A 57,671-nucleotide genomic window follows, 5' to 3' on the forward strand; every position below is an offset into this window, starting at 1 on the left:
TTTCTTCAATCGATCGTCGGTTACTAACAGGTCGGCGGCTCCGCGGTTGGCGGGGAGAATCGAGAAGGCGCCTTCCGGCAGATCGGTTTCCGACAGGATCTCGCCCACCAGCAGCGCTCCGATTGGTGTCTTGCTTGCCGGCTTTAGCACAAACGGACAGCCAACCGCTAAAGCAGGTGCTACTTTGTGAGCGACCAGGTTTAAGGGGAAGTTAAAGGGGGTGATGAACGCACATGGCCCGATCGGTACCCGTTTCCACATACCGCGGTATCCTTCAGCCCGAGAGCTGATATCCAACGGCATGACCTCACCCAGCATGCGGGTCGACTCTTCCGCCGCTACCCGAAATGTATCGATCAGCCGAGTTACTTCACCGCGACTGTCACCGATGGGCTTGCCGGCCTCGACACAGAGGGCCTCAGCCAGTTCTTCGCTGCGTTGCTCGAAACGCTGAACACAATGGTTCAGAACCGCTTGACGGCGATACGAGGGCAACTCAGCCATCGCCTGAGCAGCCTGGTCGGCCGCAGCGATCGCCTTTTCCATCAACGAAACATCGGCGAGAGGGACCTTGGTGGCGACGCTCTGCCGAAACTTGTCCTCTACGTTCAAATCGAAGTTGGGCGAGATCGGCTGATTGGCAAGATAAGCAGGATATTCGCTGCGAATAGACATAAGTCCCTCGTGAATGTGCATCCATTGGCGCTGAATGTAGTAATCCGATCCTCATCCTACGATTTGGTGCACCGAGAGAAAGTAGATCAGGTTAATTTTCCTCCATAGAATCGCCATTTACCTTTGACATATGACCACTGATGCTTGTATCATCACGATACCTCTATCGGGTAGTTACCGCTTTGTAAAATCAGATTGATATCACGTGATCGTGATCCCTAAATTTTTCTAGCGTTTACGGAACGTCAAAAGAGTTAACTCCTCTAACATTTTGTATAGACACGCGCCGCGCAAGATATCCGCGACGGCGATTTAACCAGCTTACGGTGGGAGCTCGCTATGAAAGCCAGCACATTCGCCAACTCCATCCTTGTTGTCGGTCTACTTGCTTCTTGCGCCATTGCGGCGGAAGTTCGCACCTGGACCGACGCTTCAGGCAAGACGCTTTCCGGCTCGTTGGAAGAAATCACCAGCGACGGCAAGGTGAAGATCAACTCGAACGGCCAAACGTTTACGATTCCGCTCGAACGATTCAGCGAAGCGGATCAAGAGTACGTCGATTCGCAAAAAGGTCGGATGGAAGAAGAGGAAACGTCAACCAGACGTCGACGTAAGAGCGACCTGTTCGACTATCGCCAGTGGAAAGACAAAGACGACAACGAGGTTAAGGCCAAGTATGTCCGAATTTTCGAAGGGCAGGTCGTCTTGCTACAAGGACGAACGGCCCACAAACTCTCGTTTTACGATTTGAGCGAAGAAGATCAGATCTATTTGCGTGGCGAGCTGGAAACCCGTGGCGAGGCTAATCAAATTCCTCCCCCTGCCATCAGCGACATGCCAAGCGAGACGGGCCCTAATGCCATCGATGGTGGAAACCAACCCTACGACCCGCGCATGGGCAACCAAGTAGGGATGGCGCTGGCCTATGCTCCTCCACCGACCGATGATTTCGGTAAAAAGCAACAAGAGACACATATACGGATGCGGCGGGAGATTGAACGTCAGCAAGCGGAGAACCGTCGTGCAGCCGAGGAAGCCAAGCGGAAACGCGAAGAGTTAGAACGACGCCCAAAGCTAAGCGCAGTAGACTTAGCACATCGCGACATGCAAGAGTTTGCTAAAGCGGAAAGAGAACGCGACCGCAATTGGAGTGAGCAAGCCGCCAGGAATAATGAATTTTTTGGTTCGGGTGGTTCTTCACAAACCCAGAGAAAAGGCCAGTGTACTTCCTGTAAAAAGACGATAATCGGAGACTACAAAGCCGGAGATCGCTGTCCTCACTGCAATGTATTTTTCACGCATGAAGTCGACGAATTCGGGAACACTACGAACAAGGTTCCGTTGCCTTGGTATTTCTATATTGGTCCGCTTCCGATCGGCCTGATCATTTGGGCCGTAGTCGCCTTCTTTCGGAAGATAAGCGGGTAAAAAGAGAGTCATAGCTCGGCTCGCCCTTGAGAAACTTGAATAGCGGAATCTTCGATCGAAGGTTCCGCTATTTCTTTTTGCGGGCTTCTAGAATGGCCTGAATCAGAGGTTCCGGAACCGAAGCTGGGACTTCGTCTTCTGCATATTCCTTGCAGCAAGAAACCCCCAGACGCAGCGCGGTCCGGTAGTTTTCCAGGTAGTGCTCACAACACGGACAACGCGAGAGGTGCGTTTTCATCACGCACATCACATCATCGGGCAAATTACCCTCAAGGTAATCACCCATGAATTCGTATAGTTCCTTGCAGTTCAGTTTCATCGTTAGTATCCGCTATTCATGTGCGGATCCAACAGAGTTTTTAATGCTTGCCGCGCTCGGTGCAGCCGCGTCTTGACGGCTGAAATACTCATGTCGAGTCGGGACGCGGTTTCCTCGGTACTTAATTGTTCGATGTCACGAAGCAGCAAAACGGTTCGGTAACTTTCCGGCAATTCTTCAATTTGCTGGCGAACCAGATCGCGTGTCTCGCGACTTTGGACAGCCGTATCAAAGGTAACAGCCCAGGAAGGCTCTGCCCGATCGCGATGTCCGTCCGATGAAAAGTAGGGGAGCAAATCCTCTACCGGCTTTTCAGGTTTTCGCTTTTTGGTGCGTAACTTCATCAAACAGGCATTGACCACAATTCGATGCAGCCAGGTCGAAAGCTTCGAGTTTCCCTCGAAGTTTGCGATCGCCCTAAATGCTGACAGAAACGCATCTTGCACCGCATCTTGAGCATCTTGGTCTTGCCCCAGAAAACGTTTGGCTACAACCAGCATACGACCGCTATAAGCACGAACCAAATATTCGTACGCGTCGTCTTCTTGCCGCTGAAGTGCCTGGATAAGCTCTTCTTCGGATTTCCAGGCGCTTGTCGGCAGTTCTGATCCGGTGCTGTCCATAATCGCCAAAAATACCAGATGCCATCTTGCTCGTCTACGTTCCAATATTGTGACTTATTCCGCGCAACATGCGAGACTCCTTGACATTCAAGCCGGTAATAGGACTTGAATTCTTCGTTCGTGGCTGCCAGAGTTAAATCTTGGGGCAGGCATGGCAATTTGAGGATTCTCTCCACCTATCCTGGGGGTGTGGTCACTCGTGCGATTATTTTCGGTAACGCTCGCCATCCTATTGCTGGGAATCGGGAATGCGCTGTTTTGCCCATCCCTTCTGGCCGGGAACCTCCATTTTTCGATCGGCAGCGCTGAAATAACTCCGAAAGTCGATTCGACGCAAGCTGTCTGGATGGCTGGCTATTATCCCGGACGTGCCGCCACGAGCGTTCACGACCCTCTCTTTGCCCGCGGAATGCTACTGTCGGATGGAAATACGAAAATCGCGATCGTCAGTCTGGATTTGATTGGATGGTCGTACCCCTCCACACTCAATATCCGCGAAAGACTTCCCGAAATTGACTTCGTGGTGATCTGTTCGACTCATAATCACGAAGGGCCAGATACGATCGGTATTTGGGGTGAATCGTTCATCAAACGGGGCGTCGACGAAAAATACAACGCACATGTCGAGAGAACCGTCGTGCGGCTCATCAAGTCGCTGAATCAATCTCAACAACCGGTGTCGGTTGAGTTCGCCAAAATCGATCGTCCCGATCTCGTTCAAGATTCGCGACAACCGATCGTTATCGACCCGACCATTCGAGCCCTCCGGTTCCGCTCGCAGATCGACGGAACCACGCTGGGGCTATTAGTTCAAGGGACGACGCATCCTGAATCGCTCGGAGACAGCAATACGGCCATCACCGCCGATTTTCCGTGTTACACCCAAAAGCGGTTACAGCAGCGATTCCACTGCCCGACCGTCTATGTGAGTGGTGCGATCGGAGGACTCATGGCACCACCTGAAGTTGGAATCGTCGACCACAACGGTTCGCCTGTGCGATTAACGACGTTTGCCTATGCCGAGGCCTATGGCAACGCGGTCGCTGATTCCGTGGCCCAGGCACTTCAGAGTGGCCAATCGATGGAACTCACGCCCTTTCGTATCTATCGCAAAGAAGTAGCCATCCCGATCGATAATCCACTGTATCGTCTGGCACGATCGTTGAATGTCATCCGTCGCATCAGCTACGAGTGGACGGGCCAGCCGGAAAGCTGGGGGCAACCGGTCACCCGTGACTTTCGCCCCGAACGCGCAGCAGCAGTTACCGAGGTATCACTGCTTCAACTAGGAGACCTAACGGTTCTCGGAATCCCCGGTGAACTTTATCCTGAACTGGTCACCGGACAGATACCCAGTCCAGCGGCCGAGAACGTCGACTATCCCGACGCACCACAGGAACCCCATATCGACCAACTGTTAGGGGATGCCCCCTATCTGATGCTGGGTTTGGCCAACGACGAAATCGGCTACATCCTTCCCAAACGGCAGTGGGATCGAGAGCCACCCTATGCCTATGGGCGGGGTGCGCCGCAGTATGGAGAGATCAACAGCTGCAGCTATGAAGTGGGACCAATCATCATGAACGCCTTTTCCGAACTACGCCAGCGAGCGGAATCGCCCGCCGGCGAGCCGTAAGCGCTTAGCGAACCGGCGGCAGTAGTCGCGGCGGTTCCTGCTCCGGAGCTGGTGGAATCTTAGCAGACTGCGATGGAATCACTACCGGCGAAGACTTCTTCTCGCGAGGCTGATCGCTAATGAACATGGTATTCGATTTGGGCGCAGGGGCCGTCCGTGGTCCAGGTCCGGCAATCTGTTCGCCTTGAAGTCTCTGCAACATGTCGGCGGCCTGCGTCAGCGAAGCGTCTTGCTGTAGTGCAGCCTCGAAATTTGCAACGGCACCTTGATGATCTCCCTTGCGATAAAGCAAGAAGCCTAGATTAAAATGCCCCTTCGCTTTGCCATGGGCATAAACAAGCTGCGAGAGGGCCTCGTCAGCGCGGCCGGCATCTACGAGCACCATCGCCATGTTGTTGCGATAACGTGGATCTTCCGGGGCACCAAGGGTCGCTTGATGGAACTTGGCCATCGCTTCGTCCTTGCGGCCCATGCGTGCCAAACATAATCCCATGTCGTTGCAGATGGTCGGATCTTTCGGATGATCCTTGTCAGCCATTTCGTAGATTACTAACGACTCGTCCAGCCGCTGCGTGCGATGCAGCAAGCGGGCATAGCTGAGTTGCGTCAGGCGACTGTTGGGAAACTTTTCCAGGCACTGCTTGTACTGGCGTTCAGCACCGTCGAAGTTGTTTGAGTTTTCCATCATCCGAGCGGCGCTCAGATAGACGTTGGCGTTGATTTCGTCCGGCATATTGGAAAGGCTGATCGGATCGTTCTCGAACTTCGGCTCCCGAGGCTCTGGCGTGAAGAAGCCTGAGATCGAATCCCCTGCTTTCTTGAAGGCCGAGCTGATCGAGCCGGAGCCCTCAGACTGATCGGAGTCGCTGAACTGAATCAGACGGAACGAGCTTTTCTCTTCGCTATCGGTTGCGATCGGCTTGTCCCGGTTGATCGGTCGCGGGCGATCCGCCCCCATCCCCATCGAAGGTGCAAGCAATAGACCTTGCAGGGCCAAGCCTGTGCAGATCAGGTCGCGTCCGCAGGATATCCAAGCGAGTTTTGCGGTTTTCTTTTGCATCGATCCCTTGCAGGGCCCCATTAGGGCCAATGCCTCCATGCACTGAGTTGGGTCGGCCGCAGGCACCCCGCTAGCAAAAGGGGGCCTGCAATGAATAGTCTCCATTCATTGCATCGGCATTTTGTTCCTGCTTCTCAAGCAATTTGCGCAAACCGTGTGCGTGATAAGAGGTCACGCACAGATATATTGCAAAGCTCTGCCCGTATTATTCGGCGAATGCTGGCAGACGTGGTGCAGGGATCGAGGAACGCTCGCGACGCCAGACGTCGTCGATGTAGTCTGCCGCACGACCTGTGGGCTGATCAGGGCTCACGTAGATGGCCGTTGCATCTGGGTTTCCGACCATCTCGGTCAGTCCAGCTTTGACAGCGACGATGCGAGCTTGCGTTTCCTGCTGGGTCAGACCTTGCATGACGAAAATGTCGCGCCGTCCTTCCGCGTTCATTAGAATCGAGCGAATCTTCATCGATCCGGCCCGTGTAAGCTCGCCGGTCTCTTGATCGAAGTAATGATCGCTGAGAGTATTTTGCAGGCGAATACCGGTAGCAGTCATCTGCGTGTAGTAGTTGTAAACCGAAGCACGGTCTTGTTCCGCAAAGGGGGATGGCCAGCACTTGTTACGGCCGTAATCCAAGTGGGCGCGGTCCCAAAATTCGTTCCATCCCGCCTGGCTGACGGAGCAGAGCAACAGGGTTGCCAAAACGGATTGGGTAAAGAGGGTGCCGATCTTCATGCGTGGCCGCCTTCCGTGGGTTCTCGCTGGTCGCTACGCCCCTGCTGACCGAGGGCGCAAAGGTTCATTCCGTGGTAGCATCGGCCATTGAGCGGCCAAGCCAACACTACCGAAGGCTTGGCCCATACGACTCGTAGAATCGTCAAACTTTACTTAGCCCTACGAGTTCGCTGCCATCATCGGTAGCATCTCGCGAACCACGGTGATCGCGGCCGGGCCGACCAGCACCACAAAGATGCCGGGGAAGATGAAGAACACCAGCGGGAAGATCATCTTCACAGCTGTTTTAGCGGCCTTCTCTTCGGCGATCTGACGACGACGCGTTCGCATGGCGTCACTCTGCACGCGAAGTGCCTGAGCGATACTCGAACCAAACTTGTCTGCTTGAATCAAAATCGCGGCAAGCGAGCGGAGATCTTCCACGCCGGTTCGTCCGCCGAGTTCGTGAAGCACATCCACGCGAGCTCGTCCCATTTGCAACTGAAAGTTGCACATGCCGAACTCTTCGGCGATCACGCGATACGTCTTCTTCATTTCCTCGGCCACACGTCGCATGGCCTGATCGAGTCCGAGTCCTGCTTCGACACAAACGACCATCAAGTCGAGTGCATCGGGCAGACCGCGAAAGATTTGCTCTTTCCGTGTCTTACCCAAATACCAAAGGCCAAGCTCAGGCAGGTAAAAGCAGAACCCCAAGACAAGGGCCGCCTTTAAAATTCCGAACAGAGAGAAATCACCCAGGACAAAGAACGTACCACCGCCGAGGACCAGGCCCGCAATCAATCCGGCGAATTTCAAGCCTAAGAAAGTAGTTGGCGCGGCTTCGCTGCGAAAACCAGCATGCGAAAGCTTGTCCTTCAGTTTGGTCGCGTCCTTCTGGTTGGTAGGCTGCAAAGGTTTAGCCAAGGAAGGCGTGGTCTTCTCCAACACCTTCCCAAGTGTACTTCCCTTGGCCGTTTTTTCATCACCGCGTTTGTAAGGATCTTTCAATCCGTCCAGGCGGTCTTCCGCACGGCTTTTTTCTTTCATAAGCATATCCGCGAGGAAATATATTCCCGCCGCGAACAAACCGAATACGCTTACCGCAATGATCAAAACGCCATTGGTACCGGAATCAAACATGGCTTGGTTACACCTTGATATCGATAATCTTTTGAATCACCCAGGCACCAATCAATTGCATGACGATGGCACCAGCCAACATTTTTTGCCCGAGGGGATCTGTAAACAGAGTCATTACGTAGGTCGGGTTCAAATACCACATGACGGCAAACAGTGCCGGCGGCATACCCAACAAAACGATGCCAGAGATTCGACCTTCTCCGGTGAGGGCCTGTATTTGTCCGAATAGTTCCATGCGTTGTCGCACGAGTCGGCCGATCTTGTCGAGAATTTCGGCCAAGTCACCGCCCGTCTGACGTTGCAAGATCACCGCGGTCCCGAAGAACTTAAGGTCGAGGTTGGGAACGCGTTCGGTCATATCCACGATCGCGTCTTCCAAGGTCACACCAAGGTTTTGCGATTCAAACACCTTTCGGAACTCGCCTCCGATGGGATCGAGCATCTCTTCGCTTACCAAGTGAAAGCCAGCTCCCAGGCTATGACCAGCACGCAAAGCGCGAGCAATCAGTTCCAAGGCGTCCGGCAGTTGGTTGCCAAACTTAGCGAGACGCTTCCCTCGTTTGAACCAAATGTAGGTCAAAGGGATGATGCTCAGAATGACGGCCAGGACCGGTCCGATGTAGAACGGCAATCCCAAGAGGAACGGCACAACAGCCCCTGCACCTGCCAAACCTGCGGTCAAGAGGATAAAGTTGGAAACAGATGTCTCCATGGCGGCCTGGTCAAGGTACAACCGCAAGTTGAAGTACTTGGCGATGTATGCTTCGAGCGCGCCACCGTCCGAGTCGGAAACTCGCGTGATGCCCCCCCCTTGCTGCTCGCCTTTGCCACCTTCGGCCACTCCTTTGCCGGTCAGGATTTCGAGGCGACTCTCGATTTCAAGGTTGCTGTCCCCTCGAAACAGAATCGCGACGGCGCCGACCAAGGTGGCCACACCTACGAATACCGTAATGAGTACTATTAGCGTCAACATGATCGCTTCTCTAATCAGTAACGGGGTTAGTCTTCGAGCATTACACGTTCACGGAAGGCGCTGGCCGGCAAGCGAACGCCTGCCGATTCAAGTCGTTCCATGAAATTGGGGCGAACACCGGTCGAGATGAAGCGGCCACGTGCACGGCCTGTTTCATCAATCCCAGATTGCTCGTAACGATAGATATCTTGCATGACGACCGTTTCCTGCTCCATGCCGATCACTTCCGTGATGTGGGTCACGCGTCGCGGACCACCTTGCAAACGGTTGGACTGAATAATCAGATCGACCGCGCTGGCAATTTGCTGACGCATGGCCTTGACCGGAAGTTCAAAGCCGGACATCGAAATGAGTGTTTCGATACGGGCAATCGCGTCACGTGGAGTATTGGAGTGAATCGTGGTCATCGAACCTTCGTGACCCGTATTCATGGCCTGAAGCATGTCGAGCGTTTCGGCACCACGACACTCACCGATGATGATTCGTTCAGGACGCATACGCAGGGCATTTTTCACCAGGTCGGTCGCGGTGACACCACCCTTGCTTTCAACGTTTGGCGGGCGAGTTTCCAACCGCACGACGTGGTCCTGCTGCAATTGAAGTTCCGCTGCGTCTTCGATCGTGACGATACGCTCGGCGCCGTTGATGAAGCTTGAAAGCGTGTTCAGCAGGGTCGTCTTACCAGAACCGGTACCACCCGAGATGATAATATTCAGACGGGCCTTGATAGCCCCTTCTAGCAGCATCACCATTTCAGGTGTGAATGCTTTGTAGTTTAAAAGGTCTTCCAACTTCAGTGGATTGGAACCAAACCGACGAATAGAAACCGCCGCTCCATCAAGGGCAAGCGGCGGAATGATTGCGTTAAAACGCGACCCGTCAGGGAGACGCGCGTCGACCATCGGGCAGGTTTCGTCGACGCGCCGGCCTACCTTCGATACGATACGGTCAATGATTTGCAGGAGATGTTCGTTGTCGCGAAACTTGACGCTGCTCAGTTCGAGCTTGCCACCTTTTTCGCAGTAGATCTGATGCGGACCATTGATCAGAATATCGCTGATCCCATGATCCTTCAGAAGAAGTTCGAGTGGGCCCAAACCGAACGTTTCATCGAGAACTTCTTCAATCAGACGTTCACGTTCGGTGCGATTGAGCAGGGTTTCTTCTGTATCGCACAGGTGCTCGACCACCAGGCGAATCTCTCGTCGCAGGACATCCCCTTCCAACTCGCCGATCTTCGAGAGATCGAGCTTATCGACAAGTTTGCCGTGGATCTTACGCTTAAGGTTCTCGAATTCCGCTTGTTTCGAGTTCGATGCCTTGGGATCCGTTGCCGCTGATCGCATGATCCGATTCCTTCGTCTTCTGAAATGCTGCCTAGGACGCTCTTACCGCTTTGTCTCTGCTCCTTTTGCCGCAGCCAAACGCATCGACCGTTAAAATCGCGTCAATGCAATCTTCGAGCGATGGATGGGGCTACCTAAGGAGACAAGGGCCGTGCCAAGCGAGGCTAGGTTACGGTCCCTGAAAACATAGCTCACGTAAAGTTGCGCGAGAGGAAGGAACTTACGAAATTGGCAAACCGTACGGGATGCGCGGTCGCTATAAGCTTCGCGGATTGCAAGAGATAATCCACGCGTGTTGATGCGGCGATTCGTTTCGACCGCTCAAGAGATCGTGCTGCGGTCTCGTTTTGTGGGACCAGCATGGGCGAAGCCGAAACGCTTCCGATGGACTAATACTGTTTAGAATAGATTCTTACCAATGGCTTTAGGCCGTAAACATTAGCCGCTTGTCGCCTGCGGCGACTCAGAAATAAGTTCCTGAGTCACCCATTGTTTGGCTTGGGGTAGGAGCTACTCCGCTGGCTGAGCTTCCGATTCTTCTGGCTTTGCGACCTTTTCCCCCTTCGAAGAAAGGAAACCAAACCAGCGGCCAATTCCCGATTTACCGCCGGCGTTCTTCTTCGAGCCATCGCCTGACAACGACTCGGCCAACCCTACCAACGCTTGAGTAATGCCGGCCCGCGGAGCCTGCTCGATCAACGGCACGCCATTGTTGCGGACCTCGACCATGACGCGGTACTCGTTAGGAATCTGCCAGTAAATCTCGCTACCGATCGTTTCCTGGGCCTTCTTCAGGCTGATCTCTCCGTTGTCCAAACCAACGCGGTTAACGATCACCCGGGTCTTTTCCTTCAGCCCGTCTATCTCGCTGAAGCTCATCATCAGCCGAACCACGTTTCGCAGGCAAGGCAGATCCAACTGGATGGTCATCAGGTTGATGTTCGCTTCCTGCATCGCCACGATATCGAGCGAAGAATACGACTTCGATGTATCGATGATCAGGTGGGTGAAGGTCGCCTTCATTAGTCCGATGACTCGTGACAAGTCGTCGGGACTGATCGGAGCTTCTTCCTGTAACTGAACCGGCCGAGGCAGTAAGTAAAGCCCGCTGCTATGCCGCGTTAACGAACGTTTGAGTAAATTGAAGTCGAGCCGTTTGATGTTCTGAGCGACGTCCAACAACGTGTAATCTGGAATGGTATCCAGAAACACATCGCTATCTCCCAGGGCCAAATCGAGGTCGATCAGAGCGACGTTATTGCCCTCTTGCGCGGCAAGGATACAACCCAAGTTGACGGCCATACTTGTAGAGCCTACGCCCCCGGTGGCACCACAGACGGTGATCACCTTACAACCGCGTGACTTCGTATCGCCTTTGCCAAATCGGTGGTGACCGATTCGTTCCAGGGCGCTAACCAAGTCTTCGATGTCCAGCGGCTGCGTGAGAAACTCTTTCGCGCCAGCACGCATTGCTTTAAGAATCAGCTGACCATCGCTAGAACCACTGATAACCAGGATGCTACATTCAGGTGTGTTTTCGTGCACCTCACGAATGAGGCGGATTGCCTTTTCTGGATCGGAATCGAGCGATACGATACCAATGTCTGGATTCGTCTGGCCAACGACATCGGCGAAAAACTCGTAACGCGAGCATTCGGCTTCCAGCCAAACAATGTCCATCCCCAGAAGTGTCGATTTTAACGATTCTCGCGATGAGTCCTTCGGATCGACTAGGGCGACTCGTAATACATTGCTCATAGCGATACGTACTTTCCTGACACGTCACTTAATAATACGAAAAGAATTCCCTCACGGCTTTGAGGGAATTCTAGTACGCAAAAGACGCGTTCGTGCTAAAAATCGAGCGTATCATAACCCGATGGACCAATCATCGACGGCATCGGCCCTGATGGCTGAGCCGGTCTTGCTGATTGAGCGGAAGAAGCCCGTACGCCTGGGTTAGGCTGGATCGATACCGGTGATGATCTTCGTCCCGAAGGAGTGTGTACACCTCGCATCTGCGTGTTCGTCTCGAACTGCGGAGCCGAAGTTGAAGTCGGTGCCGGCACTTCCATAAGTGGGGCGCCCGATTCAATCATCTCCCCTTCGATCATAGAAGGACCAGTCGGGCCAATCATGCCGGTTTCATAGGAATTTGGACCGCAGTTAGGAACTTCCATGTACCCTCGCCAGTACAGCTCGGTATCGTTGAGCGGACCACTCGATGTCCCCGGCAACGCACATGGCTCTTCGCCTGGATTGAGCGGGCCGACCAATTCTGGCGTGACGATGATCAGCAGTTCGACTTCGTTGCGACGATCAACCACACGGCGGAAAGCAGCTCCGGCCCACGGCAGGTCAGCCAGGTAAGGAATCCCGCGGTTTTCAGTTTCGATCTTTTCCTGAATCAAACCAGCCAACGCAAACGTCTGACCGGCCTTCATTTCGACGGCCGTATCGACCCAACGAGTACGGAAACCAGGCGTTCCGTCCACTGCCAGGCTACGGTCGACTTCGCTGACCAGCGGACGAACTTCCAGGCGAATATTGCCGTTGCCCAGCACGATCGGCACCACGTCGACGCGGGTACCAAATTCCTTGAACTCGATCGAGGTCGTACCCAAGCCGGAAGCAACCTGAATCGGCACTTCACCACCCGACAGGAAGCTGGCTGGACGACCGCTCATGGCGTTGATCGTTGGTTCTGAAAGCAATTTGGCCAAGTTGTTCTGACGCAATGCTTCCACGAACCCGAAGAACGAGCTGTTGTTACCGATCACGCCGAAAGTAACCGTTTCAGCACCGGCGGTCGCTACCGAGGCACCGTTTTCGGCGACGCTGGAGATAATTCCGCTGACACTTTGAACGACGTAATCGTTACCGGCGACAGCAGCCCAGTCGAAGCCCATCGTTCGCAGCTTGGTTCGCGAGACTTCATAGACTTTCACTTTCAGCATCACTTGCTGAACGCCACCCACGGTGATGTTGTTGATCACTTTTGGGTAGTAGTCTTCAGCCATCTGCACGATGCGGTTGATCGCGTCAGGCCGATCCACAAAGCCGGATAGTACCACGCTGCTGGCCAGCGGACGAACTTTAAGCGAGGCATTCGGAAATTCGCTTTCCAGAAGCATCTGCAGTTCTCGTCCGTCGCCAATAACGATGACGTCGATGGTAGAGATCGTGCCATCTTCGGCCCATAGGTTCACCTGCGTGACACCTGGCTTCAAAGCCGAAACCTGAATCTTGTTCGGAGACAGGGGTGTCAACCGAATCAGATCTGGGTTGTTGACCTGTGCCTTGGGGATCTTTTCATCCAAGGTAAAGATGCGGCTGGAGTTAACAATCATCTCCAGTCGCTGATTTGGACTGGCGACCTGAAAGTTGACGCCGGGGGCCTCGTTCTGAGCCTGAACGCTTCCGCCCAATGCGGACAGCGCGATCAAGGCTGCGGTCGTGACAAGTTGTCGCGCGAAGCGGTACTTGGTAATCATCCGTGATCTTCCTTGCGCCGAAATTAAGATTTCCCAATCCGTGGAAAAATCTGGACGTGTTTAGGCGTCGTCCGGTCCATAGTCTGTGTCCGACCCCGCTGGCATGGAGTCACTGTCTCTATCGCTAGGTTGCGTATCCATGCCGTCTGTGGAGTCAGGATCCACAGGCTGCGATGGCTGACCGACCGAGCCTGGTGGCATGGCCGGCGGCATTGTAGGCATCGACGTTCGCATCGTGCTGGCTCGGCTTGAAGACGAGCCTGGGCTCACTTCGAGCGGCAGTTCTTCGTTCTCACCAAACTCAAAGCGACGCACTCCATCCGGGCTGAGCAAATCCATTGTCCATTCCGGTTCCGCTGCAGCAGGCATAGCGCCCACCGTTGGCGAAGTGAGAGCTGCTTGCGAGTTCTTCAGGAAGTCGAGGAATCCACCACCTGAGGGCTTCTTATCTTGGGCAACGGCCGGTTGCTTCGGTTGCTGATCGTCCATGTCGGGATCAGCGTTCTCAGTGATACCCAGCAGTTCCGAGATCGTCGCGTCGTCGGTCGTGCCCGCTTCGTCATCGCCCGTTTCATCTGGCGGACGCAGCGACAAGCTCAAGCTTCCCAATCGCGAGGCAAGCACGAGGATCTCGACCTGCTTCGGGGTCACCAACAGCGAAACGGTCTTAGCGGCAATCGAGTTGCCCTGAGAGTCGGTTTCGCGATGAATTTGTTCGTTGACAGCAAACACACGGCAGTTCGTGAGAATGGTGCGCGTCATTTGCTTCTTTTGGTTGCGATTGTTCTGGTTCGTCACTTGCAGATAAACCAGCACATCAACGCGGTCGCCAGGCAGAATCAAGCCGGAAGCCGAGCTTTCAGCTGTCACCCGAACCGAGTGGACGCGATACCCTTTGGGAATCAATTTGGAAGCACCATGGTCTTCTTCCGATCCGAAGAGCTTGCCTTCGAGGATGACTTCGCCGGCGAACAGACGCGAACGAGGGCGACGCTCTTCAACGTTCTCCAGTTCACGAATTGCTCCTTCGGGAATCTTATCCGCAGGCCATGGTTCCAGCTTGATCATCTCTGGCGAGATCTTCTCGTTGATGTCGATGTCCTCGAGCGCAACGAAGATGTTCTCCATTTCGACTTGAGGTACCGGCTGAGCCGATTGCTGCTCGAGCACCTGACTGATGCCTATCGAGGCAACGAGCCCGCACCCGAGTGCGATGATGATCAGTATGAGTGATTTCGGACGCATGTGCTTTTCCTTAGTTCAGCTAGCCTCCCTGCCGGTGACGTTGCTAGCTCCTCAGGCCCCTGTTATCGCGATTGCGACGTATGGGGTTTCATCGGGACGCCGTTGTCAGAAGGTCACAAGTAACGTTCTGAGTCGGACGATCAATGCGTTTGTCAATTTCCGAACAATCGGTATAAATTGCATCAACGATCATTGAACGGTTTCTCTTCGCATCGAGGTCTTCGCTTCTAAGGTTGTCGATCCCAAGTACATTGGAGACGGCAACCAGCTGACCTCTGAAAACGGAATTTGTATCGTGACTGTCACGGCTCCACCAAACCCAGCGTTCTCGGGAGGGTCTGGAGATACAATGACATCGGCAGCGCCACTATCTACCGCTGCCGAATCGAGGAAGTCGTTTACCGCCGAGACAACCACGGCGGTAGTCGCTCCTTCCAAGACAGCTCGTCGAGCACCTTCGCGTGACGCGTTGGTTATCACTTGCTGCACCATCACCATGCGACCGTACTCAATCATTCCGAATATCAGCAGGAAAAAGAGCGGAGCCACAATGGCAAACTCCACGACCGCCGCCCCTGACCGTTTCAATCGGAATAACCGGCACCCCTTATCAAGATGGAAATGTTGAGGACGCAAAGTCCTCTTCATTTCTCCCAGATTAACTGAGTCGGTTGCGCAGTCTGTGCATGCAGCAGGTGTTAGGCTCATACAAGCAGTCCCATCCAGAGGAAGTAACCAATAGTTCCGATGGCAATCGGAATACCGTAAGGGAGCAGCAGCATCGAAGACTTTCGGTCTGCTGCGATGCTCGAAAGCTGGTTCGGATCACGAATTGTCATGATCTCGTTCAGAATAATTCGAGCGTTATCCGAGTGCTTCTTCCAGGCTTTGCGAACGGCAACCATACCGACCGCTAGAACCGCACCGACAATTGCCGAGATGCAGAACGCATAGAAGGTGTGGGTGCCATGCATCCAGGCCCCAACGCCGGCCAAGAGCTTCACGTCGCCGGCACCCATGCCACCGATCGAATAGGCTGGAAGCAGCAGAAGCAGACCGACGACGGTCCCTAGCAAACTCCAACCAAGTCCTTCCAATCCAAATGCGCAGAAGCTGTAAACCCAGCCGCTAGCAACAAAGGGGAAGGTGATCCAATTAGGAACCTTTAATTCAAAACCGTCGATGACAGCGGCCAGAATCAAGGTAAAGGTGACGACCCAAACAGGCCAATTTTCCGCAATTGATTCCGCCAAGCTTACAAAAAGATCCATGACTTTCTCCTCACCTCGCGCGTCTTATGCGAGGCCGACCACTAAATGCGCAAATACAGGGATACCACGACATGTTTCCGGCAGCACTGCCAGCAGGCTCCGGCACAAAACAGTAGCTCACCCTGGCAGCCATGAAGCCACAAAGGTCTGTTTTTTCGCCGATTTCTGCCTATCCGGAAAAGGTTTCCACAGCGCGGTATTCATTGATCCCGCTATAACCGGGCTAACCTGAAAAAAGAGAAAAGCCCCGTAGGTCCCCGTATAGGGCGCCCCGGGGCTTTCCAAGTGTTTCAAGAAAAAACGCGTGAGCCACCTAGGCACACGCGTCTTCTGGCTAGGCGGCTTATACCGCACCACCAGTGGTGTTAGCAGTTTGCATGTCCGTACCGATCTTGGTGAACGTAGCGTTCGCCTGGGTACCGATCGCTTGAATCGCGGTCAGACATACGATGACGATCAGAGCCAGCATCACGGCATATTCAACCGCGGTGGGACCGTCTTCGGATACTAGAAAGTTCTGTACCTTCTGGATGAGACCTTGCATGAGAATTCTCCAACGTTGCCTAAAATCGGCAAAATACTAAGGATGCTTACTACCGCTGTTCAACCATGGCGAATCCATCCCGCCGGTCTGCAAAAACTCGGTTGAATGCGGCCCTCTAAAGTAATGCCTCAGTCCCATACACAGCCATCAGGAAGTGGACGATAAGCGTCCGTGGTCAACCCTTCGGCAGCCCGGCTACCACATGAAAGTGGTCCTTGGCTTTGCGTCCTGGCCTCACGACCAGTTTGCCTTTGTCGGGGGACATTGGCGGCAGACCATTGCCCGCACACCGGGAAACTCGGTCCCTATAAAGGTTTTGATGAGTTTCAGATGAGACGAGTAATGTCCGGCAACGAATCCTGTTGCCATCCAGGTTGTGCGACGCACTCCCTGAACACCTGAAACCTATGTCACGTCTTTAGAGTGTCAAACTACGAGCTTTAGAAAAACTCGGCAAATCGCAACAAGTTTTCTCATCAAGTGGGATAAACCACGTAAAAACAGGCACTTACGATCGACCAAAAGTGTCCAGCATCTACAAAAAACGCCGCTCACGTCGAACCGTGGCGGCGTTTTTTCAGGATGATTTAGTGCGAATCGTCGCGCTTAATGCGTCGGTTCGGTCGCTGGGGCGTCTTCGGTACCGTAGCCAGTCTCATCGTCCGAGGCGTCGACTTTGTCGTTAAAGAGGATCCCGAACAGAATCATGACGACTCCCGAGGCAATACATGGAACAAGCCAGAGCATCTGCCAATTGGTGACACCATCGGTGGTCAACGAGCTTTTCAGCGTTTGCATCATCGGTGCCCCAATCCCCAGCCCCAACCCCTGGGTAACCAGGACGAGGAATCCTTGGGCCTGGGCTCGGATGTTCTTGGGGCACTTCTTGTCGGTGTAGATAAAACCGGTCACGAAGAAGAAGTCGTAACAAATACCGTGCAGCAAGATACCGAGGATCACCATCGGGTAGGCTAAGTCGCCGCCAATCGCGGCTCCACCAGCAAACAATCCGTAGCGGATCACCCAAGCAGCCATGCCAACAAACAGCATCCACTTCACACCCAGGCGCGAGAAGAAGAACGGCATCAGCAGCATAAACAAGATCTCTGAGCCCTGCCCTAGCGGCATCCAAGTACCTGGTTTGCTGAAGCCAATATCCCCGACGAAAACAGGAGCAAACGCATAGTAGGCTGCCAGAGGAATACAGATCAGGAACGAACCGAGAATAAACACCAGGAAGGAACGTTCCTTCATCATCGATAAGGCATCCAAACCGGCAATCTCCCCGAAGGTAACGGCCTTGCCAGCCGAAGGCGGAGGCGTGTGCGGTAAAGAGAAACTGAAGATCCCCAGCACAACCCCTGCCGTTGCGGTCACATAGAACATGGTCGCGGATGTGTCTGCGCCTAAGACGTAACTCACCGTCAGGTTAGCTACGATCCAGCCGATCGTGCCGAACACTCGAATAATCGGGAACTGCTTTTCCTGGTCATCAATGTTCTGGAAAGCCAGCGTGTTGGTAAGCCCTAACGTCGGCATGTAGCACAAGACATGCAATAACAAAGTGAATAGAAACGCGGTCGAGCTGATCGTCGCGGTCGTTGGAGCCGCAAACATGGCGACCGCCCCAAGCAGGTGCAGCACGCCCAGAACCCGCTCGGTTGCGAAATACCGGTCGGCGATAAAGCCGAGGAAAAACGGTGAAATGATCGCTGCGATTGGAGCGACCGTGTAGGCCCAGCCGATCTGGTCTTCCATGCCATGGGCGGCCATGAAATTACCGACCGTTACGTACCATGCTCCCCAAACAAAGAATTGGAGAAACATCATCACCGAGAGTCCGATGAACTTGGAATTCAGCATCAACCAGGTTCCTTCTAGCGTTCTTTCACGCGGAATAGCTATTTAATTGGTGGGATGTTGGGGCTCGATTGTAGCTCAGCTAGCAAACTTCACAATCCGGGGACAGTGTTCTATTTCGCGCCACGACGAACCTTGGGATTAGGCTGCGGCATCTTGGCGTTCATTTGCTTTTGCCAGGCTTGCAGCTTTTCGCGAAGCTCGGTCGTCTTTACCGGCTGCGACCTGCTCAAGTCGTTTTGCTCGCCGGGATCGCTGGCCAGATTGTAAAGTTCGACCTTGTCGTATTCATAAAATTCGATCAACTTCCAATCACCGTCACGGATTGACGCCCCAGGCGTCCAGGTCGAACCATGATAGTGCGGATAATGCCAGTACAGCGTGCGTGCTTCCGGCGACTTCTCCCCTTCCAGCAAACTTACCAACGACTGGCCGTCGGCATGTAGCTCAGGCTGTAGCGGCAATGCGGCGAGTTCCAGCATCGTAGGGAAGAAATCAGTACTCACGACCGAAGCTTCCGAGACGCTCCCGGCGGTGGTGACGCCTGGGGCACGTACGATCATGGGGCTCCGGACGCCTCCTTCATATAACCAACCTTTCCCACTTCGCAGTGGCAGGTTGCTCGTAGGACCAGGACGACGTAGCGTACAAAGGCCACCATTATCAGAGAAGAAACAGACGACCGTATTCTCGTCCAGCTTCAATTCTTCAAGCTTATCGACGATCTCCCCTACGCTTTGATCGACGGCAGCCACCATCGAAGCATAGTCGGCGTTGTCTTGCCGACCACGCGATTGTCCCTTGTGTTCGACAATGGTGGGCGTTTTTCCCTCGAAAGTCTTCTGGCCCTTCTCCTGAAAATGGTCGACCCGTTTTTTGTAGGGGGTAATCGGCGAATGGACGTTGTAGTAGCAGAGATATAGGAAGAACGGCTTTTCCTTGTCACGCGTTTCCAGGAACTGGATCGACTCTTCGGTCAGCCGCTCGGTGAGGTATTCGCCATCCTCCTTCGCTTTTAGCGTAGGGTTGGTCCAAGGAGCATAGTAGCCGCCGGGGGGCGAACCCTTGTGATTGCCGCCGATGTTGGTGTCGAAACCTTGATCGGTGGGCCAATGACCTTCGTCCCCCAAATGCCATTTGCCAGCAAAGAAGGTCTGGTACCCCTCCCCTTTCAGCACCTCGGCGATCGTCACTTCGTCTAACGCTAGATTATCGCGATCAAGGACCTGCAGAAACTTGCCTGTGTTTCGATTGCCGGGGATCCAGTCGGTCACATCGACGCGAACCGGGTGACGTCCGGTCAGAATCGAGGCCCTTGTCGGAGAACAAACGGGGCAAGCGGTATAGGCCTGATTAAACTTCATTCCGCTCGAGGCCAACGCGTCGATGTTGGGGGTCTCGTGGAAGGTACTGCCATAGCACGACACGTCTGCCCAGCCCAGGTCATCTACAAGAAAGAAGACGAAGTTCGGCCGTTTGGCTTCGGCGGCTTGAACAGAGGTTACGCCCAAACAGCCTAAAATCAGTAGGAATAACAGTAGGCCGGGGAAGATTCGAGTCGTCATGCCGTCTCATCTCCAGGTGGGGGAATCGCGATGCCAACCGGCCCAAACGATTCAATCCGCGCAGGCCGATGTTTGAGCATAATCGGAATCGAGACGAGATTCACCCAGTGGATAGCCGGTTTCAGACAGAAGTTTCTGCAACGGGCCCTGCCTCGCGTACCGCTTCACTTACCCCCGAGGTGTACTTCTGGAAGTTGTCAATAAATAGTGACGCGAGTTTCGAGGCCGTCTTGTCGTACTCGGCTGCATCCTTCCAAGTGCCTTTGGGGCTGAGCATCTCGCTAGGAACGCCCGGGCATTCTTGAAGTACGTGAAACCCAAACACAGGATCAACCGCCGTCAGAGCACCGGCCAAGTCGCCGCTGTGAATGGCATCGATAATGGCCCGGGTATATTTCAGCTTGATTCGCGAGCCAATACCATGGGCTCCGCCAGTCCAACCAGTGTTGACGAGCCAGACATTTGCGTTGTGCTTCTTTAGCTTGTCGGCCAAAAGCTCGGCGTATTTGCCGGGGTGCCACACCAGGAAAGGACCTCCGAAGCACGGACTGAACGTTGCTTGCGGCTCGGTAATACCCATTTCCGTTCCGGCAATCTTGGCCGTGTAGCCGGAAATGAAGTGATACATGGCCTGGGCCGGGGTCAGCTTGCTGACCGGGGGAAGCACGCCAAATGCATCGCAGGTAAGGAAGATCACATCGCTCGGATGTCCTGCCACGCAGGGAATCTTGGCGTTGCGAATGAATTCAATCGGGTATGCCCCGCGTGTATTTTGCGTGATGCTGGTATCGGTGAAGTCGACGTGATGGTCTTCTTTGTCGTAAACCACATTTTCCAGTACGGACCCAAAACGAAGCGCCTGGAAAATCTCAGGCTCGTTATCAGGCGTCAGATCGATCGCTTTCGCGTAACAGCCCCCTTCGATATTGAACACGCCGTCATCGCTCCAGCAGTGTTCGTCATCGCCAATCAAAAGCCGCTTGGGGTCGGCCGAAAGCGTTGTTTTACCGGTACCAGACAGGCCAAACAGGATACTACTGCGATCAGAATCGGGTGCACAGGTTGCACTGCAATGCATAGACAACACGCCTTGCTTGGGCATGTAGTAATTCATCATAGTGAAGACCCCCTTCTTCATTTCCCCGGCGTATTCCGTGCCGAGGATCACCATCTCGCGGTCTTCCAGATTGACGTCCACGCTGGTCTTCGAGGTCATCCCAGGCGTGTGGCGATTGGCCGGAAAGCGACCGGCGTTGTAAATCACGACGTCCGGATCGCCGAAGTTCTTAAGCTCTTCGGCGGTCGGCCGAATCAGCATTGTATGCATGAACAGCGCGTGATACGGACGCGAGCAGACAACCCGAATCTTCAATCGATATTTCGGGTCCCAACCGGCAAACGCATCGATAACATATAGCTTTTTGCGAGTATTGAGATAGTCTTTGGCTCGCTCAAGATTGATGCGGTAGGTGTGGTCTTCGATCGGAATATTAATCGGTCCCCACCAGACATCGGCCTTCGACTGGACGTCTTCGACAACTCGTTTGTCTTTGGGGGATCTGCCCGTTTTTTCGCCGCTGTAAGCGATCAAAGCTCCGGAGTCAGCGATCGCCGCGTCTTCTTCGTCGCGGATGGCTTCTTCGTAAAGGGTCGAAGGTGCCATATTCCGGCGTACATCTTCGACATCGATATCCAATCCTTTTAAATCGATCTTACTCATCGCTGCACCACTTCGTCGAAATTAAGGCCACGCATCGTATCTTTTCGTATTCTACCCCGTTTTCAAACCGACGCGACCCCGACACGCGCGCAGAAAAAAGGCGTCTTGCTCCAGAGAACAAGACGCTTCTATACCGAATGCGCAATTGAATTATCCAAAACCTACGGGTGGCTCAAAAATTCATTTCTGAGCTGCCCATTGCAGCCAATCGTCTACCTCGACGAGTTCAGCAACCACTAAGTTATGATTTCGTGAATCGGCTCGGTAGCTTCCACGCCCACCAATTTTTGATCCAAGCCACTGTAAAAATAGCTGAGGTGGTTCGGATCGAGACCCAACTGATTCAGGATCGTGGCATGGACTCGTTTGACGTGCAGCGGATTTTCAACGGCGACGGCACCCAGTTCGTCAGTTGCACCATACGAAACACCACCTTTGATACCGCCACCAGCCATCCACATAGTGAACCCGTACGAGTTGTGATCGCGACCGGTCCCCTTTTCATATTCTGCCGTGGGCTGACGACCAAACTCACCACCCCAAACAATTAGGGTGTCGTCGAGCATGCCTTTCCGCTTGAGGTCTTTGATCAGACCGGCAATCGGCTTGTCGGTGCGTCCGGCGTGGTAATTGTGGTTCTTCTCTAGGTCGCCGTGAGCATCCCAGTTGTTGTCGTTGTGGTGACCACCGGAATAAAGCTGAACGAAACGAACGCCTCGTTCCACCAATCGGCGAGCCAATAAGCAGCGGCGACCGAACTCTTCCGTCTGGGGGTTATCGATGCCGTACATCTCTTTTGTGTCTTCCGTTTCGGTCGCAATGTCGACCGCTTCGGGCGCATGCTCCTGCATACGATAGGCTAATTCATAGCTATGAATTCGTGCCGACAACTCGGTATTGTCGACTCGCGAGGCATAGTGCTGCTGATTGGCCTCCTTCATCGCATCGAGAATACGACGCTGGGCCTCTCGTGTCATTCCATCCGGCGTTGCCAGATCGATGATGGGAGCCCCCTTACCACGGAAGATCGTTCCCTGGTAGTTGGCCGGCATGAAGCCACAAGTCCAGTTCTTCGCACCACTGATCGGACCGCCGGTCGGGTCTAACATCACCACATAGCCAGGCAGGTTCTGATTGACCGTACCCAGACCGTACGTGACCCACGAACCGAGCGTCGGGAAGCCGCTTAGAATGCGTCCTGAGTTCATCATTAACATGGCCGAGCCGTGAATGGGCGAATCGGCCTGGCATGACTTCAAGAAGGCGATGTCATCGACACACGTTGCCAGGTGAGGAAATAGGTCCGAAACCCACTGTCCTGACTGGCCGTGCTGCTTGAAGTTCCACTTCGGGCCAACGACTCGCCCTTCGTTCTTTTCACCGCCGCGGCCCTTGGTCTTGACCGGCACCGTCTTACCGTCGAGGCCGTACAACTTGGGCTTGTAGTCGAATGTATCGATATGGCTTGGGCCGCCATACATGAACAGGAAGATGACGTTCTTGGCTTTCCCCTCGAACATCGGCTGCTTGGCCCCTAACGGATTGTCGAAGGACGACACACCATCGGCGGCGACGGCCTGGTTGGCCATAAAACCATCCTTGGCCAGCATGTATGTTAATGCCAGGCCAGGAAACTTGGCCCCGGCATTCCACAAGAACTCGCGGCGCGTGTTGCCACAATAACTTGGTTTGGGCATCTCCGAGTTCGACATGATCCACCTTCCTTCAAAGTATATTTCATTCACTGAACGGCCATCACTTCCACAAAGGAAGTAGCACTAGTCCAGGAAGAAGAATTCGTTCAAGTTAATCAGCATCAGGCAATACAAATCGAAAGCCCGTTGGTCATCCATGCCGTGGTCGTTCTTCAAGTCGTTGAACAGCGAAGTGCCAATCTTCACATCTTCATCGTTAACCTCACGGGCCATGACGAACAGAACTGCATGGCCGATCTGATCTTCGAGCGTGGTCGCTCCTGTTTCGCGAACGCGCCGGGCCAACTCGGTCGCTTGCTGATTGGCGAAGTCGCCGTTGATCATTCCCAACGCCTGGGCAGGCTGCGTCGTGACGAAACGATCTTCACACGGAGCGTCCGTTTCCGGGAAGTCGAAGCTCGACAGAATCGGCGTCACAAGCGATCGCTTGACATGAATATAAACGGCACGGCGTGCCTGTTCTTGGTACGTCGAATTACCCCACCCGTCGCCCGGCTTCGACTGGCCTGCCATCACTTCGGCCGAGATTTTTGGATAGAAGCCATGACCGTACATCTTTTCGTTCAGTCGACCATTGACCAGCAAGATCGAGTCCCGCACTTCTTCTGCGGTCAGTCGTCGCGAATTGAATCGCCAGAACTGATCGTTCGCCGGATCCTGGGCGAGCCCCTTCTCGGAACCTTCCGATGACATTTGATACGCCGAGGTCAACATCATCAGACGCTGCATGTGCTTGATATCCCAACCACTGCGGATGAATTCCTGCGTCAGCCAATCGAGCAGTTCCGGGTGCGTGGGAGGAGTCCCCAGTTGCCCGAAATTGCTTGACGTTCGCACTAGGCCGCGTCCGAACTGGTACTGCCAGATTCGATTGACCATCACCCGTGCCGTCATCAAGTTGTCTTCCGAGGCAATCCACTTCGCCAAGACGAGTCGACGTCCTGAAGTTTCCTGCCCGGAAGCAGGCTCTGGGATTTCCGGATTCGGATCGTTGAAGTACTTGGGGAAACCAGGCACCACAACATCGCCAGGAACGTGCGCGTTGCCACGAAGCATGATCATCGTTTCCCGTGGAGTCTTGTCGGCTTTGTTGACAGCCAGGGCAAACTCGCGAGCCGGCAAATACTTTTCCTTATCGTTGACGGCGTCCAATTGTCGCTTCAGTTCTGCGTATTCCGAAGCTTCATTGGGAACGAGTTCTGCGATGCGGTCATCCATGCGTTCCCGACGACGATTAGGATCGCGTTGGCGTTTGACGTCCTTCCGTTCATCCTGGGGGAGTTGCTCGATGGCGGCCGAGACGATCTCATTCATCCGATTCTCAATCGCCTCTCGTTCACGTCGATGGTTCTCATGAGCTGAAACGACCTCGGATGACGAGATCTCACGCTGACTGAACGAAACATCGCCGCGATTTCCGTAAGGCTTCATGCCTCGGAAGAACGAAAGGAACTGGTAGTAGTTTTCCTGACTGATCGGATCGATCTTGTGATCGTGACATCGGGCACACCCAATCGTGACCCCGAGAAACGTCTTGCTGGTAGTCGAAATGATATCGTCGTACTGGTCGAACTCGTGCAAAAGAGGATCGGCCGGCTCATCGTCCCAGACACCGAGCTTGTAATAACCGGTGGCGGTGATCGACTCTGGCGTCGGATTCTCGATTTCATCGCCGGCCAACTGTTCGACAATAAACAGATCGTATGGCTTGTTTTCGTTGAACGAACGAATCACGTAGTCGCGATACTTCCAGGCGTTTGGTTTTACGCCGTCACGCTCATAGCTGTTGGTCTCTGCGAAACGGACCAAATCAAGCCAATGACGCCCCCACTTCTCGCCGTAATGCTCGGAAGCCAGGAGCTTTTCGATCAGATTCTTCCAGGCATCAGGCGACGAATCATTCTCGAACGCTTCGATCTCTTGCTTGGTTGGTGGCAGGCCGGTCAGGTTGTAATAAGCGCGTCGAATTAGCGTCCGCTTTGACGCTCGTGCGTTGGGCTCGAGTCCCTGCTCTTCTAGGCGAGACAGAATGAACTGATCAATCGGGTTGTTTACCCACCCCTCATGCTTCGTCTCTGGCAACGGTGGATCGGTAACGGGCTCAAACGCCCAGTGACCTTGGAATTGAGCCCCCTCCTCGATCCATGTTTTGAGGATTGCCAGCTCCTCCGGCTTCACCCCCTCGCCTTCGGGGGGCATTTTTTCAAACTCGTCGTGCGAAGTAATGCGTCGAATGAGTTCGCTTTCTCCCACATTGCCAGGAACTATGGCAATCATGCCTGAGTCCGCTTCCGCGACGGCACTCTCTCGCTCGTCCAAGCGAAGACTGCTCTCTTGTTCCGCAGGTCCGTGACAGGCAAAGCACTTTTTCGCAAGAATTTGCTTCACATCGCGGTTGAATTGGACGGTCGGCTCCGAGGAATCTTGAGCCTGAACCATCCCGGTACAGGCCACCACGAGAAGGCCAATCAATGCAGTCGACCGAAACCGCACAACATCACTTAAGTAGAGCATATTTAGTAACTTACAGCGTAGTTGAGGTAGGACTATGCTTGCTGAAGCGGGGGGCTTTCGACAAGGCATCGCTAGGATTGAGAGAAGCTTTACTCTATCGCCCTCTCTATTCTTCACATTGTAAGGGGGCGAATCAATGAGATTTACCGAAAACGGATTGAGAGTCTTTCCCTAGTTGCTATCACCCGCGGCAGTTTGACTTACGATCCGAGGTTCGATTGCATGGCAGCCGAGGTTCTCTATAAGTTTCACCATACTTTGCGCCAGTAATAAATCCTGGAAAATTTGTGCTAACAATTACCTCATGATTGCGTTTGAGAATCATTTCGGCCCATAATGGGAATCCTGTTCCGACAAGCAACCTCATCGCATTCTGAGTCCCTTTTCTATGCAACGTCGCCGCGTCATGCTCATTGTTGAGACCTCGCTCGTTTATGGTCGCGAGGTCCTCCGTGGAATCAATCGTTATGTTGTGGCAAATGAGCCTTGGTCGATGTTCGTCGACCTTAGAGAACTGGCCTATCGCCCCCCAGCCTGGCTAGAGAACTGGGATGGCGACGGCATCATCACACGCAGTACGACCCCTGCTCTCGCTGAACAGCTAAAGGCATGGAACATTCCCACTGTCGATCTTACCGACATTTACGGGGATCAAGGCCTCCCACACATCGGCACCGATCACGAAGCTGTCGGGCGAATGGGTGCGGCTCATTTGCTGGAGCGGGGGTTCCGCAACTTCGCCTTTTGCGGTTTCAGCGGACACAACTGGTCAACGCGTCGCTACCAAGGTTTCAAAGACGCGATCGAGAAGACGGCCGGTCCAGTGGAACTGCTCGAAGGGCCCTGGGACAGCTCTTCCGCACTTACCTGGGAACAACAACAAGCCCAACTTTGCAATTGGCTGCGAGGACTTCCCCGCCCGATCGGTATCATGGCCTGTAACGACATGCGAGGTCAGCATGTGCTCGACGCTTGCCGTCGGATCACCGCTGCTGTTCCGGAAGAAGTTGCTGTGATCGGTGTCGATAACGACGAGCTGGTCTGCGAGCTCTGCGATCCGCCCCTTTCCAGCGTGATGCCCAACCCACAGCGAATCGGTTTTGAGGCCGCCGCCTTGCTCGATCGGCTGATGAAAGGGGAGGCACCAACCCAGATGAGCAAGCTGGTCGAACCGCTGGGAATCGTTACTCGCCAGTCGACCGATGTTCTGGCCATCGAAGACCCGCTGGTTGATTCGGCAGTGAAGTACATACGACAGCACGCGTGCGACGGCATATCGGTGGTCGACGTCTTGCAGCACGTCCCTGTCTCGCGAAGCATCCTCGAACGTCGCTTTCGCAAATTCATTGGCCGCAGTCCTCAGTCTGAGATCCGCAACGTGCAGCTCAAACGCGTGAAACAACTGCTACGAGAAACCGACCTCCCGCTAGAACGCATCGCCGGGCTATCTGGCTACGACCACCCCGAGTACATGAGCGTCGTCTTTAAACGCGAACTGGGACAAACGCCGGGGCAGTATCGCACCCAAAACGTGAAGGGTGCCTCGCGGCGATTCCGATAGCCGTGCAGGTCGTTCGCCGCTAATTACGGGCAGGTTTCAAGATGCAGACATAGGCACTTCGATCTCGTATTGAGAATGGACAACCGTTGACAAAGCCATCGCTCGAGCGAATATAACTCGAACAATATCCACCTTTCTTTGCGAACCTCTAGCGGTTCATGCTGTCCCGTTTCTTGACCGATCGACTGCCAGCTTGGATTACATCTTTTTGGTAAAGTAAAGCTGTCTGAGCAACAACTTCGTCGATAGGTCTTTTCTTCAACGATCGTGAAACGCATTTTAGTTATTTGCTTGTCGTTGGCGTTGGCATGGTCGTTCGCAAGTCGCACCGGCAAACGGCTCGCCTGGTTCTGTAGCGTACCTATGGCTCGAAAACCACGAGGCAGAGGCTGAACGCGTTTGATATTTCCTTTTCCCGGTTAAGACACCAGGAGTCGTAATGCGCTGCCATTAAAGACGATATCGACGAATCTATTGATTGAGATTGCCAGTGAATTCGATTACTATTTCAGTGAGTCCTACCTGCCTGCCCCTCCCTCATACGAGCGCAACCTATGTCGAAAGTCACGTCGATCGCCTTGGCCTTGGCCCTTCTACTTACTACCACTCTGATTGCTGCCGATAAGCCTGGCAAATGGGCAGAAACGCCAAACCCTAAATTGCCGAACGTGCTGATCTTGGGAGATTCCATTTCCATTGGCTACACGCTCCAGGTGCGGGAACTACTTGAAGGCAAAGCGAACGTCTTCCGCCCCCATACGGCCGACGGCACCAAGGCAGAGAATTGCAGCGGGACTACCAAAGGGGTCGCGTCGATCGATCGTTGGTTGGGGGATCGCAAATGGGACGTGATCCACTTCAACTGGGGACTGCACGACTTGAAACACGTCACCGAACCCGGAGGGAACACGATTTCCAAGAAGGCCACAGATCCGCCCCAGGCGACTGTCGATCAGTATGCGATCAACGTTGAAAAGATCGTCCAACAGTTGAGCAAAAGTGGAGCAACACTCATCTTTGCCACGACTACCCCGGTTGTTCCCAACACCAATGGACCACTTCGCGAAGCGGACGCGCCCCCCAAATACAATGCGGCAGCCACTAAGATCATGAAAGAGCATGGCATCACGGTGAACGACCTTTTCGCGTTCTGCGAGCCGCAAATCGAGAAACTACAACGCCCTAAAAATGTGCACTTTACCTCCCAAGGCTCGCAGGCCCTGGCCGAGCAGGTTGCCGCAGCTATCGAAACGGCCCTCAATTCAAAAGACGGCAAGTAAAGTGCCTGCAGACGGTAACCGGCTTCCGACGTGACGAGACGGCCTGGGTTATGGTAGAAAAGTAGCTTCCCGATTTATCAAGCTCTTCGGTAATATCCATGCACTCGGACTTTCAGCAACAGTTCTTCGCTGAGATGGGGCCCCGGCACCAGTTTCAGTTTTTGTACGATGCGATCCCGGATGTATTCTTCTTCACCAAAGACCGGGAAAGCCGCATGGTTTGGGCCAACCGGCAGCTAATCAAACGGTTAGGTGCTAGAAGCGAAGAGGACGTGATCGGGGCAAACGATTCCAAATTCTTCCCCCTGGAAATCGCCAAGAAGTATCGGGCCGACGACTGCTTTGTGATGGAAACCAGCCAACCGATCAACAACCGGGTCGAGGTTTTCTACAACGAGACCAAAATTCTCGACTGGCATATTACTAGCAAGATCCCGCTATTTAATGCCGACGGTAGCCAGGTGATCGGCGTGGCGGGTGTTATGCGTAGCTACAAGGCCGGTAAGCGGTGGGCAGCACCCGCTTCCGAGATTGAAGAGATCGTGGAGTACATGCGAACCCCCGAAGGCTCGCTGGCCACCGTCGAGGAACTTGCCGAAAGGGCTCACCTTTCGTCACGACAGTTGAATCGAAAATTCCAGGCCGTGTTCGGCATGAGCGTCCGCGATTTTAAGATCCGCACCCGGCTCAATTCGGCGGCAGACGATTTGACCAAAACCGAACTTTCGGTCTGCCAGATTGCGGTCGATCACGACTTCTCAGATCAAAGCACCTTTAGCCGGTTATTCCGCAAGCATATGGGCATGACCCCCTTGGAATACCGGCGAAGCTATCGAAATCAGATGGTCGCCGGTCACGACAACCAAGACTGAATGCCACCTGCTTATTTCAGCTTGATGCCCCAGATACCGTTGCGTTCTTTATTACGCGGAATAGGACCGTTCATTTTCATCAGCTGCTTACCCTCATCGGTGATTCCTACGTCTTTGTAAGAGCCTGCGTGGGCCTCGGCGATGGCGGCGAATTTATCGCGATCCTGCTTCTTCACCTGCATTCCCATGGTGTGGATCGTAATCCCTTTGAGCGACGTTTTCGCGAGTTCAATGTCGGCCTTATCGGTGAACGCCCCGTCTCCGAGAATATAAACCAGATCGGGCTTCAAATTCAGCGCCAGAGTAATCGCATCCCGGCCATCGGTTCTCCAGCACATCTGGACGGTACCGAGCCACTCGCGGACAAGCTTCTTATTCTTGTCATTGGCGTTTATCATGTCCGTAGCCGGTGTGGGGTAGAACAGCGGATAGGCCGTATCGCTGTAAAAGACGATGTAGAACTTCTGCTTTGCCGACAGCGAATCGATTGCCTTGTCGAGTTCGACCAACGCGGTCTCCATTCGGCCCGAGGTCATACTGGCAGAGTTATCCACGACAAAACAAATGCGTTGCCCTTTGGCTTTGGTGCCAAAGAACCTTGCCATCTTGCCCACTTCATCCCCTAGGCCATCGAGATCTGCCATTAAGCCGTTGGGGTCCATCCCCGCGAAGTCCGCTGGCTTGGACGGCATCAGTGAGTCTACCGAGATTGCTTCACTCATCATGGCCGCATCCGGAGTCAGGGCCGTCAATTCAAACGACTCGGACATCATCTGGGGAGCCGACATCTCGACTTCCAATTCCGGCTCAACCTCAGGCTCGAACTCGACCACCATCTCTTCGAGTTCTTCGATTGGTTCGTCGCTGGTAGCCGAAAGACTGAGCGTTTCTGGCAGTGAAGGAGGACTGATCGTCGCAACAACCAATGCCGTGAGGCCGAACACATGAAACAATAAGCTGATCAACCAAGCCGGCATGCTCCACAACGCTGCTAACTTCCACCAATTTCGTTTCGGCGAAGTCTCTTCCTCCGCAGCATCGTAAGAGTCCGCGACCTCCGAGGGCTGCGGTTCATTCTGGCGGATCGGACGACGAGAGCGGGCCTGAGGCAAGGCGGTCGTATGTTCGGTCATAACAAGATCACTCCAGCAACCCAACGAGCAGGCTGCGGGCAATAGTTCGAAATCAAGAAGAGAATTGCGAGATGAGCTACCTCTATAAGTCTTCACTTCGCAGAAACTGACACGAATTATTCCGAAAACGGCATAATATTGCGGATATTGTTGCGATAGCTTCCATTGCGACAGGATTTCCCATCTCACAGCCGCGGAATTTGGATTCGCCGCCAGCTCACCTGATCTCGACAAACGCTTGGAACCAACGGCAACTCGTTGCCTGCTAGTTCTTAGACTAACTAAATTTGCCGAGTAGATATCAGTCAAAACGCAGGAAAAAGGTCAACGGTGTCACAGACGAGTCACGGTCACGTCCTTACCGATTAGATTGCAGAAAGACAAGGGCTCGGTGTCCCGTCATTCGTCGGCAAGCCGCTTTAAGCCGCCACGGCCCGCGATCGATGCTGCTGGGCCAAGTCATGAAACTCCCGAACGATCCGAGTCTGCATAATTCGCTCGGTGGCGCACAAGATGTCGGCTACTTCCTTGCCATCCATTACACGATGATCGTAGGCAATCGTGACATCGCACTCACCGGCATCATTTAACGGGCCATAGGTTAGCGTCGAAGTAACCGGGGCACGCGGATCTAAAATTGTGACCCCCTGCCCTGCCACGGTTGTCAACGCGAATGTCCCCAGACGCTTGATGCGTTTGCGAGGCGAAAAGTGAAACCGCATCCACCACAGCAACCGACGAATGTAGAAGGGATAATAGGCTAAGCGAACTTGGTTTTTAAAAACCTCTTCGGGCGGGCCTGACTGATAACGCTCGAGCAGGCCTTGCTGCTGGTCGAGCAAACCGTTCTCGGCACTTGTAATCGGTGCGAAAAATAACCAACGCTCGTCTCCAGAGTTGCGGGAAACGACCAGGTTGCCGACGGTCTCAGGATGCTCGTAAAGATGCGGCCAGGGCCACGAAAGGTATGTTCGTCGAAGACTGGGAAACTCGACTGCGGCCAACGCATAAGCACGCAGAAATGCGACCGCCCAGGAGATTCGCCGGGGACAAGCATCTCGAACGGTGCGTAACTCTCGCAGGTCAAACGTTTTCACCTGGGATACGGTAGGCATCGTGTGGTGTAACCACATCAAATCCGTCACCAATGCCCGATGAGCTGGCATACCGGTGGGCAACCAACGCAGCCATTTTCGCGCGGCGATGGGGTCATCAGAGACAGGATTATTCGGGTTTTTCATCCGAGCTACGAAGGGCACCGGCCTGGGTCACGGATTACCACGATCAGTCTGCGGACCCCTCAACAGACGGCAGTTCAATAGATACCAAATTCCCAAGTACTCGAACAAGAGCAGCTTTCCCCTAGCGATTCGCTTAAGGGCCTACCGATTAGGCGCCTTATCGTCGGGTGTGATTCCTTCGACCTCTTTGATATCGGCTTCCGAAGGGGGGGCATCGGGGGCTCGAAGTTTAAGAGCTTCGATTTCCGCTTGGCGGCAATAGTCGATCGATTCGCTTAAGATTCGCGCCGCTTCCTGGTCGGCATGAAACCCTTTGGAATTCTCGCTACTAATGAAGTCGAGACGCCACATGCCCTTCTTTTGAAGTTCCAGAATCGGGGCTAGTTGTTCGTCCGTGGCACCCGCTGCTTTGGCCGCCAGGATAGCGTCAAGCATGGAAGTCATGGCCGCGGCCGCACGCTCGATAAGACCTTGCGTCCTGGCTTGAATGATTTCTACGCGCTGCTTCAATTCACCTTCATTCACATTGTGGCATGTTTGGCACGAGCGATTGACGCTCAGCATGGGGCTACGCACATGATGGCTACTGACTTTCATCGCCCCCTTACGTTCATACGGCATATGACAGTCAGCGCAACTCACGCCACTGCGGGCATGAATTCCCTGGCTCCACAGCTCAAACTCTGGATGCTGAGCTTTGTAGATTTTCGCGCCCGTTTCACCATGCTTGTAGTCGACAAAATCGCTACCGTCTGGGAACTTGTGATCGTCGTAGAGTTCTTCGATCTGCTCTACCTTGAGCCCGTTACCCCAGGGAAAGAAGAGGGTTTCTTTACTCGCACAGTAATACTCGACGTGACATTGGGCACAAACGAACGTTCGCATCTCGTGTCGCGAGGCATCGAGATTAGGATCGTAGTCACGCTCACGCTTTCCGTTTCGCCAACGTTCGATGCTCGGCAGATGCACGACCGGATCGTCACTTTTGGCGAGCGCGGCAATACCCTGGACAAACCCTGGCCGAGTCACTCGAATCGCCATCGTCTCGGGGTCGTGACAATCAATGCAACTCACAGGATGCGTTTGATCGTCGCCCGGCGTCCCATCAGGGGTCTTCATCAATTCGGCATGGGCGTCGGCGTAATCCATCCCGCTCATCGCTTTAAATCCTGTCATTACCGCAGGCCAATTGAAATCGGCGGCCAGATCTTCGGCGGTGACTTCGGTTTTGCCTTCTTCCATCAGGCCTAACCGGCGATAGGTAGGAATGATCGCGGCGTGGCAGTGCAGGCAAGCCCCGGCCTGGTTCCTTTCTGTGACGCGTTTGGTGGCCTCCTGATCGCTAAGCATATAGGCGTGACCGCGTGCTTCACGGTAATCAAGACTAAACGCATACCCTGCGTACAAACGCTTGAGCCAGGGATGCTCTTCCAGCTTACTGGCCGGCATCGCTTCAGACCCGCCATATTCAGATTCCTCGAAGTCGACCGTCAGCAGGTAGGTGTCGTATTGATCGGGCCAATTCACGCCCCATTTCTTGGGATCGGTCGTTACTTCGTCGACTTCCTCCAGGCGGACAAACGGAACCCGGGCTTCCTGCTTCTTCTCGAAGATATTCGTAATCAGCGCCGCCAACCCAAACGTCGCGACGGCAAACAACAGCAGCAACCCGGCCAACGAAAGAAAGGACGGACCACGGGGCGAGCTACCGGCAGAGTTGTCAGAACTCATGATGCATTCCTATCAGCGTGAGTCAGGTTCTAAGGTGGGGTAAACCCTCGAATGAAGCGAATGTCCTACGTCGGCGTGGCAATGGACGCAAGACATCGTCTCGCTGTGCTGGTTCGCAGGCAGCATGTTGTGAACAAAGTCGGAATGACAATGCAAACAGGCATGCTGCGTTACCCGGCGATTGCGAGGTTTGATACGTAACGGATCGGGATAGTCGTTAAAGGTGAACGCCAACGAATGAAAGAAGCCGTTGTCCGCTTTGGTGACCCATTTGCCGATCGGATCGTGAGAGAGGTGGCAATCATTGCAAACCGCCACGTCGTGATGACTCGATTTCTGCCAGGTGTCGTAGGGTTCCTGCATGACATGGCAGTTCACACAGCCTTTGGGGTCGTTGCTGAGATAGCTTGCCCCTTTGCCGTAGCCGAATGTAAAGGTCCCTAGCCCGAGAACTACGCCGAAAAGTATGGCGAAAAAAGAAGAGAACAAACCAGCATAAATCTTGGCTTTCGCGTAGCGATTCCTAGCTCGAAAGCGTTGTTGCAACCGCTGGTTTTCGTGTTGAGCCATCCTGACTCACCCTTTCAAATTCAACCTGGGCTCTTATTACCTGGGGAGGGTACTGCAAATCTGTAAGGCAGGAAAGCATAAGCATGCTACTGGTCAACAGATTCATTGACAAGTAAATTCCGGTAGGCGGAGCACTTCTTCACGCTGTCCTCGCCAAAAATTACCGAGACTCGCCCCCTCTTGGTTCGCAGGTGCGAATGCGTCCAAGTCCTCCAACCCCAGAAACAGTTGTCTTGACGTTTGTTGTAGAAACGCCTATCTTGGGGGTATGGGTCTGACTCCACCTAATTCTCGAGCGAACGCCAACCCCAGGAAATTCGATTCCCTGGAGCAAGAAGTATTTCTGAACTTATGGCGGACCTACGATCGCCTGAAAGCGTTCGAAGAAGAGGTCTTCGGCAACGCCGGCCTATCCGCCCAGCAATATAACACGATGCGTTTGCTGAAGTCGGTTCACCCCGATTCGATGCCGACCTTGGTGCTTGGCTCGCGATTGATTTCTCGTGCTCCGGATATGACCCGTCTGTTAGATAAACTCGAACAACGCGGTTTACTGTCTCGGGAACGACGTCCTGAAAATCGACGTGTTGTCGAGGTGACCATTACCCCTCAAGGGTTAGCTCTTTTGGACGAGCTTTCTGCCGAGGTTCGTGACTGTCACCGAAAGCAACTGGGACATCTCTCTCCCGACTCACTTCGTCATTTGGCTTCGCTGCTCAAGGAAGCTCGCGAGCCGCATGAAGACGAGACCAATCTTTCATTGGTCGATGAGTAAGCTTGACCTTCATCAGACAAGTACCTTGGAACATGATCGATAATCAAAATAAGCCGCAAGTTGTCGTCATCGGGGGTGGTCCTGCAGGAGCAACGGTAAGCACCCTACTCGCTCAGCAAGGAATTCGTGTCGAGCTGTTTGAGCGCGAGACGTTCCCTCGTTATCACATTGGCGAATCGCTCATTCCGGAAACGTACTGGGTCCTTAAGCGTTTGAATATGCTTCCCAAGTTGAAGGGGAGTCCCTTCATCGAGAAGTACAGTGTCCAGTTCGTCAGTGGCTCTGGCAAACAATCGGCTCCCTTCTACTTTCACGACAACAAAGACCACGATTGCTCGCAAACCTGGCAGGTACGCCGTAGCGAATTCGACGAAATGATGCTTCGCAATGCCGAAGAGCACGGCGTGAAGACTCACGAAGGCGTCCGCGTGCTGGATGTCCTGTTCGAGGGTGACCGCGCAGTCGGCATTCAGATCATGGACGCAAACGGCGAGAAACGAGAAATTCACGCCGATGTGGTGGTCGATGCGAGCGGACAAAGCTCGATGTTGCTCAACAAGTTAAAGCTGCGCGTCTCAGACCCATCGCTAAACAAAGGGTCGATCTGGACCTATTATAAAGGCGCTAAACGCGATCCAGGCCGCGACGAAGGAGCGACTACCGTCCTACAAGTGGAAAACAAACAGGGATGGTTTTGGTACATCCCCCTTCACGACGATATGGTCAGCATCGGTGTCGTGGGTGACTTCGATTACCTCTTCAAGGGACGCGGTTCCCACGAAAAAGTGTTCGCCGAAGAACTCGAACTTTGCCCGGCCGCGAAAATGCGTATCGAAGGCGCCGAGCAGGTCACCAAAATCTTTGCGACCAAAGACTTCACCTACAAGGCCAAACAGGCCGCCGGCGATGGCTGGGTGTTGATTGGCGATGCTTTAGGCTTCCTCGATCCCCTGTATTCTTCCGGCGTCCTCTTGGCTCTCAAGTCAGGCGAACTGGCCGCCGATGCGATCATCGCAGGGCTGAAAAAGGGAGACACCAGTCGTGCTCAGCTTGGGCATTGGGAAAAAGACTACCTGGTGGGCATGGAACGCATGCGTAAGCTGGTCTGCGAGTACTACGACGGATTCAATTTCGGCCGCTTCGTCCGCCGTTTCCCCGACCATCGCGGGGACATTACCGATCTGCTGATTGGCGACCTTTTCAAAGACAGTCTCGATAAGGTCTTCGAGTCGATCGCCACGATGAAGTCTGAATCGGAAGCCATGGCCGAGTGACATCGGCGAACCTGCTAGTGCTCAATTGTGTCGCCGGAAGGGTAAGTTGCTTTTCTTTCCGACACCTGTAGCTAGAGTTACTGCTATGTCTATCCGAGACGCCTACTCGCAGTGGTCTATTACTTACGACCAAGACATCAATCGTACACGAGATCTTGATCAGGTTGCAACGCAGCAACTCTTAGGCAATTCTCGATATCAACATACCATCGAAATTGGCTGTGGAACCGGCAAGAACACGTCCTTTTACCTCTCAATCAGCGAGACGGTGACGGCAGTCGATTTTTCGCCTGGCATGCTGGACCTCGCTCGTCTAAAAGTTGAATCCCCAAGCGTTGTATTTCGAGAAGCGAATCTGCGTGAGCGTTGGCCCGGAGCTGATCTAGCTGCCGACTTAGTGGCATGTAATCTTGTTCTCGAACACATGGATGAGATGCTCCCCGTTTTTTCGGAATCCTCACGATGCCTTGCAGCAGGAGGTGAGTTTTTCGTCAGTGAACTCCACCCTTATCGTCAGTACCTCGGCAGCCAAGCGCAATACCAGAGAGAAGGTGAAGTGACCTTCATTGACGCATACGTACACCATTTCTCAGAATTTCATTCGGCGGCAAGGTCCAGTGGCTTCCAACTAAACGACGTGCAAGAATGGTGGGATGATGATCTTAAGGAAAGGGTACCGCCAAGATTGATCACTTTCCTGTGGAAGAAAGTGTGTTAGCTTGTCTTGAGAGTTGCCAGTCCCCCATCAACACCGATGATTTGCCCCGTGATCCAACTGTTTTGCGGATCGACGAGCCAGCACGCTAACGAGGCGCAATCTTCAGGTTTCCCTAACCGACCTAACGGATGCATTGCTTTCGACGCTTCAGCCGATCGCGGACGTGACCAGATTGCTTCGGTAAGAGGCGTCTCGATCAATCCCGGCGCGATCGCGTTCACGCGGATCTTCTTTCCTGCATAGGTCGCCGCAGCGGACTTGACCAAACCTTCGATAGCGCCTTTGGCAGCGGCAATCGCTTCATGATTGGCAAGCCCCACGCGTGCCGCTGCCGAGGAGAAGAGAACGACGCTACCGCCAGAGTCTCGCAACACGGCATTGGCCGCTCGGATCGCTGCGAACGCGGTGTTTAGATTAAGCGAAATCGTAGAGTTCAATTCTTTCTGCGAGGTGAGATGAGCTGGCTTCAGGATGAGTGAGCCAACGCAGTTGACAATTGAATCGACATGTCCAAACAAGTCTTGCGCATGCTTGGCGGCTGCTTCGACCTCATCGAACTGGGTAGCATCCGCCGTGAAGTATTGTACATCGAGTTCGCCTGCGAATGCCTGCAGCTTTTCCTCGCTATGCGATACCAACAGCAGGCGGTAGCCGCGAGATGCGAGAAGCCGGGCGATCGCAGCGCCGATCCCACCAGTAGCTCCGATCACTATCGCAACGGGCATATATTGCGTTATTTTAAAATACCTCTTCGAGCGCAATGACTTTTGTTCGTCTTCCTCAGAAGAAACCGCACGTTTGAATCCCCCGCAACGGACATTCGATTGGAAACACTTTGCCATTTGCCAGATTGAATGTTCCTTCTTCCTGTGCTTCTCCCTTAAGTTCGATTGACAATACCTTGCCGCCAGGGGCTTGATCACCTTGTGAGTCGACCAACGTCGACCGTGCCATCACAGTTGACCCTCTTGCTTATCGCTATCTCATGGGCGACCAATCTACCCCATGCCCAGGGAGACGCTCACTACGAATTCATCAGAGAACGACTCGAATCGTGCCGAAGCTATACGTTTCGCGGAAGCTTGTCGGCGTTTTTCCAAATCGTCGGCGGAAGTGCATGCTGAATCGAGATGGGTCGCTGTAGCCAACTCGCTCTGCGATCTCTTGAATAGAGCGATTGGTAATCTGCAACAATTGAACACTTTTCTGAAGCCGAAGTTCAATCAGGTATTCGCTGAAACTTAAACCCAATTGCTCGCGGAAGAGCCTTGCCAAATGCCCCGCGGTACACTTCGAGATTTCTTTCGCCACGTACGGCAGTCGAACAGCTTCCGTAAAATGAAAAGCGAGGTAGGCACATGCTCTCGCTAAGGGGTCAGACGGCAATGCCTCTTGGCCAAATTCGGGGGCGTCCGAAAGAAGTGCCAATCGAAACCAAACCGCGTCTAAATGGGCAACGGCCGCTTCTTCTGCTTCATGTGCTTGACCGCTGGCGATCGCTTCCACTAGGGGACGATGCGACTCAAAGAGCACGGTCAGGTCAGGCCAGCATTGCTCTAATGTACCGATTCGGAACTCGCTATGCGCGAGAAACACTTCCCGCCAAGCTGCGTGTAACGAGGGTACATCGGCCAGTTCTACAATAGCGCGATGAAAGTCTTGATCGCACTGGGCAAAGTCATCGTAACTTTCGGCACGGGTTGTCTCCTCCATACGTTGGAACTGATCGAGCAGCGTTTGATAACTGCCACCGTCGGCAACCCTCATTGCCGCATATCGCGAGGCGAACCCTTCTATTTTAGCGCGTAAATTCGAAACAGAGTGCATGGCGGAGGTCATCGAGCAAGCCTTGAATCTCAAAGGACTAGCGTGAAACTGGGGAAGGAAATCAACGATATACCAGCTGCCTCGTAGATGATGCCGCTATGTGAATTCGCACATCTGCGAATGCGAATGAAACGTTGATCTAATTATGGGGACGTGTCAGCATAGACCAAATGCATATCCCAGGCCAAACCTTTTCTCCTCAACCTACAGGTCTCGCCCATGTCACCTCCCAAACGTCATGCCTTCACCTTAGTCGAGTTACTCGTTGTGATCGCTATTATAGGTGTTTTGATCTCGCTTCTCTTGCCAGCGGTGCAACAAGCACGGGAAGCAGCTCGCCGTATCGACTGTCAGAATCGGATGAAGCAACTTGGTCTGGCACTGCACAATTATCACGACACGCATCGCACCTTTCCTTTTGGAGAATTGGTTACTCCGGATGCCTGTCCTCCAACAACTTCGGCAAAACGTGGTGCCCCCTGGACCGTAGCAATTCTCTCGTTCATGGAACAAGGTTCGAGATACAGCGAGTTTGATATGGCCGGCACGTTCGCCGGGATTGCCAATGATGGAAGCAACACTAACGAAGCTTTCCAGATTGTGCCCAATCCTGCCTATCAATGCCCTTCCGATCCCAACGCGGCAGACACTGAGCCCAATACTAACTACCGAGGAATTCAAGGAGGCGGTCCTTTAGCAGACGCTGAATGTGCCACCGGATCGGCAAGTAATAAACGCGTGTTTTTCGACAACGGAATTCTGTTTATGAATTCCAAAGTCGCGATGCGGGATATCACCGATGGCACAAGCAATACCCTGATGGTTGGCGAGTCACGATGGTGGTTCGCTGTCGGGCAAAACGAACCTTATGGCACTTATTTCATGTGGTCTTCAACCACGCGAAATGCCGGAGGTTCCAGCCATGTGAACGTCGTCGCCGCAGCTGTTGACCCTATCAACAACCCTTTAGTGGACTACAACCCAGGCAATGGTCCCTATACCGATCATCCCGCAGGTATCGGAGCCGTCGTGGGCACCCATACGCGTGCATTTGGAAGCTGGCATCCCGGGGGTGCTCAATTTTTACGGGGAGACGCATCGATTCATTTGATAAGTGAGACCGTCGACCTGGCAACGTATCGTCAAATGGCAACGCGAAACGACGGTCTGCCCATTGGAGGAGCACTATGAGGCACTGGAATAACTACGTTCTCTGCGGCATGGTCCTGGCTGGATTGATGCTTCTTGGTTGTTCTGGCGCCACAGATGGGCCTCAACGCTATGAAGTCTCAGGTTCTGCTACCTACAAAGGGGAACCGATTCCGTTCGGACGAATCTTGCTTGAACCAGACGCAACGCAAGGCAACACCGGACCAGGATCCGTGGCCGAGATAAAAAATGGATGGTACGTGACTCGTCCCAATAGTGGTCATACCGGAGGAAGCTTTCGTGTCACCATCATGGGCACCGACGGGTCACGCCCCGCCAGTGCTGATGTCGACAACTCATTGTTTCCCCCTTATCAAACGTCCATTGTGTTACCCGAACAATCAAGCCAGCACGACTTCGATGTGCCGCTGCAATAGACAAGCGTCCCACTGGCAATGGAGCCAGCTCTCTCAAAAAACTTACCACTTAGTAGTTAACGATTAGGACATTTGAAATATGTTTGAAGATATCATGGGCATCGTTCCTCCGATGGTTACACCCTTTCGTCACGATGGCACAATCGACGAAGCGGCTTTACGACAAGAAACGCGATACCTTATCGACACGGCTCTAGTACATGGACTCGCCGTTTGTGGAAGCACCGGCGAAGGACACACGCTTACAACCGATGAAACTCGGCAGGTAACCGCAATCGTATGCGAAGAAACTGCGGGACGCGTTCCAGTCATCACGGGCATTATCGCCAACAGCACGGACGCCGTGATTGAACGAGGACGCGCTGTCCAAGACCTGGACGTAGCCGCGTTACAGGTGACCCCTGTGCACTATCTGTTTCGCCCCAATGATGACGCGATGACCAAACACTTTGGCGACATCACCACCAAGACAAACCTTCCTGTGATCATCTACAATGTCGTCCCGTGGACCTATTTATCACCGCAATTACTCACGCGTATCATTGACGAAGTAGATGGAGTCATCGGTGTGAAGCAAAGCGCTGGCGACCTAAAAATGCTGGCGGATCTTGTCTTGATGGTCGGCGATCGTGCTCGCATTATGTCGGCTGTCGATGCATTACTTTACCCGTCCTATACCTTGGGGGCTGTCGGCGCGATTGCCGCGACCCTCACGGCTGTACCGGAACTTTGTGTCGAACAATGGAATGCCCTCCAGGCCGGTGACCACGCGCGAGCCAAAGAACTGCACGAGAAGATTCTCCCTATTTGGAACGCGATCTTCGACGACAATCTTCCTGCGAATATTCGCTATTGCATGGAACTTCAAGGCCGTGAAGGGGGTATCCCTCGACCACCTATGCCGGTCACCTCTGAAGTTCAGAAAGGCCCCATTCTAAGAGCACTCGCTCTGGCAGGTGTACTTAATCGCGATGCCGAAATGGCCGAATTGCCGTAGCTCCTCCTTACTATTGCTCACCCACCTTGCCGAAAGCCCCATCCCATGAAGAACCCCATCTTCACAATTCTTTTCTTTGCCGCTGCTCTCTTGGTCACCGTACCTCTTCTTCAAGCAGAAGAGGTTTCGCAGCCGAAGTATCAGTGGCCTATGGATGACCATGCCGGTCTCGCAATCCAAGGCAACGTAACCTCGGCCGCTGGTATTGCCGGTGAAAGCCTGGTGTTTGAAGGGGAGTCTCTGGCCACCGTCAAAGACTCTGCGAACTACACCGACTTAGCCGACGGTTACACGATCGCGTTCTGGGTTTGTCCCTTCTTTATGAATTCCGACCAACAAATGCTAGTTGGTAAGAACCGTTATTCGCTTGATCAGCGGGAATGGGGCGTGATGATCGATCGAGATCGTCAGCTACGAGCATATCTCTGGCAAAACGGATGGAAAACAATCGAAGCCGCGACTCCGCTCGAAATCGATGCCTGGTCACTGGTAGGACTAGTCGTTCAAAAAGACTCAGTCCAACTATGGGTTAACGGAGCCCTGGCAGCGGAAACCGACTTGAAACATCCGATTCCGACAACCGATGCGCCCTTAACGATCGGTGGAATCGATGACCATGGAAAATTGCGACAACACTTTCTCGGAGCGGTCGATGAGGTTCACTTTTACACGCGACCGATCGAGAAACAGGAATGGAGCGAGTTGCATCAGCAAGTTGCCATCTCTTCTGAACTACAACAGATAGCCAAAGCCACACAAGCAAAAGCCGCCAAAAAATGGGCACATCTACTTCCGGTAGAAAACCCCGTGAAAATGTGGGACGAAACTCAAACGCTACGAACCGCCGAAAGTCTGCCAGTCTTGAAAGAGGTTTCCTTTCATGTCATCAAGCCTTACGAAGTGAAGAAAGACGGTTATCGCTTTCTTCATGGAGTCGCTCTGGTATGGCACAAAGACAAACTTTATGCCTCGTTTGGCCATAATCAAGGCGCTGAGAACACGGTCACCGAGGAAGCGAGATACTGCGTTAGCGAGGATGGTGGAAAGAGTTGGAGCGATCTCATGATGATCGATCCGGGAACCGAGGAGTTAGCCGTCAGCCATGGTGTGTTCCATTCAACTGGCGACCAACTTTGGGCGTTTCAAGGATCGTATCACGGACTCCGCAAGGGGCTTCGCACTCGGGCCTATTTGCTCAACGAAACCTCTGGCAAGTGGGAATTTCAAGGAACCATTCTCAGTGGTGGATTCTGGCCCATCAATCCGCCTGTCAAGATGGATGATGGCAACTGGATCATGCCAGGGCTGATTGTGGGCAATGGCAACCATACGGCCGTGGCCATCAGTCACGGTGATTCGATGATGCAGTGGGATCTAGTTCCCATTCCGGTGCATTCTTCGGTAGGGAAAATGTGGGGCGAATCGGCGATTCTGGTTGATGGCTCGCGAATTACGAACATCTGCCGATATGGAGCAAAAGCTCAAGCATTGGCCGCCACCAGCGACGACTACGGACGCACGTGGACCCCCATGCAAGATTCCAATCTACCTATGGTGACCTCCAAACCATTTGCCGGAACTCTCACGAATGGCCAGAATTATCTGATCGCAACAACCACCTCGAACTCAGGAGGAAAGCGATACCCGCTAACGATTGCCCTCTCCCGTCCTGACGAAGACCTGTTCTCGCAGGTCTTTGTCATTCGCCATGCTAAATTCGAGCAAGGGCCCGGTGAATCGCACCCTCATGCTTCGTTGTCTTATCCTTACGCGATCGAGCACGAAGGAAAACTTTACGTCGGCTATTCCAATAACGGCGGCAAAGTCGACGGGCGTGCGGGGAATGATAATAGCGCCGAAATGGCCATCATTCCTCTCTCGCAACTAACTACGAAATAGCCCCTTCTGACCCCCGTGCCATTATGCCTCATCCCTCGTGGACTCAATTGTCCTTCACCATCGCGGTCATCCTATTTGCCGTGAGTGGATTTTTCCTGCCCTTTTTATATGTATGGGAATATCAAGGTTGGCAGCCCCGCCAGGCCATTGGCCCCTTGGTGCAAGTCATCATGTTTGGCATGGGTGTCTCGTTGACGTTTGCCGATTTTGGACGCGTCCTACGAATGCCTAAGTCGGTGCTCGTGGGCGTGCTCGGACAATTCACCGTCATGCCAATCTTGGCGTTTTTGTTTGTTCGGTTGTTCGGTTTAGATACGGAAGTTGCTGCCGGACTGATACTAATTGGCAGTTGCCCCGGCGGTGTTGCCTCTAATGTGATCGCTTACATCGCCAAAGCAAACGTCCCATTGTCAGTAACGATGACGGCTTGCAGTACGATGCTTTCGCCCCTGGCAACACCGCTGGCAATGTTGTTATTGGCCGGTCAATACGTCCCTATGGAAGTCGCGCCTATGGCTTGGTCGATTGTCAAAATGATCTTAATCCCGGTGCTTTTGGGGCTTCTATTCAATCATTTTGCCGGTGCACTCGTTCGCAGATTACAAAAGCTGTTTCCACTGGTCGCCATGCTCGGCATTTGCGTGATCATCGCCATTACGATTGCGCTGGCTCGTGACGATCTTAAAAACGTAGGCTTTGTCTTATTCCTAGCAGCCGCATTGCAAAATGCAGTAGCATTTACGGTCGGCTATGGCGGTGCAAGGGCTCTGCGATTGGAAGAGAACGATTGTCGCACGATCGCTCTCGAAGTGGGGATTCAAAACGGGGGCATGGCGACTGGCCTGGCAATTAATTTGATGCATAGCCCTGTCATGGCGTTGGGCTCTGCTGTGTATGGTCCGTGGAGCGCGATCAGCAGCAGCGTTCTGGCAGCTTGGTGGCGAAGTTGTTCCCCACCTTCTTCAGAAACTGAAGACGAAGACGCACGCGATGTTACCGTAAACTGCCACGATGAATTGGCTGAAAACGCACCTCAGCAAGTTCCCTAACAATCGCCAATAAACTTGGATGGTCGTTATGCCCCAGGCCGATGTTGACGACGATAAGCACCAGGGGTAGTTCCTTTGTGCTTACGAAACACCTGGAGCATATATTGGGCGCGGGTAAACCCAGTGCGTTGGGCGATACCATCAAGACTAATGTCGGTTTCGCGAAGCAGTCGACAGACGTGCTCGACGCGGACGCGGACAATTTCCTCATTGGGCGAACGGCCAAGATACTGGCGGAAACCACGCTCTAAAGAACTGCGAGACAAAGGAACTTCCGATAGAACGTTACTCACATTCAAGCCATCGGTAGCCCTTTCACGAATAATTTGAATGGCTCGTGACAACCAAGGATCCTCGATGGCGACAATATCTGACGACTGTCGTGTCTCGATGCCAAGTGGAGCCATCAGCTTCGATTGATTCGAAAGGTCTTCTCCCTGCATCATTCTTTCCAGCATGCGAGCTCCTTCATAGCCAAGTTGTTCGCCGGGAAAACGCACGCTACTTAGGGGCGGCGTGCTCATGGTGGCGAGTAGCTCGTCGTTTTCTACACCCACCACGGCCACATCTTCTGGCACACGAATCGAAAGCCGGAAGCAGGCGTCCAGCAACCAACAGCCTAGTTGATCGGTACATGCCATGATGGCCGTCGGGCGCGGCAGATCGCAGATCCAGTCCATCAGTTGTCGCTGCTGCGATTCCCACTCTTCGGCTTTCTCAAACCGACCCGGCTGGCGAAACACCGAGCAATCAAATCCGCGCTGCTTCAAGTAACTAACAAAGTTCTTTCGTCGTTCAATAAAAAAGGGCTCGACGTCTAACGCAAACACGCCGAAGTGTTGAAACCCGCGTTCCAGAAAATGCTCGGCGACCATCGATGCCACCAAGCCGTTATCGATCCCCAGGTGAAACATTTTTGTATTCCAGCGGCGCGATCGCATTTCGATCGATGGAATTCCCGTCCGCCGAACAGCCGTTGCAATCGCTTTACTGCCCGACCGAGTGAGAATGCCGTCGCCATGCCAACTTCGTAACCACGTCGGAGGCTTGGAATCGAGATCTCGCGCCTCGACAAATAGCGACCACGGCTCGTGCTCCTGGGTGAAACGCTTGATACCACGTAAGAGATCGCGACCGTACGTTCGTGACGTTTCGATGATTAAGGCGACACGTCGCATGGCGAACTCCCAAGGAATAACGTCACGAGGCCATGTTGGCGAGTGATCGGGTAATTCAAGCATTCATGTCCCAAATTGCCGAACATGTTTTGACGCAATAGTGACAATATAGTGTAACACATTTATGCAAATAAAGAATGTTGTCCAACCGAATTTGAACTCTAATAAGGCCACGAAGCCGAACGTTATCGCCACCCTGGCGGTGGGCAATCCTTCGTAACGAGATGCGAGACCTTATTCCTCCCTGTTTAATACTCTTCTTGCAGAGGTGTTCTATGCTCCGCAAACACGCTCCTCGCTTCCGTGGTTTTACTCTCGTAGAGCTACTGGTGGTAATTGCCATCATCGGAATGTTAATTGCCCTGTTATTGCCAGCCGTTCAGCAAGCACGCGAGGCCGCACGAAGGATGCAATGCAGTAATCAACTGAAGCAATTCGGTCTCGCGATGCATAATTATCACGATACCTTCGGGGCCCTTCCTCCTGGCTCGCGAATGACAGGTGCATTCCCTGGCAACTCTCAAACGCCGGCTCATCCGCAAGGTGGTGGCTGGGTCGACGACCAAAGTTGGTCCCAACCCATTCTTCCCTTCATCGAACAGTCTGCCCTGTTCGATCTGATCGACCCAACCGTTTGTTGGAACGGCAACTTGGTCACCCAGGAAGCTCGCGAGACGCGGGTAGGCGCCTTCGAGTGCCCTTCGGCCGGCATGATTTTCGATCCCGTTACCGCAGCACCGCAGTATGCCCGGTGGAAGGGGAACTACGTCGTCAATTTCGGTAATACCGATTATGGTCAACAGACGAAGAGCTCGGTCACCTTCAGGGGTGCGCCTTTTCGCCAGGGCAGAAACCAGAAGTTCCGCGATATTACGGATGGCCTTTCGCAGACACTGCTCATGTCGGAATGCATTGCCCTTTTAGGCGATCCAATCCACGGTGAATATTCGCGTTCAACCGGAGGCCAGATGTTTACCACATGGCTTTCCCCTAACTCTTCTGCTTGTGACGAGATCACACGTCAGGAACCGAGTGCATCTGAGCAGGCTCAGGCAGGATTCTGCACGACGCTGCTGGCCGGGAATTGGACGAAGGTTCAAGTTCAAGTGGTCGCCGCAAGAAGCAGGCATCCTGGCGGCGTCCAAGCAGCCAATTGCGATGGATCGGTCAACTTCGTTAGCGAAACGATCGACTTGAACACTTGGCGTGGCAGTTCGACCTCACAAGGCAATGAAGTTGCGGAGAACTAATACAGCCTCAACGCCAAGAGCGACGGCACTCCCTCTCCTCCCTATCCCCTTGAGGCATTCCATGCTTTGCCACGACCGCCCACCGAAGAAAGCTTTCACCTTGGTCGAATTGTTAGTCGTGATTGCCATTATCGGCGTCTTGATCGCCCTGCTGTTGCCGGCGGTCCAACAAGCCCGAGAGGCCGCACGGCGGATGCAGTGCAACAACCAGCTGAAACAGTTCGCCTTGGCGATGCACAACTATCACGACACCGCCGGCAAGCTTCCCTCTGGTTCGCGATGGAAAGGGGGATTTCCTGGCAGTTCCACTAACCCCAAGCACCCAGCCGGAGGAACTTGGGTGGACGACCAAAGCTGGTCACAGCCGCTGCTTCCCTTTCTCGAGCAAAACGCCTTGGCAGATCTTATCGACCCAAAAGTGAACTGGATGAGCAATGAGTCAGGCGAAAACACCAACGAGGCTGCCCGCCGAGTCAAGGTCGACGCCTTCGAATGTCCTTCCGGCGGAATGATCCTTAATGCACCTGAGGTGCCGCAATTCGTGCGTTGGAAAGGCAACTATGTCATCAACTTCGGCAATACAGACTATGGCCAACAAACCAAAAGTTCGGTGACGTTCAAAGGGGCCCCCTTTCGGCAAGGAGTCAACCAGCAGTTTCGGGACATCAAGGATGGCCTTTCCAACACGTTATTGATGTCGGAATGCATCCCGATGGAAAGCGATCCGATTCACGGCGGTTATACCCGTTCGGCTGGAGGACAGCAGTTCACCACCTGGCTATCTCCCAACTCTTCTGCCTGCGATGAGATCACTCGGAAAGGACCCACGACCGAAGAGCAAGCTCAAGTCCAGTTCTGCTCCATCGAACTTGCCGGCGATTGGAGCGAGATACATAAGCAAGTACTCGCCGCACGCAGTTGGCATCCCGGCGGTGTGCAAGCAGCCCATTGCGACGGCTCTGTCCGGTTCGTAAGCGAAACGATCGACCTCGACGTATGGCGTGGCATGTCCACCTCAAGCGGCAGCGAAGTCTTCGCTGGATTGTAGTACTTCATCCCATCACTTATTCCCCGAGGAGCAGGACCCGTGATACGAATCGAAATCCCCAAATGCACGGAACGGCGCTGGGCCGTACTGTCTAGCTTGGCCTGTGTATTACTGGCAGGGTTCGGGTGCACCTCGCAAACGGACCTCAACCGCATCCCCGTTTCGGGGATGATTACCATCGACGGGAAACCGTTGGACAGTGGCACCATCCAGTTCTTCCCCCATGGCGACACCAAGGGCCCCATGGCAGGCGGCCGAATCGAAAACGGGGTGTACGCCATCACTTCTCAGGATGGCCCTTCTAAGGGGGAGCACCTGATTCGCATTGCCGGTAAACGAAAATCGGGACGCACCATTAAAGTGCCACCCGACGAATATGCTCCTGAAGGTTCGGTCGTCGAAGAAATGGTCGACGCGGTGCCGGCACGCTACGGAGAAAAGTCCGATCTCATCCGCGATATTGCCGCACCGTCGACTGAAATCAACTTTGAACTGGAATCCAAATGATTTTCACTTCGATTCATTTCACGCTCATGCGTCGATTACTTAATAGCATGTTGCTATTGGTGATCGCGCTACCTGTCTCGGCCAAATCGCCAGAGCAAGCAGAGGCAACGCCCCCTTTGGCAACTTGGAAATTCGAAGAATTGACCGCAGGCGTCTGCCAAGGAACCGGCCAGTTGCCTCTCGAGGGTCGCTACCTTGATGGCCTGACAGCCACCGCCGATCCCCTTGCCGGCCGTCCTTCGGTCATCGAATTCGGACCTGCCGCAAGCCGAGCCCGCGTTGAAGTTTCGCTGGGAATTGAATCTCGCGATGCCTTTGAGAAACTAATTGACGGTTCGTTCTCGTGGGAAGCATGGATCTATGATGCGGCTCCCGGGCCAGATGGAAGAACCAATTATTCGCTGTTTTACTACGCCGACCAAAAGCGATTCGTGACCAACTCGACATGGCTTTACCGAGCTCGACAAGATGGAAGCTATCGCTTTCGGATGACTGACGAGGCAGGAAACGAAGCAGGCGTCGACATCCCTCCCACCGATCCCACGGGCATCGGAGATCGTCAATGGCACCATTATGTGATTGCCGTCGATCGTGCTTCCCCTGGTGGAGGCCAAGGAAGCATGCGTGCGTATCGCGATGGAGAACTCATTGCTGAACAGCCGCTGCCAAATGAGATGATAACCATCCGCCATCAAGGCCATATTGTGCTGGGGAACAACCATCATGCTAATTCACCCTGGCAAGGAGCCATCGATGATGTGGCACTCTTTCAAACGGCTTTGAACCTCCGCCAAGTTCAACAGCGGTATGAAGATAGCAAAAACCCAGCCATCACGAGTACCGCCGAGCGAAACGCTCAGCGTGAAGCCTTCTTTGAAGCCAAGATTCGTCCTCTCTTGATCGACAAATGCACCGGCTGCCACACGGGCGATGATTTTACTGAATCGCCCCTCGCGTTCACCTCACGCAAAGGGCTGATTCGGGGTGCCGAATTCGGACCGGCTATTGTGCCTGGCAAAGCCAGCGAGAGCTTATTGATTCAAGCGGTCCAATGGAATCATAAGGCACTGAAAATGCCGCCAGATGAAGGTGACCGCCTCACACGAATTGAAATCGAAGAACTACGCCGCTGGATCAACGACGGAGCCTACTGGCCTCCCAGCGATGACGTGGCCGAAGATGAAACGCCTCATCCAACCGACGTAAAAGAGCACGTTGAGTCAGATCACTGGGCGTTTCAACCACGCACGCGACCGGCACCGCCAGAGGTGCCCCACCCTGCTTGGAATCAATCGGACATCGATCGATTCCTATACGCCAAAATGCTGGATAAGAATATTGAGCCGAACGACCTGGCCGACAAACGTGCGCTCATTCGCCGAGCCACTTTCGACCTGACCGGGCTCAATCCAACTCTTGAGGAGACCGAAGCATTTCTGCAAGATCCGTCAGAGGATGCATTCACTAAAGTGATTGACCGGTTGTTGGCGTCCCCACGGTATGGGGAACGGTGGGGGCGTCATTGGCTGGACATCGCACGATATGCCGACACCCAAGGTGACGTAGGAGACTTCCCTATTCCTACCGCGTACCTCTATCGCGACTGGGTCATTGATTCGCTCAATGCCGACATGCCCTACGACCGTTTCGTTCAGGCACAGATTGCCGGCGATCTGATGGCCCACCAGGCCAAGAACGACCAAGACGCGCGCGGCATGATGGTGGCGACCGGATTCGTTTCGCTTTCGCGGCGTTTCGGGAATACCAAGTACGAAGACAAACATCTGATGATCGAAGATACGATCGACACACTGGGTCGTAGCATCCTTGGCGTCACGATTCGATGTGCTCGATGCCACGACCACAAGTTCGATCCGATCCTGCAATCCGATTACTTCGGACTGTATGGTATTTTCGAGAGCACACGCTATCCAACGATGGGTGCTTCCAACGAAAAGTCTCCCTCGTTTCTATCAGCTGCGGCGCCGGATCCGAAACTGCAAGAGCAGCTAGACGATCATTACGCATTGATTGAGCGTTACTACTACCAGATCAACAATCATTTTCGACCTTGGCTGAAACCCACCCTTCAGACCTATAAAACCGTATCGAAGCAGCTTAAAAGCACCGACCTCGACAAGGCAAAGCGTCGCGAACTGGAACAACGCAGGGAAGCATGTCTTGCCAAGTACAAGGGAGCTTTCCGCGAGCTGATGCTGCACGGCCTGGGTTGGATCAAAAAGGAGAAGGATCGCTTAGCGAGCAATCCTCCGACGGAGTCGATTTTCGGACTGACCGAGGACGAGCCTATCAACTCAAAGCTGCACCTGCGTGGAAACCCAGATAACCTTGGGCGGGTCGTTCCGCGGCGTTTTCCTTTGATATTAACGGACGAAGAAACAGATTCCGATTCGTGGCAAGGTTCGGGAAGGCTGCATCTAGCACGCTGGCTAACCACGCCCGATCATCCCCTTACGGCACGCGTGATCGTCAATCGTGTTTGGCAGCATCATTTCGGGCGAGGTCTGGTTGCGACAAGCAGCAACTTCGGTGTGAAGGGGGACCAGCCATCTCATCCTCAGCTTTTGGATTATCTGGCCGATGTGTTCGTGGAAGAAGATGGCTGGTCGCTGAAAGCTTTGCATCGCCGGATTATGCTTTCCCGAGCTTACCGTCTCTCCAGTCGAACAACGGACTTAAGCCTGCAAAACGATGCCGACAACATTTACCTGGCACGGTTTGCTCGTCGGCGCCTCGAGGCCGAGGCGATCCGCGACTCCATGCTACAGATTAGCGGAAACTTGGACCTTAATCGTCCCGGCCCGTTCCCCTTCCCGCATTGGAAAGGCCGTTCGTACTCGCTGAACAATCCTTTCCGAGCCGAATACGATCATAATCATCGCAGCATCTACCTGATGACTCAGCGGCTGTTCCGGCAATCGTTCTTCGCTTTGTTCGATGGTCCCGATCGCAATCAATCAACCGAAAAGCGAACGACTTCTGCTCTCCCGACCCAAGTTCTTTTCCTCTTGAACTCTCCTTTTGTCGAAAAACAGTCCCACGCATTCGCCGATCGGATCCTTAAAAACACCAAGAATGATCAGGAAGCGATTCAATTCGCCTACCAGCGCGTGTATGGACGCCTCCCGACAATGGAAGAACAACAGATTACAACACGGCAAATCGACTCGCTCTCGGCCGCGATCCTATCGTCCGGCGAAATGAAGCCGGAAGAAGTCCGCCCAGCCGTTTGGAAGGCAGTTGCCAAGTCCCTGTTTGCCAGCAACGAATTTTTGCATGTGGAGTAATACGACTATGAATTCAACATCCATTCCGATGAGTCGTCGTCAGGCACTGCGGGGCGGCTTAGCCGCATGCACCACCCTGGGAGCAGGGACCAAAGCAACCGGCGTGCTGGCCGCGAATCAAGAAACGTCCATCCAGCATTTCCCGGCCAAAGCCAAACATGTGATTGTCCTTTACATGTCCGGCGGTTACTCGCATGTGGATACATTTGACCCCAAGCCAAAGCTCGAGCAGTTGCACGATCGTTCGATCGGGGTCGAAGCAGAAGTCAGCGTGACTGGCATGCCCAAGGTCGACCGCTACTTAAAAGCAGCCTCTTGGAAGTTCCGTCCCAACAAGCATTGCGGGACGGAAGTCAGTGACCTGTTCCCTCATATGCGCGAGATCATTCACGAAGCGGCACTGATCCGTTCGATGAACAGCGATCACCGCGATCATGGCGAGGCTACGCTTCAACTGCACACCGGCAGCACATCGGTCGCCATGCCTAGTTTCGGGGCCTGGTTGAGTTTTGGTCTTGGTTCGGCCAACCCCCAACTTCCCTCGCACGTCGTCCTCTCCGAGCACCGGCCTTACAACGGTCCCCAAATTTGGGATGCCAATTTCCTCCCGGCCTCGCATAGCGGGGTACGGATTTTGCCCGGTAACGAGCCGCTACCCTACTTGAAGTCTCTCAGCCCCGGGGTGATTCGCGACTTCGAGTTTGAAATGTTGTCGAAGCTCAACCAAGAGCACGCCCAGATTCGACACGATAATGGACAGCTCGCCGGAAGAATGGCCGCTGCTCAGGCCGCGCGGGGTCTTCAAGATGCAGCCCCCGAGGCGCTCGATCTATCTCAAGAGACGCCTGAAACGCTCAAGCTATACGGCAGCGAGCCAGGTGACGTGACATCATATGCTGCCCAGTGCATCATGGCGCGGCGACTCGTCGAACGTGGCGTACGTTTTGTCGAGATCATCGACTCCGTGGGGAGTTGCAGCGATAACTGGGACGCCGCCCATCGCGATATTGCTAGTCACGGCAAATACGCCAAGCGAGTCGATCAACCCATCGCGGCCTTAATAAAAGATTTAAAGCGGACCGGCCTCTTGGATGAAACGCTCGTGGTTTTTTGTACCGAATTTGGCCGAACTCCCTGGGCCCAAGACGGCAAAGGCACCAAAAGCCGTAACCATCATCCTCAAGCGTTTTCCTGCTGGCTGGCTGGGGGTGGAGTGAAGCCGGGCATTGTCCATGGCCAGTCAGACGACATCGGCAATCTGGTGGAACACAACATGGTGCACATCCACGATTTCCACGCCACCATCCTACGGATTATGGGGCTAGACCACGAACGGCTTACTTATCGTCATGCCGGCCGAGACTTTCGCTTGACCGACGTACATGGGCACATTGTCGAAGACATCCTGATTTAACGGTGGCCAGCGTAACGCGAAAACGATTAACTTAATTATCAATTCGATTCGATTGGAGCATTTATGCCGCATAGCGTTTTACTTCCCATCGGTGACGGCACCGAAATGATGGACACCCTTTACCCTGTGTTCCGGCTTTCGGAAGAACTTTTCGAAGTGGTGGTAGCAGGCCCCGAGGCACGTACTTACCACGGAGTCATGCATGAAATCCCGCCCATGGAAAACATCCCTTGGGATATTACCCGCGAGCAGCCTTCCTATCATATTCGTGCGACCGAGGCCTTTCGTGATATCGATCCGACCAATTACGACGGTCTATTCCTGTCGGGTGGCCGCGCCCCAGAGTACCTGAGGTACGATCAGGATCTGCTACGAATCATCAAGCACTTTTTTGACAACGGCAAACCGGTCGCCATGGTCTGTCATGGAGTCGAGTTAGCCGCCGCAGCTGGTTGCCTGCAAGACCGCCGTGCTACGACGGTTGCCAAATGCGCACTCGACATCACTCAATTCGGTGGCGTTTATACGGACGAACCGTGCGTAATCGACGACAACCTAATCTCTTGCCGCACTTGGCATGATTATGCATTGATGTTCAAGCCTTTCCTTAAATCGCTGCAGAAGCAACAGGCCATGGGCAACGGTTCCAACCAGCAAGTTCATGCTTAGTGCTTTTTTCGCAATCTAAGTTTGGGTGCCCAAGCTTTATTCAATGGCCCCCAAACTTAGTGCCCCACGAAAAACAAGCCCGTAAAATAGCGAGCCTATTTCATGCCCATTTCCCGTCGACAGTTGTTGCATTCTGGACTCGCTTTTGCGGGAACGATGGCGTTGGCTCCCTCGCCGAGCGTCGCCGATACCACAAAACCTTCCGGCTGTACGTTGGGTTTCAGTACCTATGGAATGAAAACGCTTAAAACAGAAGCGGCTATCGAGGCAATCTCCGAAATTGGCTACGATGCCATCGAAATCGCCGTCCGTCCTGATTGGGATTCGGCACCATCCAAGATGCCGGCAAAACGTCGCGCGGCGGTAGGACGATTGCTTAGAGACAAGCAATTGCACCTAAGCGCCCTAATGGAACATCTTCAGCCAGCACAGGACGACCAACAGCACCACCAACATCTCGATCGCCTGAGTCAAGTGTTTACGCTGGCCGAAGACTGGCAAACCCATGATTCAAAGCCATTGGTACAAACGACGCTCGGCGGTGGGAATTGGGAAAAGCTTCGCACGTTTTATCTCGACCGCATTGGCGACTGGGCGGAGGTTGCGCGAAAGCACGACGTTGTCCTGGCCATAAAACCGCATCGCGGCGGAGGCATGTCGCGTCCCAGCGAAGCAGTCTGGCTGATCCAACAGCTCGGAAATCCACGACACTTGAAAATGGTGTACGACTATAGCCACTATGCCTATCGCGACATGACCTTAGAGGAAACGATCGACACGGCGCTTCCTCATACGGCTCACATCGCCCTGAAAGATGTCATGCAGCACAATGGCAAGTTCTCCTTCCAACTGCCGGGGAAAACAGGCGAAGTCGATTTCTCGAAATTGTTTCGCCTGTTCTACGCGGGTGGTTATCGTGGAGACTTAAACTGCGAAGTCAGCGGGATGGTTTGGGGCCAGCCTGACTACGAGCCAATCCCGGCAGCGCGACAAGCTTACTGTTGGATGTCCCAAGCATTGCAAACGGCTAACGTACCCCGCGTATAGTCCACTTCCCCTCTCTATTCATTCCCATTCTTTGCTACTTCCCGGAAACGGTATGAAACCTGCCCCCTCCTCGACATCTCGACCCCTGAGCTACGCGGCGACCGCCATCGTAGTGATCGCCCTGATTATGGGAGTCGGTCCTGGCGTCCTGCTGGTCAATCGCCCGACCATGTTTCTCGGCCTGCCCTTGCTTTATTTCTGGGGCATTGGTTGGTACTTCGTCATTTGTGGAGTGGCAATTATTTGCTACTTCTTCATCTGGCGTGGCGATCAAGACATCGCTGACAAGGAGGAACGACCATGAACGATGCTGCATTTATCGCGGCTTCTTCCGCGTCGATCTCGGGGTGGATTCCCTTTGTCGTTCTTGTGCTTTACTTGATGGTCCTCTTGGTCATCGGCTGCATTGGGTATTACCTGAGCAAAAGCGGAGAAGAAGATTACTACCTGGCCGGACGAGGACAAGGCTGGATGATCTCTTCGCTGACCATCATGGCCACCTTCTTCAGCTCGTTCGCTCTGCTCGGAGCGCCAGGGATGGTCTATCGCGAAGGCGTGGTATTCGCTTTGGTCAGTTTAAACGTTCCGATCGCAGGCTTTTGTGTTTACTTGCTCGGTTCACGCATCTGGCTGGCCGGTCAGAAGCACGGATACGTGACCCAGGCCGACATGCTCTGCGAACATTACAATAGCCATCTGTTGTTGCGTCCATTGATTACATTCGTCGGCGTGCTGTTTGCCATTCCTTACGTCATCATGCAGTTGAAAGCCGGAGGAGAACTGGCAGCCGTACTCTTTGCCGATTACGCCTATGCATTCGAGATCGGCACCATTGTGCTCGCAGCGATCACTGCCTTGTACATCATGATCGGCGGGATGCGGAGCGTGGCCTGGACCGATGCGCTTCAGTGTCTCTTGCTGGTGCTGGGAATGCTATTGGCCGGCGTGGCCATGGTAGTCAGTCTGGGAGGGCTCTCCGGCTTTCGCGATGCGGTAGCCGAACTGCCAGATTCCTCGAAGACAGTCCCCGGGAACAGTGGATTCTGGCAATTGCCCATGCTCTTTACGGTATGCCTGTTGATGCCTATCGGAGGTATCATCCAGCCGGCGCAGTGGATGCGTTTTTACGCGGCAAGAGATCGCGATGCGCTCAAAAAGAGTGCCCTTATCTTTATCGTTTTGCTGACCGGCTGTTTTATGTTTGGCATCATGCTGGTCGGACTAGGAGGCCAAGCGTTATACCCGTTACAGTTCAACGAGTCTGGCGTGCAGCCGGCACCGGGCATCGAAAGCTACGACCAGATCCTCGTCGTTATTCTTAAGGACCATCTGCCGATAATGCTGGGCCCCACGCTGGGCATCGCCTTCGCGTCGCTGGCTATCGTGGCCATAATGGCTGCTGCCATGAGTACCGCAGACAGTAACCTACATGCCCTTAGCGCCCTGATCACCCGGGACATCTACGACCGTTTCATTCGCCCCCAGGCCGGCGAAAACGAACGTGTATGGGTAGGGCGTTTCGTGATTCTGGCGGCAACTTCTGCGTCACTGAGTTTCGTACTCATCGCCAACCGTCCGGAAAGCACCCTATCGGGATTCATGGAAATGATCGTCGATTTGGCGCTATTTGCTGTGGCGTTCAGCGTGCAATTACTGCCAATGACGATCGACGTCTTGTTCCTTCGTCGCGGCAACGGGATCGCAGCCACTGCTGGTTTGTCAGCCGGTCTTCTAACCGCGTTTCTTTTCACACCTCTTTTGCCACTGCTGGTTGAAATAACAGGGCTGTCAGCGTTCGATTCACTGCTCGCGTGGGTGGAGCAGGCTCACTCGTTCTTGCCAGTACATGCTTCGGCCTGGGGACTCGTCGTAAATACCCTCGTATTCCTCGTTATCAGCCTCGTGGTCGTTCGTCCGCGTTCGCCGAAACTCCCATCTTCTCGCCGCACCAACGATCGCCCCGCCGAAGCGGAAACGGTCCCTTCCGTTCATTAGCTCCATAATTTCCGGAGAACTCTCCCGATCGAATCGATCCTGCCGGGATGCCATAATCCACCGATCTCTCTTGCCGAGCCCATCCAAGATCGTTGACCTGGTGCTCTCAGCCGACGATACTGAGCGCTTATCTCACTACCCATCAAACGCTGCTTTACAGGGAGAAGCCGAAACGATGAATGGTTTAGTCCTCGCCTCCGCTCTCGGTTCACGCCGTCATCTGACCTGCAACCCAAAAACTGAGCCAATGCAAGTGAGAATTTTAGAGTAAAATCTGGCCATCATTTTCGAGGAGATGATGACCATGAAGAAGTCGAAATTTACGGATCAGCAGATCGCGTTCGCGCTGAAGCAGGCAGAGACAGGGACGCGGGTCGATGAGGTCTGCCGTAAGCTGGGTGTCAGCCAACAGACCTTCTATCGCTGGAAGAAGAAGTTCGCCGGACTGGCCCCGGAAGAACCTGCACCTTTTTGGCCAAAACGGAATTGTACTGGTCAGCCAACCAATCTCTGTTCCAAATCGACTTCTGGGTGTCATTCTTCTAGAGCGCATCTCATAGCCCTGTAGCGCACCCACAGTGTCGGAAGTAGTTGAGGCATTCGGTCGAAGTGAAGCGATCTAGGACTTGGCCCAGAAAGTTCCAAAGCCCTTCGATGGTTCGTTCCTCACGGCTGCGGACAAGCCATTTCAGCTTGGAGAAGACCAACTCGATTGGGTTCAGGTCGGGGCTGTAAGGTGGCAAGTAAACGAGTCTGGCACCAGCAGTTTCGATCGCCTCACGAACGCCTGCTCGCTTGTGACTGGCCAAGTTGTTCATCACCACTACATCGCCTGGCTTCAGCGTGGGCACCAGTTGTTGTTGGACGTAGGCCAGAAACAGGTCGCCGTTCATGGGATC

48 protein-coding genes, 2 pseudogenes and 1 riboswitch (2 of these 51 cut by a window edge) are annotated in these 57,671 nt (G+C 53.7%); of the genes and pseudogenes, 23 read left to right on the forward strand and 27 right to left on the reverse strand.

Annotated features, from left to right (window positions below; translation table 11 throughout):
* Nucleotides 1–675 carry the 5' portion of an aldehyde dehydrogenase family protein gene (locus HOV93_RS04310; RefSeq protein ID WP_207395232.1) on the reverse strand. Its footprint begins 762 nt before the window's first position, so only the first 675 of its 1,437 coding nucleotides appear in the window; it begins with the start codon at nucleotides 673–675; the stop codon falls past the left edge of the window.
* 339 nt (nucleotides 676–1,014) lie between these two features.
* Here HOV93_RS04310 and HOV93_RS04315 point away from each other — a divergent pair, with 339 nt between their 5' ends.
* Nucleotides 1,015–2,103 carry a hypothetical protein gene (locus HOV93_RS04315; protein ID WP_207395233.1) on the forward strand — a complete coding sequence of 363 codons (1,089 nt, stop codon included), beginning with the start codon at nucleotides 1,015–1,017 and terminating at the stop codon, nucleotides 2,101–2,103.
* A 67-nt stretch (nucleotides 2,104–2,170) separates the two neighbouring features.
* Here HOV93_RS04315 and HOV93_RS04320 read toward each other — a convergent pair whose 3' ends face one another.
* Together HOV93_RS04320 and HOV93_RS04325 are read right to left on the reverse strand one after the other, a co-directional pair.
* Nucleotides 2,171–2,422, reverse strand: a complete 252-nt coding sequence (locus HOV93_RS04320; protein WP_207395234.1) for a hypothetical protein — start codon at nucleotides 2,420–2,422, stop codon at nucleotides 2,171–2,173.
* 2 nt (nucleotides 2,423–2,424) lie between these two features.
* A complete protein-coding gene (locus tag HOV93_RS04325) occupies nucleotides 2,425–3,045 on the reverse strand; it encodes a sigma-70 family RNA polymerase sigma factor (protein WP_207395235.1) in 621 nt (206 codons plus the stop codon).
* Between the two features lie 199 nt (nucleotides 3,046–3,244).
* Between HOV93_RS04325 and HOV93_RS04330 the strand changes: the two genes are divergently transcribed.
* A complete protein-coding gene (locus tag HOV93_RS04330; RefSeq protein WP_207395236.1) occupies nucleotides 3,245–4,681 on the forward strand; it encodes a hypothetical protein in 1,437 nt (478 codons plus the stop codon).
* A gap of 4 nt (nucleotides 4,682–4,685) precedes the next feature.
* Here the strand turns inward: HOV93_RS04330 and HOV93_RS04335 are convergent, their stop codons facing one another.
* The 16 genes from HOV93_RS04335 to HOV93_RS04410 all read right to left on the reverse strand — a co-directional run bounded on the left by HOV93_RS04335 (nucleotide 4,686) and on the right by HOV93_RS04410 (nucleotide 25,843).
* Nucleotides 4,686–5,741, reverse strand: a complete 1,056-nt coding sequence (locus HOV93_RS04335) for a tetratricopeptide repeat protein (RefSeq protein WP_207395237.1) — start codon at nucleotides 5,739–5,741, stop codon at nucleotides 4,686–4,688.
* 205 nt (nucleotides 5,742–5,946) lie between these two features.
* On the reverse strand, nucleotides 5,947–6,474 hold the full coding sequence (locus tag HOV93_RS04340) for a hypothetical protein (protein ID WP_207395238.1): 528 nt from the start codon (nucleotides 6,472–6,474) through the stop codon (nucleotides 5,947–5,949).
* A 159-nt stretch (nucleotides 6,475–6,633) separates the two neighbouring features.
* Nucleotides 6,634–7,596, reverse strand: coding sequence for a type II secretion system F family protein (locus HOV93_RS04345; RefSeq protein WP_207395239.1), 963 nt, complete (start codon nucleotides 7,594–7,596; stop codon nucleotides 6,634–6,636).
* Nucleotides 7,597–7,603: 7 nt separating this feature from the next.
* Nucleotides 7,604–8,569, reverse strand: coding sequence for a type II secretion system F family protein (locus HOV93_RS04350; protein ID WP_207395240.1), 966 nt, complete (start codon nucleotides 8,567–8,569; stop codon nucleotides 7,604–7,606).
* A 26-nt stretch (nucleotides 8,570–8,595) separates the two neighbouring features.
* Nucleotides 8,596–9,915 carry a CpaF family protein gene (locus tag HOV93_RS04355; RefSeq protein ID WP_207395241.1) on the reverse strand — a complete coding sequence of 440 codons (1,320 nt, stop codon included), beginning with the start codon at nucleotides 9,913–9,915 and terminating at the stop codon, nucleotides 8,596–8,598.
* A gap of 510 nt (nucleotides 9,916–10,425) precedes the next feature.
* Nucleotides 10,426–11,673: a nucleotide-binding protein gene (locus HOV93_RS04360; protein WP_207395242.1), complete on the reverse strand. Its 1,248-nt coding sequence runs from the start codon at nucleotides 11,671–11,673 to the stop codon at nucleotides 10,426–10,428.
* A gap of 95 nt (nucleotides 11,674–11,768) precedes the next feature.
* Nucleotides 11,769–13,409 (reverse strand): type II and III secretion system protein family protein, encoded by a 1,641-nt coding sequence (locus HOV93_RS04365; protein ID WP_207395243.1) that lies wholly within the window; start codon nucleotides 13,407–13,409, stop codon nucleotides 11,769–11,771.
* A gap of 60 nt (nucleotides 13,410–13,469) precedes the next feature.
* Nucleotides 13,470–14,654 carry a Flp pilus assembly protein CpaB gene (gene cpaB, locus HOV93_RS04370; RefSeq protein ID WP_207395244.1) on the reverse strand — a complete coding sequence of 395 codons (1,185 nt, stop codon included), beginning with the start codon at nucleotides 14,652–14,654 and terminating at the stop codon, nucleotides 13,470–13,472.
* Between the two features lie 189 nt (nucleotides 14,655–14,843).
* Nucleotides 14,844–15,218 (reverse strand): pilus assembly protein, encoded by a 375-nt coding sequence (locus HOV93_RS04375; protein WP_315853342.1) that lies wholly within the window; start codon nucleotides 15,216–15,218, stop codon nucleotides 14,844–14,846.
* A 140-nt stretch (nucleotides 15,219–15,358) separates the two neighbouring features.
* Nucleotides 15,359–15,925 carry an A24 family peptidase gene (locus HOV93_RS04380; RefSeq protein ID WP_207395246.1) on the reverse strand — a complete coding sequence of 189 codons (567 nt, stop codon included), beginning with the start codon at nucleotides 15,923–15,925 and terminating at the stop codon, nucleotides 15,359–15,361.
* Between the two features lie 343 nt (nucleotides 15,926–16,268).
* The gene (locus HOV93_RS04385; RefSeq protein ID WP_105359717.1) at nucleotides 16,269–16,469 is read right to left on the reverse strand and encodes a Flp family type IVb pilin; all 201 of its coding nucleotides are present in this window, start codon (nucleotides 16,467–16,469) and stop codon (nucleotides 16,269–16,271) included.
* A gap of 182 nt (nucleotides 16,470–16,651) precedes the next feature.
* A riboswitch (cyclic di-GMP riboswitch) is annotated at nucleotides 16,652–16,729 on the reverse strand.
* A gap of 346 nt (nucleotides 16,730–17,075) precedes the next feature.
* A complete protein-coding gene (locus HOV93_RS04390) occupies nucleotides 17,076–18,332 on the reverse strand; it encodes a nucleoside permease (protein ID WP_207395247.1) in 1,257 nt (418 codons plus the stop codon).
* Nucleotides 18,333–18,442: 110 nt separating this feature from the next.
* Complete coding sequence (locus HOV93_RS04395; protein WP_207395248.1) at nucleotides 18,443–19,894, reverse strand: sulfatase; 1,452 nt, start codon at nucleotides 19,892–19,894, stop codon at nucleotides 18,443–18,445.
* A 121-nt stretch (nucleotides 19,895–20,015) separates the two neighbouring features.
* On the reverse strand, nucleotides 20,016–21,614 hold the full coding sequence (pckA, locus tag HOV93_RS04400) for a phosphoenolpyruvate carboxykinase (ATP) (RefSeq protein ID WP_207395249.1): 1,599 nt from the start codon (nucleotides 21,612–21,614) through the stop codon (nucleotides 20,016–20,018).
* Nucleotides 21,615–21,850: 236 nt separating this feature from the next.
* Nucleotides 21,851–23,326 (reverse strand): DUF1501 domain-containing protein, encoded by a 1,476-nt coding sequence (locus tag HOV93_RS04405; RefSeq protein ID WP_207395250.1) that lies wholly within the window; start codon nucleotides 23,324–23,326, stop codon nucleotides 21,851–21,853.
* Between the two features lie 66 nt (nucleotides 23,327–23,392).
* Nucleotides 23,393–25,843 carry a PSD1 and planctomycete cytochrome C domain-containing protein gene (locus HOV93_RS04410; RefSeq protein WP_207395251.1) on the reverse strand — a complete coding sequence of 817 codons (2,451 nt, stop codon included), beginning with the start codon at nucleotides 25,841–25,843 and terminating at the stop codon, nucleotides 23,393–23,395.
* A 388-nt stretch (nucleotides 25,844–26,231) separates the two neighbouring features.
* Here HOV93_RS04410 and HOV93_RS04415 point away from each other — a divergent pair, with 388 nt between their 5' ends.
* From HOV93_RS04415 to HOV93_RS04425, 3 genes are all read left to right on the forward strand, one after another.
* Complete coding sequence (locus HOV93_RS04415) at nucleotides 26,232–27,404, forward strand: XylR family transcriptional regulator (RefSeq protein WP_207395252.1); 1,173 nt, start codon at nucleotides 26,232–26,234, stop codon at nucleotides 27,402–27,404.
* 554 nt (nucleotides 27,405–27,958) lie between these two features.
* Nucleotides 27,959–28,684 carry an SGNH/GDSL hydrolase family protein gene (locus HOV93_RS04420; protein WP_207395253.1) on the forward strand — a complete coding sequence of 242 codons (726 nt, stop codon included), beginning with the start codon at nucleotides 27,959–27,961 and terminating at the stop codon, nucleotides 28,682–28,684.
* A 98-nt stretch (nucleotides 28,685–28,782) separates the two neighbouring features.
* Nucleotides 28,783–29,556 carry a helix-turn-helix domain-containing protein gene (locus HOV93_RS04425; protein ID WP_207395254.1) on the forward strand — a complete coding sequence of 258 codons (774 nt, stop codon included), beginning with the start codon at nucleotides 28,783–28,785 and terminating at the stop codon, nucleotides 29,554–29,556.
* An 11-nt stretch (nucleotides 29,557–29,567) separates the two neighbouring features.
* Here the strand turns inward: HOV93_RS04425 and HOV93_RS04430 are convergent, their stop codons facing one another.
* From HOV93_RS04430 to nrfH, 4 genes are all read right to left on the reverse strand, one after another.
* A complete protein-coding gene (locus HOV93_RS04430) occupies nucleotides 29,568–30,689 on the reverse strand; it encodes a VWA domain-containing protein (protein ID WP_207395255.1) in 1,122 nt (373 codons plus the stop codon).
* Nucleotides 30,690–31,108: 419 nt separating this feature from the next.
* Nucleotides 31,109–31,930: a hypothetical protein gene (locus tag HOV93_RS04435; protein WP_207395256.1), complete on the reverse strand. Its 822-nt coding sequence runs from the start codon at nucleotides 31,928–31,930 to the stop codon at nucleotides 31,109–31,111.
* A gap of 141 nt (nucleotides 31,931–32,071) precedes the next feature.
* Nucleotides 32,072–33,661: an ammonia-forming cytochrome c nitrite reductase subunit c552 gene (locus HOV93_RS04440; protein WP_207395257.1), complete on the reverse strand. Its 1,590-nt coding sequence runs from the start codon at nucleotides 33,659–33,661 to the stop codon at nucleotides 32,072–32,074.
* A 12-nt stretch (nucleotides 33,662–33,673) separates the two neighbouring features.
* Nucleotides 33,674–34,231, reverse strand: a complete 558-nt coding sequence (gene nrfH, locus HOV93_RS04445) for a cytochrome c nitrite reductase small subunit (RefSeq protein ID WP_207395258.1) — start codon at nucleotides 34,229–34,231, stop codon at nucleotides 33,674–33,676.
* Nucleotides 34,232–34,499: 268 nt separating this feature from the next.
* On the opposite strand from nrfH, the gene HOV93_RS04450 reads away from it, so the two are divergent.
* From HOV93_RS04450 to HOV93_RS04460, 3 genes are all read left to right on the forward strand, one after another.
* Complete coding sequence (locus HOV93_RS04450) at nucleotides 34,500–35,006, forward strand: MarR family winged helix-turn-helix transcriptional regulator (RefSeq protein WP_207395259.1); 507 nt, start codon at nucleotides 34,500–34,502, stop codon at nucleotides 35,004–35,006.
* A gap of 32 nt (nucleotides 35,007–35,038) precedes the next feature.
* Nucleotides 35,039–36,280, forward strand: coding sequence for an NAD(P)/FAD-dependent oxidoreductase (locus HOV93_RS04455; protein ID WP_207395260.1), 1,242 nt, complete (start codon nucleotides 35,039–35,041; stop codon nucleotides 36,278–36,280).
* 85 nt (nucleotides 36,281–36,365) lie between these two features.
* Nucleotides 36,366–36,998, forward strand: coding sequence for a class I SAM-dependent methyltransferase (locus HOV93_RS04460; RefSeq protein ID WP_207395261.1), 633 nt, complete (start codon nucleotides 36,366–36,368; stop codon nucleotides 36,996–36,998).
* On the opposite strand, the gene HOV93_RS04465 is transcribed toward HOV93_RS04460, so the two are convergent.
* Together HOV93_RS04465 and HOV93_RS04470 are read right to left on the reverse strand one after the other, a co-directional pair.
* Nucleotides 36,995–37,723, reverse strand: coding sequence for an SDR family NAD(P)-dependent oxidoreductase (locus HOV93_RS04465; RefSeq protein WP_207395262.1), 729 nt, complete (start codon nucleotides 37,721–37,723; stop codon nucleotides 36,995–36,997). The genes HOV93_RS04460 and HOV93_RS04465 overlap by 4 nt on opposite strands.
* Before the next feature lie 310 nt (nucleotides 37,724–38,033).
* Nucleotides 38,034–38,837 carry a helix-turn-helix transcriptional regulator gene (locus HOV93_RS04470; RefSeq protein ID WP_207395263.1) on the reverse strand — a complete coding sequence of 268 codons (804 nt, stop codon included), beginning with the start codon at nucleotides 38,835–38,837 and terminating at the stop codon, nucleotides 38,034–38,036.
* 207 nt (nucleotides 38,838–39,044) lie between these two features.
* Between HOV93_RS04470 and HOV93_RS04475 the strand changes: the two genes are divergently transcribed.
* The 5 genes from HOV93_RS04475 to HOV93_RS04495 all read left to right on the forward strand — a co-directional run bounded on the left by HOV93_RS04475 (nucleotide 39,045) and on the right by HOV93_RS04495 (nucleotide 44,356).
* Nucleotides 39,045–40,016 carry a DUF1559 domain-containing protein gene (locus tag HOV93_RS04475; RefSeq protein ID WP_207395264.1) on the forward strand — a complete coding sequence of 324 codons (972 nt, stop codon included), beginning with the start codon at nucleotides 39,045–39,047 and terminating at the stop codon, nucleotides 40,014–40,016.
* Complete coding sequence (locus HOV93_RS04480) at nucleotides 40,013–40,411, forward strand: hypothetical protein (protein ID WP_207395265.1); 399 nt, start codon at nucleotides 40,013–40,015, stop codon at nucleotides 40,409–40,411. The genes HOV93_RS04475 and HOV93_RS04480 overlap by 4 nt, the downstream gene beginning before the upstream one ends.
* Nucleotides 40,412–40,490: 79 nt before the next feature.
* Nucleotides 40,491–41,408, forward strand: a complete 918-nt coding sequence (locus HOV93_RS04485; RefSeq protein WP_207395266.1) for a dihydrodipicolinate synthase family protein — start codon at nucleotides 40,491–40,493, stop codon at nucleotides 41,406–41,408.
* A gap of 45 nt (nucleotides 41,409–41,453) precedes the next feature.
* Nucleotides 41,454–43,307, forward strand: a complete 1,854-nt coding sequence (locus tag HOV93_RS04490) for an exo-alpha-sialidase (protein ID WP_207395267.1) — start codon at nucleotides 41,454–41,456, stop codon at nucleotides 43,305–43,307.
* Between the two features lie 23 nt (nucleotides 43,308–43,330).
* Nucleotides 43,331–44,356 carry a bile acid:sodium symporter family protein gene (locus tag HOV93_RS04495; RefSeq protein WP_207395268.1) on the forward strand — a complete coding sequence of 342 codons (1,026 nt, stop codon included), beginning with the start codon at nucleotides 43,331–43,333 and terminating at the stop codon, nucleotides 44,354–44,356.
* Between the two features lie 26 nt (nucleotides 44,357–44,382).
* On the opposite strand, the gene HOV93_RS04500 is transcribed toward HOV93_RS04495, so the two are convergent.
* Complete coding sequence (locus HOV93_RS04500; protein WP_207395269.1) at nucleotides 44,383–45,534, reverse strand: AraC family transcriptional regulator; 1,152 nt, start codon at nucleotides 45,532–45,534, stop codon at nucleotides 44,383–44,385.
* Nucleotides 45,535–45,809: 275 nt separating this feature from the next.
* Between HOV93_RS04500 and HOV93_RS04505 the strand changes: the two genes are divergently transcribed.
* From HOV93_RS04505 to HOV93_RS04550, 10 genes and pseudogenes are all read left to right on the forward strand, one after another.
* The gene (locus HOV93_RS04505; protein WP_207395270.1) at nucleotides 45,810–46,784 is read left to right on the forward strand and encodes a DUF1559 domain-containing protein; all 975 of its coding nucleotides are present in this window, start codon (nucleotides 45,810–45,812) and stop codon (nucleotides 46,782–46,784) included.
* 61 nt (nucleotides 46,785–46,845) lie between these two features.
* On the forward strand, nucleotides 46,846–47,832 hold the full coding sequence (locus HOV93_RS04510; RefSeq protein ID WP_207395271.1) for a DUF1559 family PulG-like putative transporter: 987 nt from the start codon (nucleotides 46,846–46,848) through the stop codon (nucleotides 47,830–47,832).
* A 39-nt stretch (nucleotides 47,833–47,871) separates the two neighbouring features.
* A complete protein-coding gene (locus tag HOV93_RS04515) occupies nucleotides 47,872–48,339 on the forward strand; it encodes a hypothetical protein (protein WP_207395272.1) in 468 nt (155 codons plus the stop codon).
* Nucleotides 48,336–51,647 carry a DUF1553 domain-containing protein gene (locus HOV93_RS04520; RefSeq protein ID WP_207395273.1) on the forward strand — a complete coding sequence of 1,104 codons (3,312 nt, stop codon included), beginning with the start codon at nucleotides 48,336–48,338 and terminating at the stop codon, nucleotides 51,645–51,647. The genes HOV93_RS04515 and HOV93_RS04520 overlap by 4 nt, the downstream gene beginning before the upstream one ends.
* 7 nt (nucleotides 51,648–51,654) lie before the next feature.
* Nucleotides 51,655–53,061: a DUF1501 domain-containing protein gene (locus tag HOV93_RS04525; protein WP_207395274.1), complete on the forward strand. Its 1,407-nt coding sequence runs from the start codon at nucleotides 51,655–51,657 to the stop codon at nucleotides 53,059–53,061.
* Between the two features lie 63 nt (nucleotides 53,062–53,124).
* Nucleotides 53,125–53,730, forward strand: coding sequence for a DJ-1/PfpI family protein (locus tag HOV93_RS04530; RefSeq protein WP_207395275.1), 606 nt, complete (start codon nucleotides 53,125–53,127; stop codon nucleotides 53,728–53,730).
* A gap of 102 nt (nucleotides 53,731–53,832) precedes the next feature.
* On the forward strand, nucleotides 53,833–54,777 hold the full coding sequence (locus HOV93_RS04535) for a sugar phosphate isomerase/epimerase family protein (protein ID WP_207395276.1): 945 nt from the start codon (nucleotides 53,833–53,835) through the stop codon (nucleotides 54,775–54,777).
* Nucleotides 54,778–54,829: 52 nt separating this feature from the next.
* Entirely contained in the window at nucleotides 54,830–55,081 is a 252-nt protein-coding gene (locus tag HOV93_RS04540) for a hypothetical protein (RefSeq protein WP_207395277.1), read from the forward strand.
* Nucleotides 55,078–56,772, forward strand: coding sequence for a sodium:solute symporter family protein (locus tag HOV93_RS04545; protein WP_207395278.1), 1,695 nt, complete (start codon nucleotides 55,078–55,080; stop codon nucleotides 56,770–56,772). Before HOV93_RS04540 ends, HOV93_RS04545 begins: the two co-directional genes overlap by 4 nt.
* Nucleotides 56,773–57,076: 304 nt before the next feature.
* Nucleotides 57,077–57,232, forward strand: a pseudogene (locus tag HOV93_RS04550) (transposase); the annotation flags it as partial.
* 94 nt (nucleotides 57,233–57,326) lie between these two features.
* Here HOV93_RS04550 and HOV93_RS04555 read toward each other — a convergent pair.
* Nucleotides 57,327–57,671 (reverse strand): annotated as a pseudogene (locus HOV93_RS04555) (IS630 family transposase); it runs 574 nt beyond the window's last position.

It is taken from the genome of Bremerella alba, from assembly GCF_013618625.1.
Taxonomy (GTDB): Bacteria; Planctomycetota; Planctomycetia; order Pirellulales; family Pirellulaceae; genus Bremerella; species Bremerella alba.

Excerpts from the sequence above, each read along its gene's own strand:
- HOV93_RS04440 (WP_207395257.1), bottom strand. The coding sequence starts at position 33,661 with ATGAGTTCTGACAACTCTGCCGGTAGCTCGCCCCGTGGTCCGTCCTTT.
- HOV93_RS04355 (WP_207395241.1), bottom strand. The coding sequence starts at position 9,915 with ATGCGATCAGCGGCAACGGATCCCAAGGCATCGAACTCGAAACAAGCG.
- nrfH (WP_207395258.1), bottom strand. The coding sequence starts at position 34,231 with ATGGCTCAACACGAAAACCAGCGGTTGCAACAACGCTTTCGAGCTAGG.
- HOV93_RS04510 (WP_207395271.1), top strand. The coding sequence starts at position 46,846 with ATGCTTTGCCACGACCGCCCACCGAAGAAAGCTTTCACCTTGGTCGAA.
- HOV93_RS04450 (WP_207395259.1), top strand. The coding sequence starts at position 34,500 with ATGGGTCTGACTCCACCTAATTCTCGAGCGAACGCCAACCCCAGGAAA.
- HOV93_RS04395 (WP_207395248.1), bottom strand. The coding sequence starts at position 19,894 with ATGACGACTCGAATCTTCCCCGGCCTACTGTTATTCCTACTGATTTTA.
- HOV93_RS04410 (WP_207395251.1), bottom strand. The coding sequence starts at position 25,843 with ATGCTCTACTTAAGTGATGTTGTGCGGTTTCGGTCGACTGCATTGATT.
- HOV93_RS04475 (WP_207395264.1), top strand. The coding sequence starts at position 39,045 with ATGTCACCTCCCAAACGTCATGCCTTCACCTTAGTCGAGTTACTCGTT.
- HOV93_RS04335 (WP_207395237.1), bottom strand. The coding sequence starts at position 5,741 with ATGCAAAAGAAAACCGCAAAACTCGCTTGGATATCCTGCGGACGCGAC.
- HOV93_RS04325 (WP_207395235.1), bottom strand. The coding sequence starts at position 3,045 with ATGGACAGCACCGGATCAGAACTGCCGACAAGCGCCTGGAAATCCGAA.
- HOV93_RS04435 (WP_207395256.1), bottom strand. The coding sequence starts at position 31,930 with ATGAAAAACCCGAATAATCCTGTCTCTGATGACCCCATCGCCGCGCGA.
- HOV93_RS04385 (WP_105359717.1), bottom strand. The coding sequence starts at position 16,469 with ATGCAAGGTCTCATCCAGAAGGTACAGAACTTTCTAGTATCCGAAGAC.
- HOV93_RS04495 (WP_207395268.1), top strand. The coding sequence starts at position 43,331 with ATGCCTCATCCCTCGTGGACTCAATTGTCCTTCACCATCGCGGTCATC.
- HOV93_RS04405 (WP_207395250.1), bottom strand. The coding sequence starts at position 23,326 with ATGTCGAACTCGGAGATGCCCAAACCAAGTTATTGTGGCAACACGCGC.
- HOV93_RS04500 (WP_207395269.1), bottom strand. The coding sequence starts at position 45,534 with ATGCGACGTGTCGCCTTAATCATCGAAACGTCACGAACGTACGGTCGC.
- HOV93_RS04315 (WP_207395233.1), top strand. The coding sequence starts at position 1,015 with ATGAAAGCCAGCACATTCGCCAACTCCATCCTTGTTGTCGGTCTACTT.
- HOV93_RS04520 (WP_207395273.1), top strand. The coding sequence starts at position 48,336 with ATGATTTTCACTTCGATTCATTTCACGCTCATGCGTCGATTACTTAAT.
- HOV93_RS04505 (WP_207395270.1), top strand. The coding sequence starts at position 45,810 with ATGCTCCGCAAACACGCTCCTCGCTTCCGTGGTTTTACTCTCGTAGAG.
- HOV93_RS04460 (WP_207395261.1), top strand. The coding sequence starts at position 36,366 with ATGTCTATCCGAGACGCCTACTCGCAGTGGTCTATTACTTACGACCAA.
- pckA (WP_207395249.1), bottom strand. The coding sequence starts at position 21,614 with ATGAGTAAGATCGATTTAAAAGGATTGGATATCGATGTCGAAGATGTA.
- HOV93_RS04470 (WP_207395263.1), bottom strand. The coding sequence starts at position 38,837 with ATGACCTCCGCCATGCACTCTGTTTCGAATTTACGCGCTAAAATAGAA.
- HOV93_RS04455 (WP_207395260.1), top strand. The coding sequence starts at position 35,039 with ATGATCGATAATCAAAATAAGCCGCAAGTTGTCGTCATCGGGGGTGGT.
- HOV93_RS04535 (WP_207395276.1), top strand. The coding sequence starts at position 53,833 with ATGCCCATTTCCCGTCGACAGTTGTTGCATTCTGGACTCGCTTTTGCG.
- HOV93_RS04430 (WP_207395255.1), bottom strand. The coding sequence starts at position 30,689 with ATGACCGAACATACGACCGCCTTGCCTCAGGCCCGCTCTCGTCGTCCG.
- HOV93_RS04365 (WP_207395243.1), bottom strand. The coding sequence starts at position 13,409 with ATGATTACCAAGTACCGCTTCGCGCGACAACTTGTCACGACCGCAGCC.
- HOV93_RS04345 (WP_207395239.1), bottom strand. The coding sequence starts at position 7,596 with ATGTTTGATTCCGGTACCAATGGCGTTTTGATCATTGCGGTAAGCGTA.
- HOV93_RS04380 (WP_207395246.1), bottom strand. The coding sequence starts at position 15,925 with ATGGATCTTTTTGTAAGCTTGGCGGAATCAATTGCGGAAAATTGGCCT.
- HOV93_RS04545 (WP_207395278.1), top strand. The coding sequence starts at position 55,078 with ATGAACGATGCTGCATTTATCGCGGCTTCTTCCGCGTCGATCTCGGGG.
- HOV93_RS04390 (WP_207395247.1), bottom strand. The coding sequence starts at position 18,332 with ATGCTGAATTCCAAGTTCATCGGACTCTCGGTGATGATGTTTCTCCAA.
- HOV93_RS04360 (WP_207395242.1), bottom strand. The coding sequence starts at position 11,673 with ATGAGCAATGTATTACGAGTCGCCCTAGTCGATCCGAAGGACTCATCG.
- cpaB (WP_207395244.1), bottom strand. The coding sequence starts at position 14,654 with ATGCGTCCGAAATCACTCATACTGATCATCATCGCACTCGGGTGCGGG.
- HOV93_RS04540 (WP_207395277.1), top strand. The coding sequence starts at position 54,830 with ATGAAACCTGCCCCCTCCTCGACATCTCGACCCCTGAGCTACGCGGCG.
- HOV93_RS04465 (WP_207395262.1), bottom strand. The coding sequence starts at position 37,723 with ATGCCCGTTGCGATAGTGATCGGAGCTACTGGTGGGATCGGCGCTGCG.
- HOV93_RS04525 (WP_207395274.1), top strand. The coding sequence starts at position 51,655 with ATGAATTCAACATCCATTCCGATGAGTCGTCGTCAGGCACTGCGGGGC.
- HOV93_RS04425 (WP_207395254.1), top strand. The coding sequence starts at position 28,783 with ATGCACTCGGACTTTCAGCAACAGTTCTTCGCTGAGATGGGGCCCCGG.
- HOV93_RS04530 (WP_207395275.1), top strand. The coding sequence starts at position 53,125 with ATGCCGCATAGCGTTTTACTTCCCATCGGTGACGGCACCGAAATGATG.
- HOV93_RS04485 (WP_207395266.1), top strand. The coding sequence starts at position 40,491 with ATGTTTGAAGATATCATGGGCATCGTTCCTCCGATGGTTACACCCTTT.
- HOV93_RS04340 (WP_207395238.1), bottom strand. The coding sequence starts at position 6,474 with ATGAAGATCGGCACCCTCTTTACCCAATCCGTTTTGGCAACCCTGTTG.
- HOV93_RS04490 (WP_207395267.1), top strand. The coding sequence starts at position 41,454 with ATGAAGAACCCCATCTTCACAATTCTTTTCTTTGCCGCTGCTCTCTTG.
- HOV93_RS04350 (WP_207395240.1), bottom strand. The coding sequence starts at position 8,569 with ATGTTGACGCTAATAGTACTCATTACGGTATTCGTAGGTGTGGCCACC.
- HOV93_RS04415 (WP_207395252.1), top strand. The coding sequence starts at position 26,232 with ATGCAACGTCGCCGCGTCATGCTCATTGTTGAGACCTCGCTCGTTTAT.
- HOV93_RS04320 (WP_207395234.1), bottom strand. The coding sequence starts at position 2,422 with ATGAAACTGAACTGCAAGGAACTATACGAATTCATGGGTGATTACCTT.
- HOV93_RS04420 (WP_207395253.1), top strand. The coding sequence starts at position 27,959 with ATGTCGAAAGTCACGTCGATCGCCTTGGCCTTGGCCCTTCTACTTACT.
- HOV93_RS04480 (WP_207395265.1), top strand. The coding sequence starts at position 40,013 with ATGAGGCACTGGAATAACTACGTTCTCTGCGGCATGGTCCTGGCTGGA.